General features: G+C 64.5%; 50 protein-coding genes and 1 tRNA gene. 25 read left to right on the top strand and 26 right to left on the bottom strand.

The genetic code is table 11. The features are described from left to right. Positions 1-84: 84 nt before the first annotated feature. The 4 genes from C7G41_RS30055 to C7G41_RS30035 form a co-directional block, all read right to left on the bottom strand. Positions 85-1062, bottom strand: coding sequence for a hypothetical protein (locus C7G41_RS30055; RefSeq protein ID WP_199198688.1), 978 nt, complete (start codon positions 1060-1062; stop codon positions 85-87). A gap of 276 nt (positions 1063-1338) precedes the next feature. Beyond that, the gene (locus C7G41_RS30050) at positions 1339-1836 is read right to left on the bottom strand and encodes a TPM domain-containing protein (protein WP_106945923.1); all 498 of its coding nucleotides are present in this window, start codon (positions 1834-1836) and stop codon (positions 1339-1341) included. A 3-nt stretch (positions 1837-1839) separates the two neighbouring features. Then, a complete protein-coding gene (locus C7G41_RS30045; protein ID WP_106945922.1) occupies positions 1840-2730 on the bottom strand; it encodes a YgcG family protein in 891 nt (296 codons plus the stop codon). Positions 2731-2868: 138 nt separating this feature from the next. Then, on the bottom strand, positions 2869-3477 hold the full coding sequence (locus C7G41_RS30035) for a LemA family protein (protein ID WP_106945921.1): 609 nt from the start codon (positions 3475-3477) through the stop codon (positions 2869-2871). Between the two features lie 183 nt (positions 3478-3660). Here C7G41_RS30035 and C7G41_RS30030 point away from each other — a divergent pair, with 183 nt between their 5' ends. Genes C7G41_RS30030 through C7G41_RS30020 form a run of 3 tightly spaced genes read left to right on the top strand, consistent with a single transcriptional unit; the run spans position 3661 to position 6881 of the window. Continuing rightward, a complete protein-coding gene (locus C7G41_RS30030; RefSeq protein ID WP_106945920.1) occupies positions 3661-4515 on the top strand; it encodes an enoyl-CoA hydratase in 855 nt (284 codons plus the stop codon). A 5-nt stretch (positions 4516-4520) separates the two neighbouring features. Continuing rightward, positions 4521-5669, top strand: a complete 1149-nt coding sequence (locus tag C7G41_RS30025) for an acyl-CoA dehydrogenase family protein (RefSeq protein ID WP_106945919.1) — start codon at positions 4521-4523, stop codon at positions 5667-5669. Between the two features lie 15 nt (positions 5670-5684). Beyond that, a complete protein-coding gene (locus C7G41_RS30020) occupies positions 5685-6881 on the top strand; it encodes an acyl-CoA dehydrogenase family protein (protein ID WP_106945918.1) in 1197 nt (398 codons plus the stop codon). Between the two features lie 200 nt (positions 6882-7081). Here C7G41_RS30020 and C7G41_RS30015 read toward each other — a convergent pair whose 3' ends face one another. The 3 genes from C7G41_RS30015 to C7G41_RS30005 all read right to left on the bottom strand — a co-directional run bounded on the left by C7G41_RS30015 (position 7082) and on the right by C7G41_RS30005 (position 11455). Further along, positions 7082-9406: a xanthine dehydrogenase family protein molybdopterin-binding subunit gene (locus tag C7G41_RS30015; RefSeq protein WP_106945917.1), complete on the bottom strand. Its 2325-nt coding sequence runs from the start codon at positions 9404-9406 to the stop codon at positions 7082-7084. Positions 9407-9549: 143 nt separating this feature from the next. After that, positions 9550-10425 carry a dihydrodipicolinate synthase family protein gene (locus C7G41_RS30010; RefSeq protein WP_106945916.1) on the bottom strand — a complete coding sequence of 292 codons (876 nt, stop codon included), beginning with the start codon at positions 10423-10425 and terminating at the stop codon, positions 9550-9552. Between the two features lie 64 nt (positions 10426-10489). Then, positions 10490-11455 carry a VOC family protein gene (locus C7G41_RS30005; RefSeq protein WP_106945915.1) on the bottom strand — a complete coding sequence of 322 codons (966 nt, stop codon included), beginning with the start codon at positions 11453-11455 and terminating at the stop codon, positions 10490-10492. A 193-nt stretch (positions 11456-11648) separates the two neighbouring features. On the opposite strand from C7G41_RS30005, the gene C7G41_RS30000 reads away from it, so the two are divergent. Together C7G41_RS30000 and C7G41_RS29995 are read left to right on the top strand one after the other, a co-directional pair. Then, positions 11649-12515 (top strand): S1C family serine protease, encoded by an 867-nt coding sequence (locus C7G41_RS30000; RefSeq protein ID WP_106945914.1) that lies wholly within the window; start codon positions 11649-11651, stop codon positions 12513-12515. After that, the gene (locus C7G41_RS29995; RefSeq protein ID WP_106945913.1) at positions 12512-12883 is read left to right on the top strand and encodes a response regulator transcription factor; all 372 of its coding nucleotides are present in this window, start codon (positions 12512-12514) and stop codon (positions 12881-12883) included. The genes C7G41_RS30000 and C7G41_RS29995 overlap by 4 nt, the downstream gene beginning before the upstream one ends. Here C7G41_RS29995 and C7G41_RS29990 read toward each other — a convergent pair. The 4 genes from C7G41_RS29990 to C7G41_RS29970 form a co-directional block, all read right to left on the bottom strand. Continuing rightward, the gene (locus C7G41_RS29990) at positions 12880-13953 is read right to left on the bottom strand and encodes a HAMP domain-containing sensor histidine kinase (protein ID WP_106945912.1); all 1074 of its coding nucleotides are present in this window, start codon (positions 13951-13953) and stop codon (positions 12880-12882) included. The two genes, C7G41_RS29995 and C7G41_RS29990, sit on opposite strands and share 4 nt — an antisense overlap. After that, positions 13940-14632, bottom strand: a complete 693-nt coding sequence (locus C7G41_RS29985; RefSeq protein ID WP_106945911.1) for a response regulator transcription factor — start codon at positions 14630-14632, stop codon at positions 13940-13942. The genes C7G41_RS29990 and C7G41_RS29985 overlap by 14 nt, the downstream gene beginning before the upstream one ends. A gap of 97 nt (positions 14633-14729) precedes the next feature. Then, on the bottom strand, positions 14730-15212 hold the full coding sequence (locus C7G41_RS29980) for a hypothetical protein (RefSeq protein WP_106945910.1): 483 nt from the start codon (positions 15210-15212) through the stop codon (positions 14730-14732). Between the two features lie 286 nt (positions 15213-15498). After that, positions 15499-17838: a Tex family protein gene (locus C7G41_RS29970; protein ID WP_106945908.1), complete on the bottom strand. Its 2340-nt coding sequence runs from the start codon at positions 17836-17838 to the stop codon at positions 15499-15501. A 398-nt stretch (positions 17839-18236) separates the two neighbouring features. Here C7G41_RS29970 and C7G41_RS29965 point away from each other — a divergent pair, with 398 nt between their 5' ends. Together C7G41_RS29965 and C7G41_RS29960 are read left to right on the top strand one after the other, a co-directional pair. Continuing rightward, positions 18237-19349 (top strand): ring-opening amidohydrolase, encoded by a 1113-nt coding sequence (locus C7G41_RS29965; protein WP_106945907.1) that lies wholly within the window; start codon positions 18237-18239, stop codon positions 19347-19349. A 125-nt stretch (positions 19350-19474) separates the two neighbouring features. Next, positions 19475-20944, top strand: a complete 1470-nt coding sequence (locus C7G41_RS29960) for an amidase (protein ID WP_199198687.1) — start codon at positions 19475-19477, stop codon at positions 20942-20944. Between the two features lie 179 nt (positions 20945-21123). Here the strand turns inward: C7G41_RS29960 and C7G41_RS29955 are convergent, their stop codons facing one another. Next, positions 21124-21444, bottom strand: coding sequence for a hypothetical protein (locus tag C7G41_RS29955; protein ID WP_106945905.1), 321 nt, complete (start codon positions 21442-21444; stop codon positions 21124-21126). Between the two features lie 149 nt (positions 21445-21593). Between C7G41_RS29955 and C7G41_RS29950 the strand changes: the two genes are divergently transcribed. Both C7G41_RS29950 and C7G41_RS29945 read left to right on the top strand, forming a co-directional pair. Continuing rightward, positions 21594-22502 (top strand): PaaI family thioesterase, encoded by a 909-nt coding sequence (locus tag C7G41_RS29950; RefSeq protein ID WP_106945904.1) that lies wholly within the window; start codon positions 21594-21596, stop codon positions 22500-22502. Between the two features lie 67 nt (positions 22503-22569). Continuing rightward, positions 22570-22935, top strand: coding sequence for a hypothetical protein (locus C7G41_RS29945; RefSeq protein ID WP_199198686.1), 366 nt, complete (start codon positions 22570-22572; stop codon positions 22933-22935). Here C7G41_RS29945 and poxB read toward each other — a convergent pair. From poxB to C7G41_RS29930, 3 genes are all read right to left on the bottom strand, one after another. Further along, entirely contained in the window at positions 22932-24668 is a 1737-nt protein-coding gene (poxB, locus tag C7G41_RS29940; RefSeq protein WP_106945903.1) for a ubiquinone-dependent pyruvate dehydrogenase, read from the bottom strand. The genes C7G41_RS29945 and poxB overlap by 4 nt on opposite strands. 80 nt (positions 24669-24748) lie before the next feature. Further along, the gene (locus C7G41_RS29935; protein ID WP_106945902.1) at positions 24749-25381 is read right to left on the bottom strand and encodes a 2-dehydro-3-deoxy-6-phosphogalactonate aldolase; all 633 of its coding nucleotides are present in this window, start codon (positions 25379-25381) and stop codon (positions 24749-24751) included. A gap of 13 nt (positions 25382-25394) precedes the next feature. Next, positions 25395-26309, bottom strand: coding sequence for a 2-dehydro-3-deoxygalactonokinase (locus tag C7G41_RS29930; RefSeq protein WP_106945979.1), 915 nt, complete (start codon positions 26307-26309; stop codon positions 25395-25397). Positions 26310-26549: 240 nt separating this feature from the next. Here C7G41_RS29930 and C7G41_RS29925 point away from each other — a divergent pair, with 240 nt between their 5' ends. Next, a complete protein-coding gene (locus C7G41_RS29925; protein ID WP_106945901.1) occupies positions 26550-27647 on the top strand; it encodes an LLM class flavin-dependent oxidoreductase in 1098 nt (365 codons plus the stop codon). Positions 27648-27702: 55 nt separating this feature from the next. Then, on the top strand, positions 27703-28257 hold the full coding sequence (locus C7G41_RS29920; RefSeq protein ID WP_106945900.1) for a flavin reductase family protein: 555 nt from the start codon (positions 27703-27705) through the stop codon (positions 28255-28257). Between the two features lie 192 nt (positions 28258-28449). Here the strand turns inward: C7G41_RS29920 and C7G41_RS29915 are convergent, their stop codons facing one another. The 4 genes from C7G41_RS29915 to C7G41_RS29900 form a co-directional block, all read right to left on the bottom strand. Then, positions 28450-30318, bottom strand: coding sequence for a sigma-54-dependent Fis family transcriptional regulator (locus C7G41_RS29915; protein WP_199198685.1), 1869 nt, complete (start codon positions 30316-30318; stop codon positions 28450-28452). Positions 30319-30426: 108 nt separating this feature from the next. Then, positions 30427-33732: a carboxyl transferase domain-containing protein gene (locus C7G41_RS29910; protein ID WP_106945898.1), complete on the bottom strand. Its 3306-nt coding sequence runs from the start codon at positions 33730-33732 to the stop codon at positions 30427-30429. A gap of 127 nt (positions 33733-33859) precedes the next feature. Further along, a complete protein-coding gene (locus C7G41_RS29905) occupies positions 33860-34543 on the bottom strand; it encodes an aspartate/glutamate racemase family protein (protein ID WP_106945897.1) in 684 nt (227 codons plus the stop codon). Positions 34544-34554: 11 nt separating this feature from the next. Next, positions 34555-36237: a methyl-accepting chemotaxis protein gene (locus C7G41_RS29900; RefSeq protein ID WP_106945896.1), complete on the bottom strand. Its 1683-nt coding sequence runs from the start codon at positions 36235-36237 to the stop codon at positions 34555-34557. Positions 36238-36485: 248 nt separating this feature from the next. Here C7G41_RS29900 and C7G41_RS29895 point away from each other — a divergent pair, with 248 nt between their 5' ends. Both C7G41_RS29895 and C7G41_RS29890 read left to right on the top strand, forming a co-directional pair. Then, the gene (locus C7G41_RS29895; protein WP_106945895.1) at positions 36486-36986 is read left to right on the top strand and encodes a hypothetical protein; all 501 of its coding nucleotides are present in this window, start codon (positions 36486-36488) and stop codon (positions 36984-36986) included. 12 nt (positions 36987-36998) lie between these two features. After that, complete coding sequence (locus tag C7G41_RS29890; RefSeq protein ID WP_106945894.1) at positions 36999-37472, top strand: hypothetical protein; 474 nt, start codon at positions 36999-37001, stop codon at positions 37470-37472. 60 nt (positions 37473-37532) lie between these two features. On the opposite strand, the gene C7G41_RS29885 is transcribed toward C7G41_RS29890, so the two are convergent. From C7G41_RS29885 to C7G41_RS29875, 3 genes are all read right to left on the bottom strand, one after another. After that, positions 37533-38525, bottom strand: a complete 993-nt coding sequence (locus C7G41_RS29885; RefSeq protein ID WP_106945893.1) for a GTP-binding protein — start codon at positions 38523-38525, stop codon at positions 37533-37535. 3 nt (positions 38526-38528) lie between these two features. Further along, entirely contained in the window at positions 38529-40019 is a 1491-nt protein-coding gene (locus tag C7G41_RS29880; RefSeq protein ID WP_106945892.1) for an amidohydrolase family protein, read from the bottom strand. A gap of 262 nt (positions 40020-40281) precedes the next feature. Next, complete coding sequence (locus C7G41_RS29875; RefSeq protein ID WP_106945891.1) at positions 40282-41490, bottom strand: S9 family peptidase; 1209 nt, start codon at positions 41488-41490, stop codon at positions 40282-40284. 323 nt (positions 41491-41813) lie between these two features. Between C7G41_RS29875 and C7G41_RS29870 the strand changes: the two genes are divergently transcribed. Then, positions 41814-42839 carry an alpha/beta hydrolase gene (locus C7G41_RS29870; protein WP_106945890.1) on the top strand — a complete coding sequence of 342 codons (1026 nt, stop codon included), beginning with the start codon at positions 41814-41816 and terminating at the stop codon, positions 42837-42839. 96 nt (positions 42840-42935) lie between these two features. Here C7G41_RS29870 and C7G41_RS29865 read toward each other — a convergent pair whose 3' ends face one another. From C7G41_RS29865 to C7G41_RS29855, 3 genes are all read right to left on the bottom strand, one after another. After that, on the bottom strand, positions 42936-43664 hold the full coding sequence (locus tag C7G41_RS29865) for a hypothetical protein (RefSeq protein ID WP_146159827.1): 729 nt from the start codon (positions 43662-43664) through the stop codon (positions 42936-42938). Positions 43665-43773: 109 nt separating this feature from the next. Further along, positions 43774-43848 (bottom strand) — tRNA-Glu (locus C7G41_RS29860). A gap of 222 nt (positions 43849-44070) precedes the next feature. Then, complete coding sequence (locus tag C7G41_RS29855; RefSeq protein ID WP_106945888.1) at positions 44071-44415, bottom strand: hypothetical protein; 345 nt, start codon at positions 44413-44415, stop codon at positions 44071-44073. Between C7G41_RS29855 and C7G41_RS29850 the strand changes: the two genes are divergently transcribed. The 11 genes from C7G41_RS29850 (at position 44414) to C7G41_RS29800 (ending at position 55849) form a co-directional block, all read left to right on the top strand. Then, positions 44414-45421, top strand: coding sequence for an RluA family pseudouridine synthase (locus C7G41_RS29850; RefSeq protein ID WP_106945887.1), 1008 nt, complete (start codon positions 44414-44416; stop codon positions 45419-45421). The two genes, C7G41_RS29855 and C7G41_RS29850, sit on opposite strands and share 2 nt — an antisense overlap. 219 nt (positions 45422-45640) lie before the next feature. After that, positions 45641-46540 carry an RNA polymerase sigma factor RpoH gene (rpoH, locus tag C7G41_RS29845; RefSeq protein ID WP_007596598.1) on the top strand — a complete coding sequence of 300 codons (900 nt, stop codon included), beginning with the start codon at positions 45641-45643 and terminating at the stop codon, positions 46538-46540. 294 nt (positions 46541-46834) lie between these two features. Then, positions 46835-47176, top strand: coding sequence for a hypothetical protein (locus tag C7G41_RS29840; protein ID WP_106945886.1), 342 nt, complete (start codon positions 46835-46837; stop codon positions 47174-47176). A gap of 304 nt (positions 47177-47480) precedes the next feature. Further along, positions 47481-48746: a site-specific integrase gene (locus C7G41_RS29835; protein WP_106945885.1), complete on the top strand. Its 1266-nt coding sequence runs from the start codon at positions 47481-47483 to the stop codon at positions 48744-48746. A gap of 2 nt (positions 48747-48748) precedes the next feature. Beyond that, positions 48749-49348 (top strand): hypothetical protein, encoded by a 600-nt coding sequence (locus C7G41_RS29830; RefSeq protein WP_106945884.1) that lies wholly within the window; start codon positions 48749-48751, stop codon positions 49346-49348. A gap of 182 nt (positions 49349-49530) precedes the next feature. Beyond that, positions 49531-49776, top strand: coding sequence for a hypothetical protein (locus C7G41_RS29825; protein ID WP_245446770.1), 246 nt, complete (start codon positions 49531-49533; stop codon positions 49774-49776). 149 nt (positions 49777-49925) lie between these two features. Then, positions 49926-50225, top strand: coding sequence for a hypothetical protein (locus tag C7G41_RS29820; RefSeq protein WP_106945883.1), 300 nt, complete (start codon positions 49926-49928; stop codon positions 50223-50225). Positions 50226-50284: 59 nt separating this feature from the next. Next, on the top strand, positions 50285-50479 hold the full coding sequence (locus tag C7G41_RS29815) for a hypothetical protein (protein ID WP_106945882.1): 195 nt from the start codon (positions 50285-50287) through the stop codon (positions 50477-50479). 102 nt (positions 50480-50581) lie between these two features. Then, positions 50582-51394 (top strand): hypothetical protein, encoded by an 813-nt coding sequence (locus C7G41_RS29810; RefSeq protein ID WP_106945881.1) that lies wholly within the window; start codon positions 50582-50584, stop codon positions 51392-51394. Between the two features lie 59 nt (positions 51395-51453). Then, entirely contained in the window at positions 51454-54504 is a 3051-nt protein-coding gene (locus C7G41_RS29805; RefSeq protein WP_158268053.1) for a toprim domain-containing protein, read from the top strand. After that, entirely contained in the window at positions 54491-55849 is a 1359-nt protein-coding gene (locus tag C7G41_RS29800) for a primase-helicase family protein (RefSeq protein WP_106945879.1), read from the top strand. Before C7G41_RS29805 ends, C7G41_RS29800 begins: the two co-directional genes overlap by 14 nt. Positions 55850-56747: 898 nt before the next feature. On the opposite strand, the gene C7G41_RS29795 is transcribed toward C7G41_RS29800, so the two are convergent. After that, on the bottom strand, positions 56748-57296 hold the full coding sequence (locus C7G41_RS29795; protein WP_106945878.1) for a recombinase family protein: 549 nt from the start codon (positions 57294-57296) through the stop codon (positions 56748-56750). Positions 57297-57671 lie beyond the last annotated feature (375 nt).

The raw sequence follows: 57671 nt of genomic DNA, 5'->3' as shown, positions 1-57671 counted from the left end.
AACACCGCGCAGGGACGGCTATTCAAGCAAAAAGGCGCTTCACATGGTGGTGAAGCGCCCCTTCGGAAATCGGATCTGAGCCGTTCAGCGCGCGACGATCAGCCCCTTGCTGGTGACGACCACCCAGCGGCCGTCCTGACGGCGGATCGCATCGACACGGCCGACGCCCGGGATGGGGTCGCCGGCATAGACCTCGTAAAGGCCACCGCGGCCCTCGATCAGCGCGCCGCCGTTGGAGACGTCGCGCAGCACCCAGCCTTCGACCGTCGGCAGCCGGCCGACCTCGGTCTTGGGTGCGGCGGGAGCCGGCGCAGCTGCCGCGGTCGCAACCTGGGTCGGCGCGATCGAGCCGGTGGTCTCACGGGCCGGCACGGCGGCTGCGGCCTGTGCGGGCGCCGCAGGCGGCGTGGCACGGAGCTTGTCGACGGTCTCCGACAGCTTTGCGATTTTGGCCATCGGCTCGGCCTGCGCCTTCTCGAGCTTGTCGAGGCGGTCGTTGGTCCGGTTGAACTGGCCGAGGCCGGTCTTGGAGGTGTGCTCGACGTTGGCCTTGAGCGCGACGACATCGGCATCGATCCGAGCGACCGAGGATTCCAGCGCGCTGGTGTCGGCGACCTGTGCCGGCGCGGGGCTTGCGAAGTGCATCATCCCTGCGGTCGCGAGCGCGCCGCTGATGGCGCCGACACTGGCCGCAATCGCCACCACCGCGGCCATTGCCGACAGGCGGCGCTTGCCGCCGGTCTCGCGCTGCTCGTCTGCCTTCACATGCGGCGCAAACTCCTCACGGTCCCAGGACCGCTCCGCGGGGGCCATGACGATGAGCGTGCCGGGCTTTGGCTCGGATTTGGTCTCGGCTTTGGCTTCGAACTTGGGCACCTCGATCCGCGGCGGCTCAATCTTGATCGGATCGGGCTTGACTGGATCAGGCTTGGGCGGCGCCTCGTGGTCAGGGGCAATCGAAGGGGCCTCGATCCCCGCAGCCTCGACGGCTTGCGGCGCGGTCGCGGCGGCTTCGACGACGCTCGTCTGCTCACCGGTCGTTTGGGCAGCCTGCTCAGCCATTGGTTCGCTCACAGTTCGAATACTCCACTCTGGATTGACCTTTTGGTAACTTTCATTGCTTGCGAAATCCTTACTTCGGGACCCGCTTACCGAAATTTTAGGGAGTCATCCGGGGCCGAATTGGGCCGGGAACGTGGAACCGGTGTGGCGGGTATGAAACAATTTGTAACCGGGCGAAGATGAACGGCCGCGCAACGGACGTCCCAAAGGCTGCGCGGCCTCCGCGTGGTCAACGACGGGCGTGGATGACGCCCGCTCCGTCCACATCACCGTCCGTCACATCACTACCGGCGCATCCGGTAGCTCGTTCGCATGCGAGCCCCGCGGCGGGAAATGCTTTGCGAGCTCCCGGGACACGGCGTCGATGCCGCCGATCACGCCGCGCTCGAACTGGCCCGACCTGAATTCGGCTTCCATCGCGCGGCAGATCCTCTCCCAGCCCTCGGCGCCAACCTTCGTATCGATACCGCGGTCGGCGATGATCTCGACATCGCGGTCGGCGAGCAGGAGATAGATCAGGACGCCGTTGTTGTGCGCGGTGTCCCAGATGCGCAACTGCGAGAACACGTCGAGCGCGCGCTCGCGCGCCGGCTGGTTGCGAAACAGCGGCCCGCCATCGAGCGCGCCTTCGACCACGAAGCGAACCTGCCCGGAATGCATGGCTTCGCCGCGCTTGATCGCCTGCTCGATGCGGTCGAGCACGCCCTTTGGGAACACCTGCTTGGCACGCCAATGGTGCTGGAGCAGATGCCGCGTGATGCGTCTGATGCTCATGACCTACCAGCTCCCCGAAGCACCGCCGCCGCCAAAGCTGCCGCCGCCGCCACTGAAGCCGCCGCTCGACGACGACCCGCTGCTCCAGCCGCCGGATGACGAGCCGCTCGACCACGAGCCGCGACGCGAGGATCCCGTGCCCGATCCCGCCCCAAACAGATCGGCAATAAACGTCAGGACTGCGCCGAGCACACCGACGCCCAGTCCGATGACCGCGGAGCCGATCACGAACCAGGCGAGGACACCAACGATCGCTCCGGTTATTCCCGAACCGAACAGCCGCCCGAACATGGAGCGCAGGATGCCGCCGATGACCAGCGGGCCGAACAGCAGGAAGTAAAAAAGCGGCTCGACGTCGTTCCAATCGCCGAAATTGACACTGCGCGAGGGCGTCGGCAGCGGCTCGCCATCGATGACGCGAAGCATGCGGTCGACGCCCGCCGTGATGCCGCCGGCGAAATCACCACTCCTGAATTTCGGCGTGATGGCTTCATCGATGATGCGCCGCGACGTGACGTCGGTGAGCGCGCCCTCGAGGCCGTAACCGACCTCGATGCGCAAATGCCGGTCGTTCTTGGCGACCACCAGGACAGCGCCGTCGTCGATCTTCTTGCGCCCGATCTTCCAGGCCTCCGCAACCCGGATCGCGAATTGCTCGATCGTCTCCGGATCCGTCGTCGGCACGATCAGGACGGCGACCTGGCTGCCCTTGCGGGTCTCGAGGTCCTGCAGCTTTTGCGACAGCGCGGCGATGTCGCCACTGGAGAGCGTGCCGGTCTGATCGACCACGCGGCCGGTGAGCTGGGGGATGGCGACGTCGGCTGAGGCGGGGAACGCAAAGGCGAACAGGAGCGCGACTATGATGGCAACACGCCACCACACGCTCGGTGTCATCGCCCGGCTTGACCGGGCGATCCAGTACTCCAGAGACGCCGGCGGGATACGGTGAAGCCGCGGCGTACCGGATTCCCCGCTTTCGCGGGGAATGACAGCTGTGGGTGGGGCGAAGCGCGTTCGCAAAACAGCGCGCACTTACTTCGACGGCGCGGGCGCCGGATTGAAATCGACCTTCGGTGCGGTCGAGATTTCCTTCTCGTTCCCGACCGTGAAGTTCGGCTTCTCCTTGTAGCCGAACATCATCGCGGTGAGGTTGCTCGGGAACGACCGGATGGTGACGTTGTAGTCCTGCACCGCCTTGATGTAACGGTTGCGCGCCACCGTGATGCGGTTCTCGGTGCCTTCGAGCTGCGACATCAGATCCTTGAACAGCGCATCCGACTTGAGCTGCGGGTAATTTTCGGTGACCACGAGCAGCCGCGACAGCGCGCCGGAGAGCTCGCCTTGGGCGGCCTGGAATTTCTGGAAGGCCGCGGGATCGTTCAGCACCTCGGGCGTCGCCTGGATGCTGCCGACCTTGGCGCGGGCATTGGTGACGCCGAGCAGCACGTCCTTCTCCTGCTGCGCAAAACCCTTCACCGAGTTGACGAGGTTGGGCACGAGATCAGCGCGACGCTGATATTGGTTCACGACCTCGGACCAGTTGGCCTTGATCTGCTCGTCCTCGCTCTGGATCGCGTTATAGCCGCAATTGGTGAGGCTCAACGAGGCCAGCGCCGCCAGCACGGTCAGGATCTTGCGCATCAAATTTCTCCCGGTGGAATCGGGCGCAAGCTACCAGATTGCGCGCACGAGATGCCAGACATCTTGCGTCCGGACCGAGGCCGCGAAAAGCAGCCGATGTACGCAAGCCTCTTGCTTAATCCCGGCTGTAATAGTCAACTCAAGGGAACAATAATACCGGGTCGGGAACGCCAGGGGAACGCGATGAGCTCGTTCGAGACCATCCTCGTGGAGAGGCCGGAGCCGGCGATTGCCCGGGTGGTGATGAACCGGCCCGACGCGCGCAACGCGCAGAACCTGCAAATGACCTACGATCTCAACGCCGCCTTCGATGAGGCGGTGCAGGACGATACGGTCAAGGTGATCATTCTCGCCGGCAACGGTCCGCACTTCTCCTCAGGGCATGACCTGCGACCCGGCAGCAAGAATGAAGCGGGCGTCGATTTTCCGCCGATCGGAAATTGGGGCGGCTTCGCTGAATCAAACGCCCATGGCCGCTTCGCGCGCGAGCAGGAGATCTATCTCCAGATCACGCGGCGCTGGCGCAACCTTGCCAAGCCGACAATTGCAGAGGTGCACGGCAAGTGCATCGCCGGCGGCCTGATGCTGGCCTGGGCCTGCGATCTCATCGTCGCCAGTGACGATGCGCAGTTCTGCGATCCCGTGGTCGCCATGGGTGTCTGCGGCGTCGAATGGTTCGTGCATCCCTGGGAGCTCGGCTCGCGCAAGGCCAAGGAGTTTCTGTTCACCGCCGACGCATGGAGCGCGCAGGAGGCGCACCAGCTGGGCATGGTCAACCGGGTCGTGCCGCGCGCGGAGCTGTCATCGCGCGTGCTTGAGCTGGCGCGCCGGATCGCGTCAAAACCGTCCTTTGCGCTGAAGCTGACCAAGGAGGCGGTGAATCGTTCGGTTGACGTGATGGGCCAGCCGGCCGCAATCGACCAGGCCTTTGCGCTGCATCAACTCTGTCACGCCCATAATCTTCAGGAATTCGGCATGATCGTCGATCCATCCGGCCTGCACCCCTCCGTGCGCAAGCCGCCGGCGGCCGCGGAGTAGACGCGATGGATCTCAATCTCACCGACGAGCAACGCCTGCTGCGCGAAAGCGCGGAGCGCTTCGTGGCCGAAAGCTACGATGCGGATCACCGCCGCAAGATGGCGAACGACCCGCTCGGCTTCAGCCCGGCGGTGTGGACGCAATTCGCCGAGCTCGGCTGGCTGGCATTGCCGATCGCGGAAGAGTTTGATGGGCTCAGCGGCAGCGCGGTCGAGATCGGCATTTTGATGGAAGCCTTCGGCCGCGGGCTGGTGTCGGAGCCGTATATCGCAACAATCGTGCTTGGCGCTGCGTTGATCGAGCGATGCGGCAGCACGGCGCAGAAGCGGGCAATCCTGCCGAAGATCGCAGACGGATCGTTGAAGCTCGCGCTCGCGCATTCCGAGCGCGCGGCGCGGTTCGATCTTGCCAAGGTCGCGACCACCGCCCACAAGACGGCGCAAGGCTGGCGCCTTGCCGGCAGCAAGATTGCCGTGCTCGACGGCCATGCCGCCGACGAGATCATCGTCTCCGCCCATATCCATGATCATCAGGGTCCATCGGCGCGGATCGGCCTGTTCCTGGTCCCGGCGACGACGCCGAGTGTTGCGATCTCCGACTACGAGCGCCTCGGCGGCGGGCGGGCCTGCAACATCGAGCTGTCGGACGTGCAACTGCCAAAGGATGCCTTGCTCGGCAATGGGCATGACGCGCAACCGGCCATCGAATGGGCCGTTGACCGCGCCATGGCGGCACTCGGCGCCGAGGCCGTCGGCATCATGCAGGTGCTCCTGGACACCACGCTGGAGTACACAAAGATCCGGAAGCAGTTCGGGCGGCCGCTCTCGGCCAACCAGGTGATCCGCCACCGCCTCGCAGACATGGCGGTGCAGGTCGACGAAGCGCGCTCGATGGCGCTGCGCGCCGCGCTGAAGGTCGACGCCGATCCGGTCGAGCGAGCGCGGGCCGCGTCCGGCGCGAAGGCGAAGATCGGCAGATCCGCGCGTTTCGTCGGCGAGCAGTCGATCCAGCTTCACGGCGGCATGGGCGTCACAGAGGAACTCGAGGTCGGCGCCTATTTCAAGCGGCTGGTCGCGTTTGATACGCTGTTCGGCGGCAGCGCGCACCATTATGGCCGCCACGCCCGGCTTGGCCGCACCACCGTGCCTGCCTGATACAAGGAGCGCATCATGGACCTGTCGTTTAATGCCGAGGAGCGCGCCTTCCAGGACGAGGTGCGCGGCTTCATTGCCAGAAATCTCACCGACGAGATGAAGCGCGCGACCGCGCTGACACCATCCGTGTTTTCCGACCCCGATATCGGCATGGCCTGGCAGCGCACGCTGCACAAGCAAGGCTGGGGCGCGCCGGGCTGGCCGGTCGAGCATGGCGGTCCGGATTGGACGCCGGCGCAGCGCTGGATTTTCGAGACCGAGAGTGCGCGGGCCGGCGTGCCCAATGTCAACGTGATGGGCGTGAAGATGGTCGGGCCCGTCATCATCGGCTTCGGCTCGCCTGAGCAGAAGAACTTCTACCTGCCGCGCATTCTCTCCGGCGAGGACTATTGGTGCCAGGGCTATTCCGAGCCGGGCTCCGGCTCCGATCTCTCCTCGCTGAAGACCCGCGCGGTGCGCGACGGCGACGACTACATCATCAACGGCACCAAGATCTGGACCACGCATGCCCATCACGCCAACCGCATGTTCGCGCTGGTGCGCACCAGCGACGGACCGCGGCAGCAGGACGGCATCAGCTTCATCCTGATCGACATGAAGACGCCGGGCATCACGACGCGCCCCATCCTCACCATCGGCGGCGACCACGAGGTCAACCAGGTATTCTTCGACGACGTGCGCGTACCCGTGGCCAACCGCGTCGGCGAGGAAGGCAAGGGCTGGACCTACGGCAAGTATCTGCTCGAGTTCGAACGCGGCTCCGGCATCGCCTCGGCAAAATTGCGCGAAGGGCTGAAGGCGATCGCGGATCTCGCCGAATCGGACCTGACGGGCCGCGCGATCGACAGCCCTGACATCGCGACCCGCATCTCCGAGGTCGAAGTCGACATCGACGCGCTGGAGATGACCGAGCTGCGCGTGCTGGCGGCACTGCAGACCGGACAGAATCCGGGCGCGGTGTCGTCGATCCTGAAGCTGCGCAACAGCGAAATCCGGCAGGCGGTGACGCGGCTAGGCGTCGACGTGATCGGCCATGACGCCCTCGCGGTCGAGCCGATGCGCCCGCTCTACAAGCTCAACCACGAGCCGGCGATGCCGGAGGAGATGCTGACGGTGGTACCGGAATATCTGAACGGCCGCGCCTACACGATCTTCGGCGGCACCTCGGAGATCCAGCGCGATATTATTGCGAAGATGATGTTGGGGATTTGAACCGGCGGACAATTTGGTAACGCGCGCACCACAACTCAACGTCGTCCCGGCGAAGGCCGGGACCCATACGCCGTGACGAAGTTGTAGCGCGAAGCTGCTCACCAGCAGCCGTCGCCAAATCGGATTCGGTGGCTATGGGTCCCGGCCTTCGCCGGGACGACGAGTTGAATTTGTGGTGATAGCCAGCATAACAATGGCCGCTAAACGCCCACCTTCGCGTCCCGGATCGCCTGCCAGATCTTCTGCGGTGTCAGGGGCGTGTTGAGCTGGGTGATGCCGAGCTCGGCGAGCGCGTCCATCACGCCGTTGGTGACGCAGGGCGGCCCGCCGATGGCGCCGGATTCGCCGCAGCCCTTGGCGCCGAGCGGATTGGTGCGACACGGGGCAGAGTCATCCAGCGTCACCACGATCGGCGGAACGTCGTCGGCGCGCGGGATGCAATAGTCCTGGTAGCTCGCGGTGAGCAGCTGGCCGTCGGCATCATAGGACACGCCCTCATACAGCGCCTGGCCGATACCCTGCGCCACACCGCCATGGATCTGCCCCGTCACCAGCATCGGGTTCACGGCGACGCCGACGTCATCGACGGTGGTGTAGCGCACGACCTTGGACACGCCGGTCTCCGGATCGATCTCGACCTCGCAGATATGCGTGCCGTTCGGCCAGCTCGGACCATCCACCTCGCCTTCGGAATCGACGCTGAGTTTCGCGCCGCCTTCTTTCTCGGCAATGTCGAACAGGCTGATGCGGCGGTCGGTGCCGACCACGGTGAGCATGCCGCCCTGGTATTCGATGTCCTCAATCGAGGTCTCCAGCACGTTCGCCGCCTTCTCGCGCGCCTTCTGGATCAGATCGTTGGAGGAGACCGCGACCGCCGTGCCGCCGACGAACAGCGAACGCGAGCCGACGCTGCCGAAGCCCGTCGCCAGATCAGTATCGCCCTGGACCACGTCGATCTTGTCCATGGCAATGCCGAGCGTGTCGGAGATCATCTGGGTGTAGGTGGTCTGCAACCCCTGCCCCATCGCCATGGTGCCGGAATGCAGGACGACGCGGCCCTGCGCCGTCGCGTGCAGGCTGACCTTCTCGGTGTGGGCGCGGCCACCGGTCCATTCGATATAGGAGGTGAGCCCACGGCCGTAGAGCAGGCCCTTCTTCTTCGCCGCCTTCTTGCGCGCGGCAAAGCCGTCCCAATCCGCAAGCTTCACGGCACGGTCGAGCATGTGCGCAAAGGCGCCCGAATCGTAAACCTGCCCCGCCGCGTTGGTGTAGGGCAGTTGCGCCGGCTTGATGTAATTGGCTTTCCGGATCGCGCGCGGATCCATGCCGATTTTTCGTGCGGCCGCGTCGAACAGGCGCTCGACGATGAACACGGCCTCCGGGCGGCCCGCGCCGCGATAGGCACCGACCGGCGCGGTGTGGGTCATCACCGACTTCACCTCGAAATGCACCAGCGGCAAATCATAGACGCCGGTCTGCACGAACGGCCCGAGCACCAGCGGGATGATATTGCCTGCACCTGACGAGTAAGCTCCGGTGCAGCCGATCGACTTGACGCGGTAGGCCAGCACTTTGCCCTTCTCGTCGAGCGCGAAGGAAGCGGTCGAGGTGAGATCGCGGCCGTGGGTGCCACCGACGAATTCATCGGTACGGTCGCCGCGCCAGCGGATCTTCCTGTTCAGCTTGGTCGCAGCGTAAGCGACAATGCCGTCTTCGGGATAGAGACTGGTCTTCTGGCCAAAGCCGCCGCCCATGTCGCCGACCAGCACGCGCACGCTGTCCTTCGGACGCTTCAGCACGGCTTCGGCCAGCAAGTCGCGGGTGGAGCCCGGCGTCTGCGACTGCACATGCAGGAGGAGACGGCCGGTCTTCTTGTCGATCTCGGCAATGGTCGAGCGCGGCTCCATGGCCGACGGCACCAGGCGCTGGCTGACGAGATCGAGCTCGACGGTATGCGCCGCCTTGGCAAAAGCCTCGTCCACCTTGGCGGCATCGCCGTAAGCCATCGCGCCGACGATGTTGTCGGGCGCCTCCGGCCACACCACGGGCGCGCCGGGCTTGACCGCCTCGACGGGATCGACCACGGCCGGCTGCACGTCATATTCGACCACGATCGCTTCGGCCGCGCTCTGCGCGTCGGCACGCGAGGAGGCCACCACGGCGGCCACGGCCTCGCCGGCATAGCGCACGATTTCGTGGGCCAGCAGGCGGCGTGGCGGCACCGTCATCGGCTTGCCGTCGGGGCGTTTAAAGATGCTCAGCGTCGGGATGACGCCGATGTCGTCCTTGACGAGGTCGGCGCCGGTGTAGACGGCGGTCACGCCGGGCATCGCAGAGGCGGCGCCGGCATCGATCGAAACGATCTTCGCGTGGGCATGCGGCGAGCGCAGCAGGTACAACCACAGCGCGCCATCTTCCGGCTTGTCGTCGATGAACTGCCCCTTCCCGGTGAGCAGTCGCTGATCTTCCAAACGCTTGACGGGCTGCCCCGCTCCGAAACGCAAATTGCCGGGAAGAATGTTCATTCCGTGGGGTCCCTTAATCTCTCAAAAGCGGCTGCCTTTTAGCGGATCGAGGCATGCGAGACCAGCCGCGGTTTTGGGCGGTCTATCCACGATTTCGTCATGCCGGGCATAGGCCAGCGGAAGCGAAGCCGTCCTTTGGACGGCTAGCCCAGCTCCCGCAGGGCCGCCTCCACGATCTTGCGCGCATCGGCGGTGAGTGCGGCCTGCGGCGGGACGGGATCGCCGACGTCGTAGCCCTGGAAGGCCAGGCCGGCCTTGATGCAGGCCGCCAGGTTGAAGCGGGCAAAAGCCTCGTTGATGCGCCACAGCCTGCGCTGGAGCGCCATCGCCTCGTCCCAGCGGCCGGCCTTGCAGAGGTCGTAGAGCGCGACGCTCTGGCGCGGAATGATGCAGGCGGGACCCGCCATCCAGCCGAGCCCGCCGATCAGCATCACAGCGGCCGGGATGTGGGCGGAGGCCGAGAACACCCGCAAGGCATCGCCGCAGCGGTTCATGATCGAGAGCAGCCGGCCGGTGTTGGTCGAGGCGTCCTTGATGTAGCCGATGCGCGGATGTTCGGCGAGCCGCGCGATGATGTCGAGCGTCAGATCCGAGCGCTGGAATTGCGGATTGGTGTAGATCACGACGGGGATGTCCACGGCATCGGCGATGGCGCGGAAGTAGGATTCAATTTGGGCGTCGGCGAGCGGGAAATAGGCTTCCAGGATCGCCAGAATGCCGTCGGCGCCGAGCTTCTGATAAGCCTTCGCCTGCGCCACCGCGTCAGCCGTCGAGGTGGAGGCGACGCCCGCGACCACAGGCACGCGTCCCCTTGCCGCCTCGATCGTGGTCTGCACGATTGCGGTGCGTTGGGCGGCGTTGAGATAGGCGAACTCACCGGTCGAGCCGAGCGGGGTCAGACCGTGGACGCCGGCGCCGATCAGATCGTCGCAGAGCTTTGCGAGGACGTTGGTCCGCACAGCGCCATCGGCATCGACGGGCGAGACGAGATAGGGGAAGACGCCGTGAAAATCGGACATGTCAGCTGTGAATCCCGGAAACTGGCCAGCGCCTGACCGGTCTTACCAACGCTCGCGCCGGCGATCAAACCCTGATCAGCCGCACCCGCGTGCCCCAGGGATCGATCGCCTCCACGCCATTGGCAAGGGACGTGACTTTCGCGCCGCCCTTGCGCAGGCGTTCGCCCTGCGCGGCAAGCAGCTCCGGCTTCTCCGTCACCAGCGAGAACCAGGCGAGCCCTGTTGCCTGATCGTCGCGTTGGCCGGCGCCCTGGCTCTGCCAGACATTCATGCCGAGGTGATGGTGATAGCGGCCCGACGACAGGAACGCGGCACCGTTGCGGCTGCGGGTCGGGTCCAGGCCGATGGCACCGTGATAGAATCGCTCGGCCTGCGCGAGATCGCCGACACGCAGATGCATGTGGCCGATGCGCAGACCGTCCGGCGCCCTGGCATAGTCGGCCACGCGCGTATTGGTCAGCGACAGCAGGTCGGGGATGTTGAGCTCGTCGGAGGCCATCTTCACGCTGCCCTCGCTCCACTGCCATTGCGAGGGATCGCGGTCGGCGTAGACCTCGATGCCGTTGCCTTCGGGATCGTCGAGATAGACGGACTCGCTGACGAGGTGATCTGCAAAGCCCGACAGCGGCACACGATGCGAGGCCGCGTGCACCAGCCAGCGCGCGAGGTCCTTGCGCGTCGGCATCAGGAATGCGGTGTGGTAAAGGCCGGCGGCGTTGCGCAACTCTATCTCGGCATCAGGACGGGCCTCCAGCACCAGCAGCGTGATGCCGGCCGTGCCGAGGCTAGCAGCAGTTGCCGAGCGTGCCATCACGGTGAGCCCGATGACGTCGCGGTAGTAGTCCGCAACCTTGTCGACATTTTTCACCCGGAGCGTCACCATGCCGACCCGCATCGGCGTGCGGCTGGCATAGGTCGGCCCGCCGCCCTGCGGCGTGCCCTCGGCGCGCGCCGCGCCCGCAGCCGCCATTGCGAGCGAGCTGGCGCCGGCGAGTTGAAGCAGGGTGCGGCGGGTAAGGTCGATGGTCATCGGTCAGGCTCGCTGAAAATCGTGAAGGCGGCGCAATTTCGCGATTGCTACACGTTCCCGTGAGCGGCTCCCAATCACATGTTCGTCGGCCGTGATCTTACGGACCAGCTTCCCTGCTTATTTCCTGGCCATGCGGCCAGTTACGCAATCGCCCGCGACATCCCAGATTGAGGTCAGCTTACAGGAGCCTGCCATGACCGCCTCAACTCCCCTGACTTCGCTGTCGTCCGCGCTCGCGGACGTCGTGGCGCGCACCGCGCCATCCGTCGTCGCCGTGCATTCGCATCGCTCCCGCGCCACCGGCTTCGTCTGGAAACCCGGCCTGATCGTCACCGCCGACGAGGCGCTGGCCGACGAGGGAGACGTCGAGATCGGCCTCCCCGACGGCAGCACCGCAGCCGCCACGATCGCAGGCCGCGACCATACGACGGATATCGCACTGCTGCGCGTCGATAGCGCGATTGCCCCGGTCAAGCTGGCCACAATTGTGCCGCCCCTCGGCGCGTTGTCGGTCGTCGTCGCCACCAACCGCGATACGCCGAGCGCCGCGCTCGGGATGGTATCGGCCTCCGGCAAGAGCTGGCGCTCCTTGCGCGGCGGCGACATCGACGCGCGGATCGAGCTCGAGGTCCGCTTGCGCTCCAGCCAGCAGGGCGGCCTTGCGCTCGATGCATCGGGCGAGGCCTTCGGCATGGCCGTTCTCGGCCCGAGGCGTGTGCTGGTGATCCCGACAGCGACGATCGAGCGGGTCGCGGCCCAGTTAGAGGCGCGCGGGCGCATCGCACGCGGATATCTCGGCCTCGGGCTCCAGCCGGTCCGGCTCGACGACGGCGTCGGCGCGATGGTGATGAATGTCGACAAGGCCGGCCCTTCGGCCGCGGCCGGCATCCGTCAGGGCGACGTCATCGTCGCCGTCAACGACCAGAAGCTGTCCGGCGTGCGTGCACTGTCGCGGACGCTGGGACCGGCGAGTGTCGGCACGGTGGTCGATGTCGCGGTACGCCGCGGCGGCGAGCCGGTCAGCTTCAAGGTCACGATCGGCGAGAGGCCGGCGGCGTGAGCGAGGACATCGCGCCCGAGATCGTGCTGGCTTTGGAGATCGACGATCCCGCCCTCGCCGATCGTCTGGCGGCCCTGCTCGGCAACATCGCCGGGCTTCGCCTCGCCGAACCCGGCGAGAAGGCCGCGGCGGCGATCGTCACCCGCGATCCCCGCATCATGCCTGAGGACATCGCGCTGACCCAGCGCGAGCTCGACGTGCTGGCGCTAATGGCGGAAGGTGGCTCCAACAAGATGATCGCGCGTCAGCTCGGCATTTCCGTCCACACCGTGAAATTCCATGTCGGCTCGCTGCTTGACAAGCTGGATGCCACCGGCCGCACCGATGCGGTGGCTCATGCGGCACGCCGCGGCGTGATCGAGCTCTAGGGCGGGTGCGGCGGGAAGCTGAGCTGGACCGTCAGGCCCGGCGCGTTGTCGTGCAGGGCAATCCCGGCGCCATGGAGGCGAGCGACCGCGGCGACCAGGCTTAAGCCAAGGCCGTTACCGGGGGTGTAGCGGCTCTGCTCGAGCCGGTAGAAGCGCTTGAACACGTGATCGCGCTGATCCGCCGGAATGCCCGGACCGTCGTCGACGATCGCGATCACTGCCCCCTCATTTGCACTGCGGCAGGTGACGGTCACCTGCCCGCCTTCACAGCCGTGCTTGATCGCGTTGTCGACGAGATTGGCGACGGCGTCGAACAGGAGGTCGCGATCGCCCGTGATCGCCACCTCGCGATCGCCGCCCAGGGTGAGCCGCGTCGCGACTTGTTCGGCGGCGGCATCGTAGAGCTCGACGACCTCGCCCGCGATTTCCGCGAGATTGAGCGTGCGAAACGCGCTGCGGCGGGCGCGGGTCTCGATCTCCGAGATGCGGGTGATGGAGGCGAACATGCCGAGCACGGCGTCGAGATCGGCGATGGTGTCGCCGATCAGCGCCGCGTCGGCCTCGCCGTTGCGAGGGGCGTGATAGGCCTTTTCCAGCCGGCCGCGCATGCGCGTCAGCGGCGTGCGCAGATCATGGGCGACGTTGTCGCTGACCTGCTTGACCTCGCCCATCAGTGTCTCGATGCGGTCGAGCATCTGGTTGAGGTTTTCGGCGACGCGGTCCCACTCGTCGTGACTGCCGCGCAAGGGAATGCGCTGGTCGAGGCCGGACATCATGATGGCCCGGCTGGTGGCGTTGATCTCCTCGATTCGCCCGACCGTGCGGCGCGTCACCAGCACCGCGGCGAGCCCCGCGAGCACCAGCATCAGCACGGCGACAGCGGCCATTGCGATCTCGATCATCGCGGTGAAGCCGCCGTGGTCGCCGGCATCGCCGACCCGGCTCTGCACATAGGCGATCGTGCCGAAATAGACATAGGTCATGATCGCCGCGACGATCAGCCCGAACGCGGCGATCGCGATCAGCGCCAGGCGGAAGGTCGAGGAGCGGAGCGTTTTAGCCAGGAGCACGGAGACAATATCCGATGCCGCGGATGGTGTGGATCAGCGGATAGGCCTGGGCATCATCGACCTTGCGGCGGACCCGCCCGACATAGACGTCGATGATGTTGGTGGAGGGATCGAAGTGCAGATCCCAGACATGCTGGAGCAGCATCGCACGCGAGACGACGCGGCCCTCGTTGCGGACGAGATATTCGAGCAGCTGGAATTCCCGCGGCAAGAGCGGAATCTTCCGGCCGCGGCGGTTCGCGCTGCGTGCGATCAGGTCGATGGCGAGATCACCGACCCGCAGGATCGTCTCCTTGGCAACGGTGTCGCTGCGCCGGCCGAGCGCCTCCAGCCGCGCCAGCAATTCGGTGAAGGAGAACGGCTTGACGAGATAATCGTCGCCGCCGGCGCGCAAGCCCCGCACGCGATCGTCGACTTCGCCGAGCGCGGAGATAATCAGAAACGGCGCGGCGATGCCGTCGTCGCGCAACTGGCGCATCACGGTGATGCCGTCGATGTCCGGCAGCATGCGGTCGATGGTGATCACGGCATAGTCGCGCGCGGCGCCGTGGCTGAGCGCTTCGCGCCCGGTGGCGGCGAGATCGACGTCGTAGCCAGAGATCGTCAGCTCCTCGACGAGCTGGCCTGCGGTTTCCGCGTCGTCCTCGACGACCAGAATGCGGCGGTGACCTCCGGTCATGACAAACTCTCCGCGACGATCGCCACCAGACTATCCCGTTCCGGGGCTGAGCGGAACCGCCCGATGACGATCGCGACAATGGTGCGGTATGGCGATGCTAGTACCAAGAGTCTCCGCACACATTGACCCATTGCCACCCATAGGGCGTCAAGCTCCTGCGCCAGCAGCCGTCATTGTAGCCGGCATAGTAATAGGGCGCGCCGAAGACGGCGAAACGACGGAAGTGACGGTGATGGAAGAAGGCGTGATGGCCGTGCCAGCCGGCACCGGCAAAGCGTGGGCCAATCGCGGCATGCGCGAAGCGCGGTCCACCGAAGCCTGGTCCGCCAACATGGGCAAAGCGCGCACCGCCCATGCCACCTACATGCATGCCGCCGAAGCCACCGGCGTGCATACCGCCACCGAAATGCCCACCACCGCCGAAATGTCCGCCGCCACCGAAGCCGCCATGTCCGCCACCGCCGAAACCACCACCGCCGTGACCGCCCCCACCACCGCCACGGGCAAGCACAGGCGAAGCGAGCGCCATCACAGCGGCGATCGACAGCGCCGTGAGGCCTTTGAGAATCCTATTGTCCATCGAAGCATCCTCCGTGCTGCGCGGCGATATTTCTACCGCGCGAGAAGGATCAGATGAGAGCAAGGGACTGGCACCTTCAACTTACAAACGCGCCAGATTCTGACGCGGAAGTTAGGGAGAGGACCGGCTCTCTCCTCGTCATTGCGAGGAGCACTTGCGACGAAGCAATCCAGACTGCCACCGTGGAGAGATTCTGGATTGCTTCGCTGCGCTCGCAATGACGATGCGGACAGATCTCGCCATATGTCGAGCGGCTCACCCTCTCGCAGAACAACGGAGAGAGAGTTTACGCCCGCTTGCCGCCGTTCTTCTCGGCCGCGCGGCGCAGGGCTTCGGCGAGCGCACCGCCGCCACCGGAAGATTCCTGCTTGCGCGGGGCCGCCGACGTCATGCGGGAGGGATTGCGCGAGCTGTTGTCGCGCTGCATGCCGGGCGCGTCCTTCTTGGCGCCGACCTCGTCGTCGAGCCGCAACGTCAGCGAGATGCGCTTGCGCGCGACCTCGAAGTCCAGCACCTTCACCTTGACGATGTCGCCGGGCTTCACCACCTCGCGCGGATCCTTGATGTAGGTCTTGGACATCGCCGAGATGTGCACGAGCCCGTCTTGGTGCACGCCGATGTCGACGAAGGCGCCGAAGGCGGCGACGTTGGTCACCGTGCCCTCGAGGATCATGCCCTTCTTGAGGTGCTTGATCTCCTCGACGCCATCCATGAACACCGCGGCCTTGAACGCCGGACGCGGATCGCGGCCGGGCTTCTCGAGCTCGCGCAGGATGTCGGTGACGGTCGGCAGACCAAACGTCTCGTCCACGAAGTCTTTCGGCTTCAGCGTGCGAACGATGTCGCTGCTGCCGATCAACGCCTTGATGTCGCTCTTGGTGGCGCTGAGAATCCGGCGCACCACCGGATAGGCTTCCGGATGCACGCCGGAGGCGTCGAGCGGGTCCTCACCGCCGAGGATGCGCAGGAAGCCCGCGCACTGCTCGAACGCCTTGGGACCGAGCCGGGGCACGTCCTTCAGCGCCTTGCGCGACTTGAACGGACCGTTGGCGTCGCGGTGTGCCACGATGCTCGAGGCAAGGCCGGAGCCGACGCCCGACACGCGCGCAAGCAGCGGAGCTGACGCGGTGTTGACGTCGACGCCGACGGCATTCACGCAGTCTTCGACCACGGCGTCGAGCGATTTGGCGAGCTTGGCCTGGCCGAGATCGTGCTGGTACTGGCCGACGCCAATCGCCTTGGGTTCGATCTTGACCAGCTCGGCGAGCGGATCCTGAAGCCGCCGCGCGATCGACACCGCACCGCGCAGGGTCACGTCGAGGCCCGGCAACTCCTCCGAGGCGAAAGCCGAGGCCGAATAGACCGACGCGCCGGCTTCCGACACCACGATCTTGGTCATCTTCAAGTCGGGCAGGCCCTTGACGAGGTCGGCCGCGAGCTTGTCGGTCTCGCGCGAGGCGGTGCCGTTGCCGATCGCGATCAGCTCGACGCGATGTTTCAGCGCGAGCTTGCCGAGGATCGCAAGCGCCTCGTTCCACTGCCGCTGTGGCTCGTGCGGGTAGATCACGGCGGTATCCACGACCTTGCCGGTCGCGTCGGTGACGGCGACCTTGACGCCGGTGCGGAAGCCGGGATCCAGGCCCATGGTGACGCGGGTGCCGGCGGGCGCCGCGAGCAGCAAGTCGCGCAAATTGGACGCGAACACGCGCACGGCCTCGGTCTCGGCCGCATTCCACAGCCGCATGCGCAGGTCGATGTTGAGATGCACCTGGATCTTGGTCCGCCAGGCCCAGCGCACGGTGTCGATCATCCAGCGGTCGCCGGCGCGCTTGAGGTCGGCGATGCCGAACCGCTTCATGATCTTCAGCTCGTAGACGCTCGGCACGCCCGGCGGCGATGCTTCGGTCTCGGCCTGAATCTGGAGATCGAGGATCTCTTCCTTTTCGCCGCGGAACATCGCGAGGATGCGGTGCGAGGGCAGCTTCGTCAGCGGCTCGGAGAACTCGAAATAGTCGGCGAACTTTTCGCCCTCGGTCTTCTTGCCGTCGCGCACCTTGGAGGCCATGCGCGCATTGGTCCACACCTCCTCGCGAAGCGCGCCGATCAGGTCGGCGTCTTCGTCGAAGCGCTCGACCAGGATGGCGCGGGCGCCGTCGAGTGCCGCAGCGGCATCGGCAACGCCCTTCTCGGCATTGACGAAGGCTTCGGCGACGACCTTCGGATCGTTGGTCGGCTCGGCCATCAGCTGATTGGCGAGCGGCTCCAAGCCGGCTTCCTTGGCGATCTCCGCCTTGGTGCGGCGCTTCGGCTTGAACGGCAGATAGATGTCTTCGAGGCGCGCCTTGCTGTCGGCGGCGAGAATGGAGGCTTCCAGCGCGGCATCGAGCTTGCCCTGCTCGCGGACCGATTCGAGGATGGCCTTGCGGCGGTCCTCGAGCTCGCGCAGGTAACCCAGGCGCTCCTCCAGCGTGCGCAATTGCGCGTCGTCGAGCGCACCGGTCGCTTCCTTGCGGTAGCGGGCGATGAAGGGAACCGTAGCGCCGCCGTCGAGCAGCGCCACTGTCGCTTCGACCTGCTCCGCCCGAACCCCAAGCTCCTGCGCAATTTTCTGGTTGATATTTGCCACGCGAGAATCCCTCTATCCAAGCACGCGTCGCGGAGGCGAACCACCGGCTGCGGGACGCCGCTTATGGACCAATCGGGGTTGATTCATCAAGGTGCGGCGGACGACCGTCGACAAGGGATTTTTTGTCGAAGCGATGCGATCTCGCCACAATCGTGGGAGCGACGCAGACGGCGCACATATTCCACCGTCGTCCTGGCGAAAGCCAGGACCCATACCGCGGAATCCATCGATTGTGGGCGGTATCAATACCGAACGACAAGTCTTCGCCAAATTCCCCCTGGGGTAATGGTCCTGGCGTTCGCCAGGACGACGATGGGGAGGCTTCGACACCTTGACAGCCGCCCCGGTTCAGCGGCTGTTTTCTTTGCCGGATTCCTGAACTCCATGTGAGGACTATCATGCGTACCACATCGGTCGGCGTCGTCAGGATCGCCACCAAGGGCCCCGGCGATGTCTCTGGGCTCATGAGCATGATCGGCTCCGGCGCGATCGATCCGACATCCATCCTGGCCATCCTCGGCAAGACCGAAGGCAATGGCGGCGTCAACGACTTTACCCGGGAATATGCCGTTGCCGCGCTGTGCACGGCGCTGGCGCCGCGGCTCGGCCTGTCGCCGCAGGAGGTCGAGCAGCGCATTGCTTTCGTGATGTCCGGCGGCACAGAGGGCGTGCTCAGCCCGCACATCACCGTGTTCACGCGCCGGGACGTCCAGCAGCGCCCGGCAGGCATCTCCGGCAAGCGTCTGAGCATCGGCATGGCGCATACGCGGGATTTTCTCCCTGAAGAGCTCGGCCGCTCCGCTCAGATCACGGCGACAGCCGACGCCGTGAAGGCCGCGATGGAGGACGCCGGCGTCGCCGATCCCGCCGACGTCCACTTCGTGCAGATCAAGTGCCCGCTGCTCACCAGCGATCGCGTCGAGGCGGCGAATGCGCGCGGCCACAAGACGGTGACGACCAGCGCCTACAGTTCGATGGCCTATTCGCGCGGCGCTTCCGCGCTCGGGGTTGCGGTCGCGCTCGGCGAGATCGCAACCGACATTCGCGACGAGGACGTGCTGCGACGCTACGATCTGTTCTCGAAGGTCGCCTCGACCTCGTCCGGAATCGAGCTGATGCACAACGTGGTCATCGTGCTCGGCAATGCGATGTCGTCGACGAGCGAATTCGAGATCGGGCATGCCGTAATGAGCGATGCGATCGACGCCGCCGCGGTACTTGCGGCGCTGGAGAGCGTTGGGCTCCGTGCCGCGCCGCAAACGACGAGCGGCCGCGAGCTCGTCAACATCTTCGCAAAAGCCGAGGCCTCCCCTGATGGCAGCGTGCGCGGCTTCCGCCACACTATGCTGGAGGATACCGATATCAGCTCGACACGCCACGCCCGGGCTGCCGTTGGCGGCCTGATTGCCGGCCTCGCCGGCACCGGTGCGGTCTACGTCTCCGGCGGCGCCGAGCACCAGGGTCCCGCCGGCGGCGGGCCGGTCGCGGTGATCGCAAAGCTCTCGAATTGATGCGTGCGCATGCAATGCGGGCTTACCTCTCCATCCGGCGCAACCCTGCCCTTCGCGCCGCCTCAGTTGATTAAAGTGTTCCTGTGCGAAACTAAGGTGGCGCCGCACGAAGAGGTTTGGATCGCATGACTTTCCCGATGAGCTGGAACGAATGGGCGCAGCACGATGGCGTGGGGCTGGCCGCGCGCGTCCGCAAGGGCGAGCTCACGGCAAAGGAGTTGGCGCGCCAGGCCGCTGCGGGCGTGGCCAAGGTCAATCCGTCACTGTCGGGCGTGGTCGAGCTATTCGATGACGTGATCGCCGATCCGGCCAAGGACGGCGCCAATCTCGCCGGCCCGTTCGCAGGCCTGCCCTTCCTGATGAAGGACCTCGGCCCGACCATGAAGGGCCGGCTCCAGGAGATGGGCTCGCTGCTGATGCGCGGCAATCGCGCCAGCGCCGACACGTTCCTGACCGGCAAATTCCGCCAGGCCGGACTGAACCTGATCGGTCGCACCACCACGCCGGAATTCGGCGTATGCAGCTCGGCCGACAATCCCGCCGTCTATGTCACGCGCAATCCCTGGGATACCGACTACACCACCTGCGGCTCGTCGGCCGGCAGCGCCGCAATGGTCGCGGCCGGCGTGGTGCCGATCGCACATGCGACCGACGGCGGCGGCTCGATCCGCATTCCCGCCGGGGTCAACGGCAATATCGGCCTGAAAGTCTCGCGCGGCGTGTTCTCGCTCGCACCGCACATGTCCGATCTCACCGGCCTCGTCTCGATCCAGGGCTGCCAGTCGCGCTCGGTGCGCGACACCGCCGCCTTCGTCGATCATGCAAGGGGAGCGGCGCCGGGCGAGTTCATGCCGTTCTGGACCACGGCGCAACCATACTCCGAGATGATCAAACGCGATCCGTCAAAACTTCGCATCGCGCTGTCGCACACCTGGGGCGACTACACCGCGACGCCAGAGATCGCGGCCGAGCTGGCGAAGGCCGGCCGCTTCCTCGAAGGGCTGGGCCATCACGTCGACTACGCCCTGCCCGAGCTCGACTTCCGCGCCGCGTTCGAGGCGCAGACCACCTGCTACATCTCGAATTTTGCCGTGGTGATCTCCAACATGCTCGCCGCGCGCGGGCTGGAACGGCCCCCGGAAGACCTCATCGAGCCCATGAACATCCGGATCTGGGAAGCCGGCCGGCACACGAGCTTCGCCGAGCGGGCGAAGATGCAAGGCGTGTTCAACACGACCTCACGCGCCTTCGGCGCCTTCTTCGAGCAGTGGGACGTAATCCTGACGCCGATCACCGCGCTGCCGACGCCGAAGGTCGGCACCCGGGAATATCTCACCATCTCCGACAATCCCGACGTGCTCGACTGGTTCGGCAATCTCTGGCGCTTCTTCGCCTTCACGCCGCTCGCCAATCTCTGCGGCATGCCGGCGATCTCGATGCCGATGGCGACGCAGGACCACGGCCTGCCGCTCGGCATCCAGGCGATTGCGAAGCAGGCCAATGACGGCCTCCTGCTGCAACTCGCCGCCCAGATCGAGCGCGCACTCGACGGCAAGTGGAACGACGGCAGGAAGCCGAAGGTGCATGTGAGCTGAGGCGGAGCTATTCGCCTTGGAAGCGTTCACGTCCCAGCGGCCATCCTTCGAGACGCCCGCGTTGCGGGCTCCTCAGGATGAGGTCTGATTTCGCGGCGAGATCTTTGACCCTCATGGTGAGGAGCGCCGCCTTGCGGCGCGTCTCGAACCATGAAGGCCCGAGCGATCCGCCGCTTGCCTCAGTTCTTCACCGAGGGAATTTCCTCTGGCCGGGGCTGCTGCTGGCCCTGCTGGTACATTGCCAGCGCCTTTTCCAGCGCTTCGCGCAGCGCCAGCGCCGCGGCCACGCTGCAGCGCAGATGCGCGGTCTGGACCACGTCGACCCTGACGGCGGCGCCGACCGGCATCAACAGGTTCGCCGCAAGCTCGATCTGGATCGCGCCGTTGTGGTGGCCGAAGCAGGACGCACCGTCGAAATAGATGATCGGTGCCCGCTCCGAGCTCGAGGCCGAAATGATGACGGGCCCCTGGCTGGTGGCGGGCATTTCGGGATCGGCCATGGGCACTCCTTGCGCTAGTCGAACGAACGAGGCGCCCACCATCGTTGCTTCGGCCCGCCCTGTCGAGGCCAAACCGCCCCCGGCACGCCTGCCGTGGGACGCGCATCCGGGGTTTTGCGCCGCGCCCGCCACTGGTCTAGAACGTCCTCATGTCCAGCTCACCGACCACACTTTCGTTCGAGGACCTCGCCGAGGCGATCAAGGATCGCCGCTCCGATTACGGCCAGATCAGCGGGCTCCAACTCGACCGCTTCGCCCCTCGCGAGGCCTGGTCCAGCCTGCCGTACCGGCCCGTGTTCGTCGGCGACACCGAGACCGGCGTCCTGCATGGCGGGGTCGTCACCGCGATGCTGGACGAAAGCTGCGGCATGGCGGTGCAACTCGCGCTCGACGGCACAAGTGCAATCGCAACCCTCGACTTGCGTATCGACTATCAGAAGCCGGCAACGCCGGGGCTCGACATCAAGGCGCATTCGGTCTGCTACCGCACCACGCGTTCGATCGCCTTCGTGCGCTCCACTGCCTATCAGGAGTCCGAGGACGATCCGGTCGCGACCGCGACCGCCTGCTTCATGATCGGCGCCAACCGCACCAACATGCTCGCGGATCGCAGGATGGACTCGCGCAACATCCCGACGCTGGAGGCGCCGGACGATCCGGAAGGCCCGTTCGCCAACAGCCCGTTCGCGCGCTGCCTCGGCATCCGTGTCAACGACGACGACACGCTGACGATGCCGTTCTCGCCCAAGATTATCGGCAACCCGATCCTGCCCGCGATTCATGGCGGCATGACCGGCGCCTTCCTCGAGACCGCCGCGATCTTCGGAGTTGCGCGCGAGCTCGGCGTCGCTGCACTGCCCAAGCCGATCGGACTCACCGTCAACTATCTGCGCTCGGGCCGCGCGCTCGACACGTTCGCCAACGTCTCGATCGTGAAGCAGGGCCGGCGCATTGTCGCCTTCGAAGCGAGGGCCTGGCAGGACGATGCGAACAAGCCGATCGCCACCGCCTTCGGCCATTTCATGCTGCGGCCGACGCCCGGAAACGACGAGGAATAGGCGCATTTTCCCTTGACGGCCAAGGTCTGGGCCACAACGATAGCATGTTCCCGCGAGAGGTATTGGGTTGCGGCATCCGCTCGACATCATCGCCATGTTCGCCGCGCTCTGGCTGCTGGCAGCGATGGTGCTCGACGCGCTGACGCCGAAGGAACTGACGACGGTGATGATCGGCATCGCCATCGGACCCGCCGTCGTCATCACCGCCGTGTTCTACTATCTGCGCTGCCCGCGCACCGATTTCGCGGTGATGTTCGCGGCGCTCTGGCTGATCTCCGACATCGCCATCGCGTTCATCTCGCCGACGCAGCTGCCGCACTTCCTGATTGCGCTCGGCTTCGTGCCGGCGCTGCTGATCGGCATCGTGCTGCACTGGCAACGCTTCCAGCGCCGCCATGAGCGGCTGCCGGTGCCGTCGGTCAAGCGCGGTTAGCGCGATAGCAGATTGGTCTTGGCGAGATCGATGACCTCGTCGCCACGACCGCTCATCACGGCGCGCAAGACCCAGAGGCTGAAACCCTTGACCTGCTCCGCCGTGATGGTCGGCGGCATCGACAGCTCCTGCTTCGCGGTAACGACGTCGAGCAGCGCCGGCCCGTTGTGGGCCAGCACCTCCTTCATGGCGCCCGGGAGTTCGCCGGGATCCTCGACACGCCTTGCAAAGATGCCCATGGCGCGCGCCATCGCCGCGAAGTCCGGATTCTCCAGATCGACATTGGTGTCGACGAAGCCGGCCGCCTTCATCTCCAATGCGACGAAGCCGAGCACGCCGTTGTTGAAGATGACCACCTTCACCGGCAGCTTCATCTGCGTCAGCGTGATCAGATCGCCCATCAGCATGGTGAAGCCGCCGTCGCCCGAGAGCGAGATCACCTGGCGGCCGGGCTGCGCGGCCTGCGCGCCGATCGCCTGCGGCATGGCGTTGGCCATCGAGCCGTGCACGAACGAGCCGATCAGCCGGCGGCGGCCGTTCATGTCGAGATAGCGCGCGGCCCACACCGTCGGCGTACCGACATCGGCGGTGAACACCGCATCATCGCTCGCATGGTCGCTGATGACCTTTGCGAGATATTGGGGATGGATCGGCTTGGCTCCGGGCGTGCCCTTTGCGAGCGAGTCCAGCCCCTCGCGTGCCTTCTTGTAGTGCGCGATCGCATCGTCGAGATGCTTGTGCTGCGTCTTGGCCTTGAGCAGCGGCAGCAGCGCCTCGATGGTGAGCTTGACGTCGCCGACCAGGCCGAGATCGATCTTGCAGCGGCGCCCGAGATTTTCCGGACGGATGTCGATCTGCGCGATCTTCGCATCGGTCGGGAAGAACTGCTTGTAGGGAAAATCAGTGCCGAGCATCACGAGCGCGTCGCAGGCGTGCATGGCGGCATAGCCCGAGGAGAAGCCGATGAAGCCGGTCATGCCCACGTCGTAGGGATTGTCGTATTCGACATGCTCCTTGCCGCCGAGCGCATGCACGATCGGGCTCTTGAGCGCTTCGGCCAGCTGCATCAACGGCGCATGCGCGCCGGCGCAGCCGCGACCGCAGAACAAGGTGATGCGCTCGGCGCCGTTGAGGAGGTCCGCGAGCGCTTTCAGCTCATCGGCTTGCGGCACGATTTTCGGGGCAGCAATCGCAAGCCCGCGTGTCGTGGAGAGCGCGCGCTTGGGCGGGCTGCGAAAGGCAACATCGCCGGGCATCGCGATCACGGCGACTCCGCGCAGGCCCACGGCCGCGCGGATGGCGTTCTCCAGCACGTAAGGAAGCTGGCTCGGGTCCGACACCAGCTCGCAATAATGGCTACATTCGCGGAACAGGTTTTGCGGATGGGTTTCCTGGAAATAGCCGCCGCCGATCTCGGCCGACGGAATCTGCGCCGCGATCGCCAGCACGGGAACACGGCTGCGGTGCGCATCGAAGAGGCCGTTGATCAGATGCAGATTGCCCGGGCCGCAGGAGCCCGCGCACACTGCGAGGCTGCCGGTCATCTCGGCCTCGCCGGCGGCTGCGAAGGCCGCAACCTCCTCGTGCCGGACATGGATCCATTCGATGGTGCCGCGGCGGCGCAGCGCCTCCGTAAAAGCGTTCAGGCTGTCGCCGACGATGCCGTAGATGCGCTTGACACCTGCCTGCTCGAGCGTTGCCACGAACAGATCGGCCACGTTGTTGATCGCCATGTCGGTCTCCAGATGTCGCTGATCCAGCAAGATAGAATAACGCGCGACCGTGACGGCATCACGGCTTGTTTATTGCTGCTTCAGTCTTTCGCAATCGCCCGATCGTAGGCCGCGATCGTCAATTTTGCGCGAGCGGCAACGTCCGTTGCCGTCATGCCGGGCTTGTAGAGGCTGGAGCCCAGCCCGAACGCCGTCACGCCACCCTTGATATACTCCGCAAAGTTCTGGTCGGAGACGCCGCCGACGGCGGCGATCATCACGCCGGCAGGCAGCACGGCACGGATCGCGGCAATGCCGGGTGCGCCGAGCACGCTTGCCGGAAAGAATTTCAAGCCTGACGCGCCAGAGCGCGCGGCAAGCAGCGCCTCGGTCGGCGAAAACACGCCCGGCAACGTGACCATGGCGTATTGGTGCGCACGCGTGAGCACCTGTGTATCCACATTCGGCGAGACCATCAGCTTGCCGCCGACATCGTTGAGCCGATCGACATCCGCCGTGGTCAGCACCGTGCCGGCGCCGATCAGCACGTCCGCCGGCGCCTGTTTCACGGCTGTTGCGATGGAGCGGAACGGGTCCGGCGAGTTCAGCGGAATCTCGATCGCGGTCATGCCGGCTTCGATCAGCACGCCGACGATGGCCTGTGTTTCCTCGGGCTTCACGCCGCGCAGGATCGCGACAAGTGGTCGCTTCATCGCCGGAAAGGGAACGCTCATCTCGACAGTCCTCTCATTTCGTCCAGATCGCGGCAGCCGCCATCGACAGACCGCGGCGGACGGCTTCATCGGCGTCGACCGGCTTAACGGTGACCGACAGTGCGTCGAAAGCCAGCCTGTACAGCATCGCGAGCCGCCCCGAGGCAATCAGCGCGATTCCCGTCTCCGGCATCGCGCCGGAGAGCCCTGCCGCCAGCTCGACGCCGATCAACGTGCCCGACAGCGTTTCGCGCGCGGCGGCCGGTGTGCCCCCGAACAGGAGCTGACGCGACCGCGCGCCGAACAGGAAATTGGCGGCGAAGGCCGGTGCTTCGTACGCGGCCTTCACCGCAGCCTGGAAGCTCGCGACATCCTCGGTATCTTCGGCGCCGGCGACCGCAAGCGACAAAATCGTCTCGCGCGACACGACGCTGAAGAGCTCGCCGGTCATGAACGTCGAAAAGCGCTCGACGGTGCCGTCCTTGACTCGCACCCATTTTGAGTGCGTGCCGGGCATGCAGACCAGCGCTTCACCTGCGGCATCGAGACCGAGCGCGCCGAGCAGCTGCGTCTCCTCGCCGCGCATCACGTCCGGCGTTCTTGGATCGCGCTGCGCGATACCCGGCAGGATGCGAATGTCGCGCGCCTCGCCGGGCACGCGCGCGGCCTGCTTCGGAACGGCCGAGAGCGGCGCCGGCGTATCGACATAACCGGCCTCGACCCAGCCGGTACGCGCACCCGCCATGCCACAGACGAGGACAGGCAGATGATCGGGAGCCTCGACTGCCGCGAGATGCGATTGCAGCACGGCGGCAAAGCCGGCCTTCGCGGCGGCCACCATACCTTCGTCGCTGCGGCGCTCGGCCAGCACCTCGCCGGCGCGGTCGATCAGCCAGAGCCGGAAGCTGCTGGTGCCCCAGTCCACCGCGACATAGGCAGGTTCGGTCATCTCGATGCGCATCCTCGTCTCACCGCCAAGACGCCGTCTCGCGACAATGAGACGAGGCCCCGCAAATCCGCCCCGGGATATCGGCTATTGTTGCCCCAAACCAGCCTTTTCTCGCAGGTCTGAGGCACCATTCGCGCCGGCACACCGCTTGCGAAGAGGTGGCACACCACTTGCTGAAGCGTTCCCGCTCACGTCCGTGAACCGCGCAACAAGACGCGTCAACATCAGATGAGGAAACCCATGGAGATCGGTTATTTCACGATGCCTTCGCATCCGCCGGAGTGCGGCCTGAAGGAAGGGAACGACTGGGACCTGCAGGTCATGCGCTGGCTCGACGAGCTTGGCTATCAGGAGGCCTGGGTCGGCGAGCACCACACCGCGCCCTGGGAACCCAATCCCACGCCGGACCTTCTGATCGCACAGGCGCTGATGCAGACCAAGAACATCCGCATCGGACCGGGCGGCTTCCTGCTGCCCTATCACCACCCGGCCGAACTCGCCAACCGTGTCGCCATGCTCGATCATCTCTCCGGAGGTCGGCTCAATTTCGGCGTCGCGGCGAGCGGCCTGCCGAGCGACTGGGCCATGTTCAACGTCGACGGCATGAGCGGTCAGAACCGCGACATGACGCGCGAGGCGCTGGAGATCATTCTGAAGATGTGGAGCGATCCCGCGCCCTGGACCTACAAGGGCAAATTCTGGACGGTGACCAAGCCGGACACGATGTTCGACTTCCTGAAACCCCACATCAAGCCGTTGCAGACGCCGCATCCGCCGATCGGCGTCGCCGGGCTCTCGAAGAACTCGGACACGTTGAAGCTCGCCGGCGAGCGCGGCTTCATTCCGATGAGCCTCAACCTGAACCCGGCATATGTCGGCAGTCATTGGGATTCGGTCGTAGCCGGTGCCGCCAAGACCGGACGCAAGCCGAACCGCGCGGACTGGCGGCTGGTGCGCGAGGTGTTCGTCGCCGATACCGACGAGGAAGCGTGGAGGCTCTCAACCGGCGACATGATGGGTCGGATGATGGGCGAGTACTTCCTGCCGCTGCTCGGCCATTTCGGCTTCAAGGACTATCTGAAGCACGCGCCCGACGTGCCCGATAGCGACGTCACCGTCGAATATTGCGCCAAGCGGAACTGGATCGTCGGCTCGCCCGCGACCGTCGCCGAGAAAATCGAGAAGATCTACGAGGAGGTCGGCGGCTTCGGCGTGCTGCTGGTGTTCGGCTTCGACTACAAGCACAAGGCTGAAGCCTGGCATCACTCGCTGTCGCTGCTGAGGAACGAGGTGATGCCGCGCCTGAAGCATCTCGGCTCCGCGCAGAAGGCGGCTTGACCCGACGCGGGTGCGGCGCGATCGTGCCGCACCCGTTCTTTCTGGAGACCATCGCGTGAGCGTGGACGCAAAGGATTTCAAGCAGGCGATGCGCCAGTGCGCCGGCGCCGTCGCGCTGGTGACCGTGGGGGCCGAGCACGGCAAGCGCACGGGGCTAACGGTGACCTCGGCCTGCTCACTGTCGGACTCACCGCCCTCCCTGATCGTCTGCGTCAACCGCAACGCCAGCGCGCATGCGCGCATCCGCGAGGAAGGCGCTTTCGCGATCAACTTCCTGCACGAGGATCATGCGCTGCTCGCCCTCACCTTCAGCGGCCAGAAGGGCGTCAATGGCGACGACCGTTTTGCGTTCGGGGAATGGACGCGCGGGGTAACCGGCGCGCCGGTGCTGAGCGATGCGGTCGCCGCGTTCGACTGCGTGCTAGCGCAGGAATTCGAGACGACGACGCATTCGATCTTCGTCGGCGAGGTGCGCGGCGCATCGCATTCCGACGGCGCGGCGCCGCTCGTGTATCTACGCAGCAGCTTCCACGTCCCTCACGAAATCCGTGGCACCGTCACGGTCGGCGACCTCGATTCCCGGCATCTGAGCTGGAGCGATTTTTCGTAAGGCAGCGGCGCCAAGCGCGCCGCCATTCCCTTCTCCCCTTGTGGGAGAAGGTGGCGCGAAGCGCCGGATGAGGGGTATTTCTCCGCGGATTCAGAAGGGAGAGAATCAGGTGCGGAGAGAACCCCTCACCCGTCTGACCGCTATCGCGGCGAGCCACCCTCTCCCGCAAGGGAAGACGGCAGAAAGAAAGCGCTACTGCGCCGTCTCGATCTTCATCGCTTTGATCTTGCGATAGAGCGTGGCGCGGCTCAGCTTCAACGCGCGCGCCGCTTCAGTCACACGACCGCCGTGCTTGCGTAAGGCCTCCACGATCGCGGCGCGCTCCGCCGCTGCCAGATCCGGCTCCGTCGCCCTTCCACCAAACGGCGGCAGATCCAAATCAGCGTCGGTGATGACGCCGTCCTCCGCCGTGCAGCCGGCGAGCCGCAGCACATGCCGGAGCTGGCGCATGTTGCCGGGATAGGGATAGGCCGCGAGCCGCGCCCAGGCCTCGTCCGAGAATGAGCAGTTCGGCGCTTCCTCGCGCGCGATTTGGCGGATGACGTCGTCGCGGTCGGCGCGCTCGCGCAAGGCCGGCAGCCGCACCTCCATGCCACGCAGACGGAAATAAAGATCGGTGCGGAAGGCGCCCTCCTCAGCCATGCGGGCGAGATCGCGATGAGTGGCGCTGATCAGGCGAATGTCGACCGGCACGGGCTTCAGCGCGCCGAGCGGCCAGACTTCGCGGTTCTCCAGCACGCGCAACAGCCGCGTCTGCAGCGCGATCGGCATGTCGCCTATCTCGTCGAGGAACAGCGTCCCGCCGTCGGCCTGCACGATCAGGCCCTTCGATCCGTCGCGACGCGCGCCGGTAAAGGCGCCGGCCTCGTAACCGAACAGCTCGGCATCGATCAGGCTTTCCGGCATCGCCGCGCAGTTCAGCGCGACATAGTTGTGACGCGCACGATTGCCGGCTGCGTGAATGGCACGCGCGAACACATCCTTGCCGACGCCGGTCTCGCCATGCAGCAGCACCGGCAGATTGTGATCGCCGATGCTCTTAAGTCGCTTCACGCTCCTGATCAGGCCGGGGTCGCGGCCGGCGAGCCGCTGCAGCGCATCGAAGCGATCGACGGGTGCATCGCGGCGCAGCGCGAGCGGACGGGTCGAGGCCCTCGCCCGCAGCGGCGGCGCGACATGGCCATGCCCCAGCGGACTGCCATCGGCCCGGCGCAGCTCGACGAGATCGTCTGCGTCCCGCGCGGCGGGATGGTCGAACTTGATGTAGCGCGACAGATCGATGCCGGATGCGATCAAGCCGTCGGTGAGACCCAGCAGTGCGCGCGCCGAACGGCAGGCGCCGACGATGCGGCGATCGTCGTCATAGGCGAGCAGGCCGCTGCCGCCGTCACCCGGCACCGTCGCGATCCAGGCGTTGCGGAAATGACCGCGGAAGATCGCACCCTCCATGCGCCGCGTCGCCTCCATCGTCACCGCAAGCGCGAGCTGATGCGCGGTGCGTTCGAGGTCCTCGCGGCAGGAGGTGATGTTCACGGCGCCGGCGAGCCGTCCGGCCTGGTCGAACAGCGGCGTCACCGCGCAGGAGAACATGTGCCACTGCGCGCGAAAATGCTCGTCGCGATGCACCAGGATCGGCTTCTGCTCGGCGAGCGCGGTGCCGAGCCCGTTGGTGCCTTCGAAGGCCTCGGAAAAATTCGAGCCGGTGTAGATCTTCCAGTCCATGAACAGTCTTGCGTCGGCTTCGCCGGGCAGGCGGCTGAACAGCATGGTTGCGTTCACGTCTGCCAGATTGACGCAATAGCCGGCATCGCGCAGCACCCGGGCGAGATCGTCGAGCTCCGGCGTTACGAGCCGGATCGTCTCTTCCATCGGTTCGGCGACGTGACGGATCTCGGCTTCGGTGAGCGTCTGCGGCGGCCCCTGACGGGCGGGATCGAGCTTGTGGCTGACCAGGCAGCGCCGCCACGAATTGGCAATGCGCGAAGACGCATCGACGTCGGCCACATGATTGGCGACGGACAAGACACGGGCGACATGGTTCGAGGCCGAAAGGCTGGCCATCGCGGACGTCTCCACCCTGTATTATTGTGCAAAGTCTGGCACCGCAGGCGGGGATGTCAATCGGGAACCGGGAACGCGGCGACCGCAATCAGAATTGCTGCACCGCCCTCACCACGTATCGATGCACGGCCGCTTCTTCCCAGTCCGCGCCATCGGCTTCGGCACCGACCGTAGGCCCGCCATGATCCATCGCCGCGTCTCAGCGGGATCAATGACATTGTCGATCTCGAACACCGAGGCGATCGAGACCGCCTTGCCGTTGGCATAGAGCTCGGCGACCTTGTTGCGATAATAAGTCTCGCGCTCGACGGGGTCGGCGATCGCCTCCATTTCCTTGCGGAAGCCGAGGCGGACGTAACCCTCCAGGCCCATGCCGCCGAACTCGCCGGTCGGCCAGGCCGCGGTGAAGAATGAGGCGTGGAAGCCGCCGCCGATCATCGACTGCGCCCCGAGCCCATAGCCCTTGCGCAGCACGATGCCGAACAGCGGCACTGTGAGGCTCGCCCCAGTCACGAACATGCGCGAGACGTGGCGCACGATCGCCGTCTTCTCGGCTTCCGGGCCGACCATGAAGCCGGGCGTGTCGCACAGCGAGACGATCGGCAGATCGAAGGCGTCGCAGAGCTGGAGGAAGCGCGCGGCCTTGTCGCCGGCATCGGCGTCGATCGCGCCGCCGAGATGGCGCGGATTGTTGGCGATCAGGCCGAATGGCCTGCCCTCGATGCGGATCAACGCGGTGATCATGCCGACGCCGTAGTCGCGGCGCAGCTCCAGCACGGAATCCTTGTCTGCGACGAGGTCGATCACGCTGCGGATATCGTAGACGCGCAGGCGGTTCTCGGGAATCGCGCGGCGCAGCAGGCGCTGGTCGGCGGCCTGCCACTCCGTCACCGCGCCCTGGAAATAGGACAGGTATTTTTGCGCAACGGATGTTGCCTCCTCCTCGTCCTCGACGAGGATGTCGATGACGCCGTTCGGCGACTGGAACGTAACAGGACCGACCTCGGCCGGGTGATAGACGCCGAGGCCGCCGCCCTCGATCATGGCGGGGCCGCCCATGCCGATCGAGGCGTTTTTGGTGGCGATGATGACATCGCAGCAGCCGAGCATCGCGGCATTGCCGGCGAAGCAATAGCCGGAGACGATGCCGATGACCGGTACGAGACCCGAGAGTCTTGCGAACTGCACGAAGGACGGGCCATCGAGCCCGGTCATGCCGAGCCGGTCGGTATCGCCGGGTCGGCCGCCGCCGCCTTCGGCATAAAACACCAGCGGCACGCGCCAATCTTCCGCGAGCGTCAGCATCCGGTCGATCTTCTTGTGGTTCATGTGGCCCTGCGTGCCCGCCAGCACGGTGTAGTCGTAGGCCACGACGATGCAGCGGCCGCCCTCGGGGCCGAATCTCTCGGCGTTGACGGTCGCGACGCCCATGACGAGGCCGTCGGCCGGCGTGTTCTTGACGAGATCGTCGAGTTTGCGCCGGCGCCGCTGCGCCGCGATCGCAAGGCTGCCGTATTCCATGAACGAGCCGTCGTCGACGAGCTGCGCGACATTCTCGCGCGCGGTGCGCTGATTGGTGTTGCGGCGGCGCTCGACCGAGGCAGGGCGATTTTCGTCGAGCGTGTTGGCCTGGCGCGCGATCAGTTCGGCGAGATCGGGACGGATGTGGTCGAGATCGATATCGGTTTCCGTTGCCGACGCATCGGCTGCAACGTCGAGCGGCTCCAGATACATGATCGGCTCGCCATGCATCAGCGTGACACCGTCACCGGCGACGAGCCTCATGACGCGGCCGCCTTGCTCGGCCATGACGAGATGCTCCATTTTCATGGACTCCATCACGGCGAGCTGCTGGCCCGGGCGCACGACCTCGCCTTCCTTCACCTGAATGGTGACGATGGTCCCTTGCAGGGGCGCCGCGACCATCAGCGTGCCTTCAGGCACGATCTGTGCCGTATGCGCTTCGGTGAAGGGGCCGCCGCTTCGCTCCGTCGCCGCAAAATAAAGTGGTTTGGCCGCGCCGTCCGCGGCTTCGACGAGCTTGCCGATGTTGCGATCGATGAAGTCCGTCGCGATGCGGTTGCTCCTGAAATCGGGATGCGCCAGCACGGCCTGGAGAAAGGCGATGTTGGTGACGACGCCGTCGATCCGAAACTCGCGCAAGGCGCGCGAGGCCTTGGCCACGACGTCGTGCCAGGCTTCACCGGGCGTATGCACGATGACCTTTGCCAGCAGCGAGTCGAAGGCGGCGCTGGTCTTGTAGCCGGCATAACCGAAACTATCGACGCGGACGCCGGGGCCCGACGGCGGCTCGAACACGGCAAGCACGCCGCCAGTCGGGTGCGTCGCCCCTAGCTCGTCCAGCGTCTCCATGTTGATGCGGAGCTGCATGGCGTAGCCACGCGGTTTCGGGATCGAGCCTTGCGCCATGCCGAGCGAGGCAAGCGAGGCGCCGGCAGCGACCGCGAGCTGGGCGCGGACGAGATCGAGGCCGAGCACCTCTTCCGTCACGGTGTGCTCGACCTGAAGCCGCGGGTTGGCCTCGATGAAGGCAAAGCTGTCTTCGGCCGTGCCGTCGACCAGGAACTCGAACGTGCCGAGATTGTCGTAAGACGCGGCCACGGCGAGTTGTTTGGCCGCCTCAATGATCCGGCCACGCAAGCCGTCGCTGAGCGACGGGCTCGGCGCCACCTCGATCAGCTTCTGGTGCCGGCGCTGAATGGTGCATTCGCGTTCCCAGAGGTGGGAGATCGCGCCGTGGCGGTCGCCGATGATCTGCACCTCGATATGGCGCGCCTGCCGGATCAACCGCTCGGCATAGACGCCGTCGAAGCCGAACGCGGCCTTGGCCTCGGACTGGCAGCGCGCGTAAGCCTCCGCGAGATCGGCAGCGCGCTCGACCACGCGCATGCCGCGCCCGCCGCCGCCGGCCATCGCCTTTATCACGATCGCCGCGTTGCTGCCGAGCGAGGTGAAGAACGCCGTGATGTCCTCCAGCGCGGACGGCCCGCTGGTGCCAGCGATGATCGGCACGCCGCAGCGCTTTGCCAGTTGCCGTGCCGCCACCTTGTCGCCGAACAGTTCGAGCGCCGTCACCTTTGGCCCGACGAAGGTGATGCCTGCATCAGCGCAGGCTTTCGCGAACGCCGCGTTCTCGCTGAGAAAGCCATAGCCGGGATGTACGGCGTCGCAGCCGGACGCCATTGCCGCCTTCACCACGGCCTCGATGTCGAGATAGGCCCGCGCGCCGCGGCCTGGGATCTCCGCCGCCTCATCAGCAACCCGCACATGCAGCGACTGCGCGTCGTCCGCGGGGTGGATCGCGACCGTCGCGAGGCCGGAATCGGCTGCGGCGCGCGCGATGCGGATGGCGATCTCGCCGCGATTGGCGATCAGGAGCTTCTTGAACGACATGCAGCGTCTCCATGCCTGCGTGCCCAGGCGCGGGTCGGCAGGTCCCATGGTTCTGCTTCGTCACTTTAACCGAGGCCGTCAAGGGCAAGAACGCCGGTCGCGACGACCGGTCCCGCGGGCCGGAATTTCAGTCCGTCGCGCGCGCGGTGATGAGGCGAATAATCCGCGCCACGGCAGACGGGATCGGCGCGATGACCGGCACGGTGAACATCGGCTGGAGCTCGCGCGCGGCTTCGCCCAGCGGCCCGCCACCGATGATGACCGCCTCCGCGCCATCCTGCGCGATGCAGGCCTCGACCGCGCCGGCGAGCGCCGCGCGCAATCGCGCCGGATCGCGCATCAACTCCTGCGGATCACCCTCCGCGAAGCGGGTGCCGGTGTAACGCGATCGCAATCCCAGCGCTTCCGGCAAGGCGTCGATCTTCGCTTCCAACAGCGGCGTCGTGGTCGCCACGCCGAAGCGGCGGCCGTTCTCGGCGGCTGCCAACATCGAGGACTCACCGATGCCGACCGCAGGCAGTTTTATCGTGGCCTTGATCCCGGCCAATCCAGGATCGCCGAACGCCGCGACGATGATACCGTCGCACGCATGTTCATGGGACTGCGCGATTTCCAGAACTTCGACGGAGGCTGCATCCAGCGCATCCGACGTCACGATCATCTGCGGGGCGCGCGTTGCGGTCGCGCCGTCGATGTCGAAGCCGTCCACGGCCGCCGACCTCGCGATGGCGACCATCATCGTTGTGGTGGCCACAGAACTGTTCGGATTGATCAGAAGGATGCGTGCGCGCCGATCGGAATTCTGGCTCATCCCCTGCTATACTAGGCCGCCCGCACCCCCGCAACGAAAGCGCTGACTTCGTTTTCCAGCGATTGCAGCTTCTGCGACAGCCGGCCGCTCGATTGCAGCACGAGGCCGGCGGCCTGGCCGGTCTCCGCCGTCGCGTCCGTCACACCCGAGATGTTCTGCGAAACCTGGTCGGTGCCGGAGGCGGCCTCCCGTACGCTGTGGGCGATCGCCGCGGTCGCGGCGCCCTGCTCCTCGACGGCTGCGGCGATCGACGAGGAGATCTCGTTGACCTCCATGATGGTGGCGCGGATGCTCTCGATGTTCCCGACCACCTGGTTGGTCTCGGCCTGGATCGCCGATATCTGCGCGCCGATCTCGTCGGTCGCCTTCGCGGTCTGGCTCGCCAGCGACTTCACTTCGCTCGCCACCACCGCAAAGCCCTTGCCCGCTTCGCCTGCGCGCGCCGCCTCGATGGTGGCGTTGAGCGCGAGCAGATTGGTCTGCGAGGCGATCTGGTTGATGAGATCGATGACCTCGCCGATCTTGTGCGCGGCGGCGGCGAGCCCCTGCACGGTGTCGTTGGTGCGCTGACCGTCGGCGGCGGCCTTGTCGGCCACGGTTGCAGCCTGCGCGACGCGCTGGCTGATCTCGGTGATCGAGGACGACAGCTGCCCGGCGGCGGAGGCCACCGTCTGCACGTTGCTCGAAGCCTGCTGGCAGGCGGTGGCGACAAGGCTCGCACGGTCGGTCGCCTTGTTGGCGGTCTCGGACATGCCCTGCGCGGCCTGCTGCATCGCCCGCGCCTCGTTGAAGACGTCGCGGACGACGGCCTGAACGTTCGCCTCGAACTTGCCGGCGAGGTCGGTCATCGTCTTGCGCTTCTCCTCGTCGGCCTTCTGCTTCGTCTCCTGCTGTTCGGCGTGCATCCGGCCGACCGCCGACGCATTGTCCTTGAATACGGCAAGCGCCTTGGCGAGCCCGCCGATCTCGTCGCGACGATCGGTATGGGGCACATCGAACGCGCTGTCGCCGGCGGCGAGGCGCTCGGTGAGCGCGGTGATCTTCGCGAGCGGCCGGGTCACGCTGCGGCCGATCACGAAGGAGGCGCCGAGCACGAGCACGAACACGACCAGGCACACCAGGGCGAAGGTCATCGCATTCTGGCGGAAGACGGCGTCGACGTCGTCGAGATAGATCCCGGTGCCGATGATCCAGCCCCAGGGCGCAAAGCCCTTCACATAGGAGATTTTCCCGACCGGCTGGTCGAAGCCGGGCTTCGGCCACAGGTAGCCGTAGAAGCCCGCGCCCTGCTTGTTGACGACTTCAACGAAGCCCGAGAACAGGCGGTTGCCGGTGGGGTCCTTCATCTCGGAGAGATCCTTGCCGTCAAGCTCTGGCTTGATCGGATGCATGATCATCTTCGCGGCCATGTCGTTGAGCCAGAAATATTCGACCTTGTCGTATCGCAGGCTCTTGATCTCCGCGATGGCGCCGGCCTGGGCCTGCTCGCGCGGGAGTTTTCCTTCGCTTTCGAGCTTCTGGTAGTGCGCCAGGATGCCGTAGCCGACGTCGACCATATGCTGCGTCTTGGCCTGACGATCCGCGATCATCTGCGCGCGCAGCGTCGAAAGCGCGATCGGCGCCAGCGCGATCATGCCGAGGAGGCTGATGCCGACAATCAGGACCAGCTTGAAACTGATGCGGGAGAAAAACATCGGTGCTCGCAAGAATTGGAAGGGCTGATATGCCAGTTTATCCCGCGCCCCTTAGCAAAGCTTTAAACATTCGGGTTCCCGAGTCCCCGCGAAACGCGCGAGCTGCATCCGAGATGCGAGCTCTTCAAAACTAGAACGCCTCGATATCGCCCCTCCGAGCGTTGACTTGCAGAGGGCCCTGGCGGAACGATCGGCGCAGATCATCGGCGCCAGCCGGGGCGTGGGCGCAGCCAGAGGCCGGAGGCTCAATGCATCAATCGACATCGACAGGATCCCTCGACCTTCCGTCACTGAGCGCGGCGGAGCGGCTCTTCATCTGGGGATTTCGGGCCAAGGCACGCAGCGGAAGCGCCGTTCCCACCGCGGCCGACATCCAGCAAGTGTACGACCACTTTCGCGTGGGCGATGCCGTGCCGTCGCTGGAATCCATCATCGAGATCTTTGCCTGCACGGCGCATACGGCCATCGCGGTGCACTGCCCGACCTGCCCGCGCATGTCCGACAGCGAGCACGGCATGTTGCGGGCGATCGCCGCCGCGCAGAAGGAGCGCGACGATATCGCGCGCGAGCAGTTCGAATGCTGGCTGCCGCCCGTCGGCGCCGATTGGGCTCTCGCACCCGTGCGGGGGCTTGCAACGATCTTCCGCATGGCCGGTCTCATCCTGCCCGACCGACACGTTCCGTCTTTCGACCATGACCGGACGATGGCGATGAAGAGCTGGCTGGTCGGAAGCCCGACGTTGCACTGACCGGGATCGCGCATGATGCAGGATCGTTGCGGCTCTGCGCCCGTCACGGAAGCCGGCCAGGCGCGGCTCTGTCCGCTCCAGGCCGCGCTTGCGACGCGGCCTGACGTCGAGAGCTACGATGATTTTTGCCGCGTCACGCTCTCGCTGTTGCGGTTCATCGCTGCCGCCTATGCGACCGGCGCGTCCGACTGCTGGGAGGCGGCCTATCGCTTTGCCGACGAGGCGCCTGGCATCGCCGACAGCCCGCTGCTGGTCGCACGCGTCGCCGCGCTCGTCAGAATCCTGCGCAGCGGCCTGCCCTGCCAATTGTGCTTCATGCCGCCGTCGTGCCGGCGCCTGTCGAAGGACGAGACAGAATTGATGCGACTGCTGGCGGTGGCGCGCGGCAACCAGCCGGGTGAGCTCGAATCCGCCGTCTGCCAGTTCGTCGGCAACGAGAACGGGATTGCGACGACGCGGGCGGTCAACGCGCTTGCGGTCTGCTGACACCCAGCTGTCCTTCAGATCACCGTGCTCGCCTCGCGCAATTCGCTTGAGGTGATGGCTTCACCGATCGGCAACGCACGTCTCCATGATCGCATCGAGCTCCGCCTTCGAGAGCACGCCGAGCTCGGTGATGAAGACGATCCGCGCACACGGCACGCCCGGCGTCGGCGCATCGCCAGCGGCGAGCGCGGCATCACCAGCGGCGAGCGCGGCATCGCCGGGGGCGAGCGTGGCATCTGCAGGCGCCAGCGTGGCGCGGCCGGCGGCGAATTGAAATACCATCCGGCGTCCGGGCTGCTCGACGGTTTCGAACAGGCCTTTTGCCCGCGCGAGCTTTGGCGCCAGCCGACCGATCGCCTGCTGCAGGCGGGGCAACGAGATCGGCCGGTCCGAGGTCCAGCTCAGCGTTTCGAAGCGTTGCTCTGCCGGCCGTCGCGGCCCGGGCTCGCGTAGCGGCGGCGCGCGATCGACGGTCGCAGGAAACAGCAGCGCGGACGGAATCTCGCCGTGATGCGCATCGACCACCACGGCAGGAACGCGCTGCGCGCGGATGGCCTCGCGCATACGCGCGCCCGCGCCCTCGTCCGCCAGATCCAGCTTGCTCAGCGCCACGATGTCGGCGACGCGCAATTGCGAACGATGCAGCGCATCGTCCAGGGCAGCCGGCGGTGTCGCCGCGTCCATCACGCAGAGCACGGTCTCCAGCGGCGCCTCGCGCAGGATCACGGGATCCATCAGATTGCGGACGATGTCGGCGGGATCGGCGACGCCGCTGGTCTCGATGACGATGTACTCCGGCTTCGGATCACGCCGCAGCAGCGTCGCGAGCGTGCGCAGCAGGTCGCCTTCGAGCGAGCAGCAGATGCAGCCATTGGCGAGGCTGACCACGCCGTCGCTCGCGCCCGCGATCAGCTCGGCATCGATGTTGATCGCGCCGAAATCGTTGACCACAGCGGCGATCCGCCGCCCCTCCGCGTGCGCCAGCAGATGGTTGACGACAGTGGTCTTGCCGGCCCCCAGAAAGCCCGTCACCAGGAGAATGGGGACCGGCATGTCTCAGCCCCCGACGACGGGGCGGCGCACGGGACGGCCGGGCCGCGCGCCCACGTCCAGCACACCATCTGTGATCAGCGGTTGGCCGCTGACCACGAGATGCCGCACGCCTTCCGAGGGGCGGTTCATCGCCGTGAAGGTCGCGCGGTCCGAGAGCTTCTCGTAATCGAACACGACGATGTCGGCATCGGCGTCCTTCGCGAGCCTGCCCTTGGCGCGCATCGCGGGCGTGCTCTGCGCCAGGATCTCCGCCGGAATCAGCGCGCATTTGCGCACGCCTTCGAGCAGCGACACGGTCTTGCGCTCGCGCACCCATTCGCGAATGAATTTCGTGAAGCAGCCCGCCGAGCGCGGATGCGAGGTGGCGTCATCCGGCAGCGGCCAGGCATCGCCGGTGTAGGTCTTGCCGTCCGACGTCGTCCACGGCATCGCGTCGGAGGCGATGGCGCCGCCGGGATAGAGCACCGACATGTCGAGCAGGTCGCGATGATGCGCATTGTTCTCGGTGTCGAGGATGTGCCACAGCACCAGCGACGACGGTTCTTCGGCCTGCGCCTTCAAAAGCTCCTCGCGATCGCTGAAGCGATGGCCGTCGGTGACCCGCTGCACCGAATCGTAGCCGGTGCCGTTGCGCTCGACGAATTCGGGGTCGCTGAAGAAGGCAGCCGCCAGCACGGTCGAGCCGGTGCCGTAGGGATAGGCCTCGACCGTGATGGGCAAGCCCTGCGCCTGCGCTTTCGCGATCAGCACGCGGCAGCGCTCGACGTCGGTCTTGCTCGATGAATTGAAGTGGCAGATGTGCATGTGCGCGCCGGTGGCGCCGGCATAGCCGATCAGGCGGATATAGGCTTCCGCCGCGCTTTCGGGATCGACGCGCGACATGTAGGCGACATGGGTGAAGGTCGGCACGTCCTGCGCAGCCGCGAGCTGGCAGACCGCGGTCAGCTCCTGTACGCCGGCGCCCGGCGCATAGGCGTTCAGGATGCCGATGCCGATGCCGCCCTCGTTCAGCCCGCGCGAAAGGCGCTCGAGAATGCCGGCGACCTCCGCATCGCTCGCCACGTTGTCCATCCAGCGGCGATCGCGCATGGCGTTGCCGAACGCCTCCAGCGAGCTCTCCGCATTGGAGCCCGTCATCGCGCCAATACGCGCGAAAGCCCAGTTGGTGGCGGCGCCGTAGTTTAGCACGCGCCCCTTCCGCGCCTGGCGCTCATACCAGGACCCGACCGGCAGCACACCGGCTTCGAGATCGAGCGTCGTCGTGACGCCGTCGAACGCCTGCATGCGATCCGCAGGCAGCGACTGGCCATGCGCATGAAGGTCGATGAAGCCGGGCGCGACCACGAGCCCGGTCGCGTCGATCACCCGCTCGGCGCCGCCGAGCGAGGAGCCGACCGCGGCGACCTTGCCGTCCACCACCGCCACATCACCAACCGCGTCCATTCCGCTGGCGGGATCCACCACCCGGCCGCCAGAGATCACCAAACCGCTCATATCGTCACTCCGAAAAGACAGAAAGCCGTTCCATCCGAAGGACCGGCCACGCCTCCATCAAGACAGATTTTCGCGGCAACGACCACCTCCGGCGATGCCCATGCGGCATGCATCGCGCTTGTGGCCATCCTTCGAGATGCGCGCAAGGGCGCGCTTCTCAGGATGAGGAAGGGATTCGTGGCAAGCGATCAAATCCTCATGGTGAGGAGCCCGCCGCAGGCCGGCGTCTCGAACCATGAAGGCCCATGGCCTTTCGGTCGCGTCAAAGCCCGTCAAACCACGATTTCCACTTCGGCACCGCGGTTGCGAAGGTGCCGCGGTGGCTGGTGTTGCCGGTCGAGAGAGCTTCGACCGCCGGGTTGCCGGCGCCGATCGCGCGCTGATAGGTCATGGCGAGCTGGCCGAGACCGACGCTGATCGCTTCGTCGGTCTCGCCATAATAGTTGCGGACCGGGCTCTTGATAATCCAGCGATAGGCCTGGGTCTGCGCGACGAGCCGCCCGTAGGCCGATGCCGCGAAGAACTGCGGATCGAAATAGTCGGCACGAATCAGCTTGTGCAGATCGGTCGGCACGTCGGCGGCATTGAAGGGCTCGCGCAGATAGGCCTTGCGCGACACATCGTAATAGGCATCCGCGATCAGCGAGCGCGCGAGCCCCGGCATGCCATAATAATTCTCGAAGGAGAACGCCGACAGGATGAACAGCGAATTCAACCAGCTCGCATCGTTCTTGCGCGGGAAATTGAGAAAGCCGTTCAGCGCCACGAACACGTCGACCGGCGCGCTCGCCGTTGCGGCCGCGTCGACCTTGACGCCGGATTGCTCGAGCTTCTCGAGCATGGCCATGGTCACGAACCCGCCTTGCGACCAGCCGGCGAGAAACAGCTTGGGCGTGGCAATCTTGAGATGATCGAGCACGGCGCGGCTGGCTATCAGCATGTCGTGGGTCGCCTGCTGATGGCTTGCCTTCACCATGTAGCCTTCCGTCTCGGCGGATGTCCCCATCCCGAAATAGTCGGCGCCGATCACGACATATCCCTGCCCTGCGAACTGCGCGATCATCAGCTGCGTCTCCGGCGATTGTTCGGGGAATGAGGGCACCTCCTGCTTCCCGTAAACCGTGCCGTGCTCGTATGACACCATGGGAAACGACGTGCCTTCGACGTCGGGGATGGCAATCAGTCCGGACGCGACGGTCGGCTTGTTGCCACGCTCCGGCACCACGGAGGAGTAGGTCACGCGATAAAGCCTGACTGCATTGCGCGCCGGGCTGTAAGTTACCGAAATACCGGCGAAGGCCGGCGTATCAACCTGGAGAATCTTGTTGAGCCGATCGGCATCCCAGCCGCCGATGCGCTGATATTCGATGCTTGCCGACAATTTGACGATTTGATTGTCCTGCGCCTGGGCGGAAATCCCCGGCAGGAGCTGGAGCAGAAGCAACAGCGAGAAGCACCGAACCAATTTCATTGCGAATGACCTGTTGAATGAGGACGTGACAGGCCTAAGCAGTTTGGGTTGAGATTGTGTTTCGCCGTGGCGCCAGGTCCGTGGCGCCAGGTCCGTCAGCGCCCCGCCTTTCGAAACGTGCAGCGCGAGGGACGGAAAGCGTGGCGCGATCAAGTCTGATGCACAAATCTGACGTAAACAAGCGCGTGCAGTTTCGCGGCAGCATTTGCCCGAGCTATGCTTCTCGCTTCGCCCGCGAAGCAGCTCCGCCGTCTTCTCGCCCCCATTGTCATTCAGGGATGTCGTGGGGCGCTACGGTGGGACAAAGTTCCCAGAGGTTTCGTGTGATCGTTCGACGTCTTCCGCAACGCGACCCCTGTCATTCTGTTTCGCGCCGCGCTCTCCTCGGCGGATTTGTGTCGGCAGGGAGTGCCCTCGCGCTCAGCGGATGCACCGGCTTGAGTGCGACCGGGGCGCGTTTCGACGCGTCATCGCTCTCGCTTGACCCCACATTGCTCGTCACCACCACGCGCAAGCCGGTGAACGGCGGTCGCACGAAGCCCTGGTTCGGGCCGGAGCGCGCGACGACCATGACAGTCGCCCGGGCGAAGCTGGTGGCGCCGGACGAGAGCCGCCTTTCTCTGGCCTCGGTTGGACTTGGCGACTGGCGCCTTGATCGGCTCGAACCGGTGTCGGCAGACGTTGGCGATCTCGTTGCGCAGGCCGGCGGAGGAGACGTGCTGATCTATGTGCACGGCTTCAAGCAGACGTTCGAGACGGCGGTGCTGGATGGCGCCCATCTCTCCGATGGGATCAAGTTCCGCGGCCGGACCATGGTGTTCTCCTGGCCGTCCAAGGCAGGACTGTTCGACTATGCCTATGACCGCGACAGTGCGATGTGGTCCCGCGACGAGTTCGAACGCGTGCTCTCTGCGCTAGTGTCGGCTCCGGGCGCCAGCCGCGTGCACATCGTTGCGCACAGCATGGGAACCATGCTGTCGCTCGAAAGCCTGCGTCAACTCTATGCGCGATACGGCGACACAGTGACGAGCAAGATCGGCGCAGTCGTGTTTGCCGCGCCTGATATCGACATGGACGTGTTCTCGTCAGCGATCCAGCGCATCGGTCCGCTTGCCGGCAAGATCACCGTGATCGCCGCGACGAACGATCGCGCACTGGCGCTGTCGGGACAGATCGCAGGTGGAATGACCAGGGTTGGCGCCGCCGAAAAAGCCGTCATCGCGCGGCTCGGCGTACGCGTGGTCGATGCGTCAGCGGAAGGCTGGGGCATCGTCAACCACGATCTGTTTCTATCGAATGCGGAAGTGCAGCGGGTGATCCGCCGCTCGATCGACGGCACGACCGCTTAGGAGAGCGCCTGCGCCGGGTCTCACGAAAAGCTTGCTCGTGCGCACGAAACGGTTGGGTTTTGCAGTGTCGCACGCGAATGGCGCACCCTGGTTGGTTTATATCGGCTGTGCGGCAGCCCACATGGTGCGGTAGCTGTTCAATTTTAGATCGGCCGCCTCTGACTCGAACCGGCTTACGGAGGCCGGCGCCCGTTCAGCCAAATGAGCGAACGACTGAGTAACGATCCAGACTTCTTTGTCGTCAACAATGATCAGGCGATCGTGGAGTTGGCGAGGCGATGTTAGGCGCGCCTCTAGCGGCCGATTTTGAAATTGGCTCTGCCAACGCTCGACGGCCGGCTTGAGGGACGACTTCACATAGAACGGATCGGCGAGAACCTTAAGGAGAACATTTTCCGCCGCGAGCGGTGCAAAATCACGCAACAGCTTCTCGTCAGAATAAGGATCGACAATGAATAACTCAGTCGTCGCTGAGCTGAAAACTCGAGCGACGGCCGCGAGTGCATCAAACGCGTTGCCGGCGGGAATATAGGCCCCTTGTAAGTTAGGAGGCGATTGTGACTCTACACGCGCAAACGTTCGAAAGAGAATGCTAGCCACTTTAGAGACCGCTTGTCCGTGCCTATAGGAGTTCGATTCCCCGATAACCGCATCCATCGCGAGTACGAACCCCGCTGCATCGAGCGACGATCCGGCGGCTTCAACCATAGCCGCGGCTCGACCGAGCCACATTCGCCCTTCCGGGGTGTTGGATGCCGAACCGTGAAAGTTCGGCATGGTATCGATCAGGTTGCGTAGTTCGAAAATTACTCGCTCGATTTCCACTCGGCAAAATCCGGCAGGGGATGAACGGAGAACGTACGCTGTCCCACTCTATTCGGGGTGGCACGATGGCTTGAAAAAATCGAAGGAAATCAATGCAAAATTCGAAAAATGGCGCTCCCTAGGGGAATCGAACCCCTGTTTCAGCCTTGAGAGGGCCGCGTCCTAACCGCTAGACGAAGGGAGCGTGAGGGAGAGGACATAGCCTCGAATTTTGCCGGCGGCAAGCGGGGATCGAGGGGTGTCAAACGCCCAATCGGCGTCGTCCCGGCGAAGGTCAGACCCATCGCCCCCTGTGGGGATGGTTAAGGCGAACCCGAGCAACGATCTCGTTCACGCAACCGGATTCGGTGGTTGTGGGTCCTGGCTTTCGCCAGGACGACGATGGCGGCGAGTTCCGGAGGCTGCCTCACGGCTCATTGGCGAATTTCAGCTTTCCGGCCGGCCGCAAGGTGTGGGCATCGAAGGTGCGGATCTCGGTGATGCCGCCGACATCGAGCGTGACCACGAGGCGGTCGCCGGCGACGCCGGTTGAGACGATTCTGGCGCCCTTGGGCAGGGTGGCCGTGACGTCGCCTGCCGGCTCGGGCGCCCTTCCCTCGGACTTGAAAAGGCGGTAGCCCACCGCGATCAGCACGGCGCAGATTGCCAGCGCCGTGGTCAACCCCGCGATCAGCATCATCCGCCGCACCCGCGCGAACAGCGCGGCCTGCTCGGGGCTCGGTTCGGGAACAACGGTATCAGACGTCGTCATGGAAAATTCTGGCTCTGCGCAAAGGTTGGAGGTTGTCGTCGAGGGCTCCGAGGGCTCGACCCGGCTCGACCGTGTGCTGGCGCTGCACCTTGCCGAGCTGTCGCGATCGAGGCTGAAAGCCCTGATCCTGGCGGGCGCGGTGAGCCTCAGGGACGCCGCGATCCGGGACCCCGCTTATCACGTCGCCTCCGGCGATACGATCACAATCGACGTGCCGGAAGCGGCCGCGCCGGAGCCGAAAGGCGAGGATATCGCCCTCGATATCGTGTTCGAGGACGACGACATCGTCGTCCTCAACAAGCCGAAGGGGCTGGTGGTGCATCCCGCGGCGGGCCACGAGACCGGCACGCTGGTGAATGCGCTGATCGCCCATTGCGGCTCATCGCTGTCGGGCATCGGCGGTGTGCGCCGGCCCGGCATCGTGCACCGGCTGGACAAGGACACCACCGGGTTGATGGTGGTCGCCAAGAACGACCTCGCGCATGCCTCGCTCACCGCGCAATTCGCCGACCACGGCCGCACCGGGCCGATGCGGCGGGGCTACATGGCCTTCGCCTGGGGGCTGCCGGGCCGCCATCGCGGCACCGTGGACGCGCCGATCGACCGCCACCCGCATGCGCGCGAGAAGATGGCAGTGCGCCAGGGCGGCCGCGAGGCCGTGACGCATTGGGAGCTGCTGGAGAGTTTTGCCGGGCGCGACGGCAAGCCGATCGCGACGCTGCTGGCCTGCGAGCTCGAGACCGGGCGCACCCACCAGATCCGCGTCCACCTCGCCCATATCGGCCACCCCCTGATGGGCGACGCCGTCTATGGCCCGCACTTCAAGACCAAGGCGAACCAGCTCGGCCCGGAATCGCAGGCCGCCCTCGCCGCGCTGGGGCGGCAGGCCCTGCACGCTTACCTGCTGGTATTGGAGCACCCGAGGACTGGAGAATTACTCCACTGGGAGACGCCTCTGCCGGAGGATTTGCTTCTCCTTCAGGGGGCACTGAAAGCGGCGCAATGACGCAGGCCGCTTCAGAAAGGCTTTACATTACAGAAAGTTATAGCTGCCACACGGGGACGTGACGTCAGCAATCCTTCCCTTTCTGGCTCCCGATGGGGTATATTGCGCTTGCGTTGAAATGACCAACGCGGAACATCGCAGCACCGATCGGCTTTAACCAAGCGGTCGTCTGCCTGGCCCGCCGCTATCGGGGGCCTGAACCTGTTTGGAGGGCGCACTATGGCCCGTACCGCTACCCTGCCGGTCCTTAATGGCGAATCCGGCCTTTCCCGTTACCTCGGCGAAATCCGCAAGTTTCCGATGCTGGAACCCCAGCAGGAATACATGCTCGCCAAGCGTTGGCGCGAGCACGATGATCGTGACGCCGCGCACCAACTCGTCACCAGCCATCTCCGTCTCGTGGCCAAGATCGCCATGGGCTATCGCGGCTACGGCCTGCCGATCTCCGAGGTCGTCTCGGAAGGCAATGTCGGCCTGATGCAGGCGGTGAAGCGTTTCGAGCCCGAGAAGGGCTTCCGTCTCGCTACCTACGCGATGTGGTGGATCAAGGCGTCGATTCAAGAGTACATCCTGCGTTCCTGGTCGCTCGTGAAGATGGGCACCACCGCGAACCAGAAGAAGCTGTTCTTCAACCTGCGCAAGGCGAAGAGCAAGATTTCCGCGCTGGACGAAGGCGATCTCCGCCCCGACCAGGTGGCCATCATTGCCAAGCGTCTCGGCGTCACGGCTCAGGACGTGGTCGACATGAACCGCCGCCTCGGTGGCGACGCGTCGCTCAACGCTCCGATCCGCGACGACGGCGAAGCCGGCGAATGGCAGGACTGGCTGGTCGACAATTCGCCCAACCAGGAAGCCATGCTGGCCGAGCACGAGGAGTATGATCACCGCCGTGACGCCCTGAACGGCGCCATGGGCGTGCTGAACCCGCGCGAACGCCGCATCTTCGAGGCGCGCCGGCTCGCCGACGAGCCGATGACGCTGGAAGACCTTGCCGCCGAGTTCGGCGTGTCGCGCGAGCGCGTCCGCCAGATCGAGGTCCGCGCCTTCGAGAAGGTGCAGTCCGCGGTCAAGGGCACGATCGCAAAGGCCGAACAGGCCGCGCTGGAAGCCGCGCTCTAAGCGCGCGGGTTTGGCGCCAGAGATTGGCGGATCGACAAGAGACAGAAAGCCGGCGGCAACGCCGGCTTTTTTGTTGGATGCAACTCTCACCGTCATGCCCCGCGAAAGCGGGGCATCCAGTACGCCGCGGCGCTTGTTGCAAGAGCGAGGCCTCCAATGCAGGACTCTGGAATACTGGATCGCCCGGCTAAACCGGGCGATGACAGCGGGGTTGTGGCTCTCCCTTGAACCCGCACTGCCGGTCGACCGACCAAAAGCATCGGACCGACAGCCTCAAGAGAACGGACACGCACAGTGTCGATCATCCTGCAATCCACCGTGGGCGGCTTCTCCGCCCAGTTCATGCGCAAGCTGCCGCAGGTCGAGCAGGCGATGCGCGAGCACGGGCTCGAGCCGTCGGAGTTCGTGATCTCGAAGGACTATGCCTCGACCGCGACGATCCCGCTGATGGGTCCGTTCTTCTTCAATTACAGCGTCTTCTTCGGCGAGGAAAAATTCACCGTGACCGAGCCGAACGACATGGTGTTCCTGGATTACTTCTTCAAGCGCGTGCTGGCGGCGGATGACCCGCCGGAACTGCCGCGGCGGCCGGGATTGATCCGCAGGTTTTTCGGCTGGATGTCGGAGCCGGTCTAGCTGCTTTTCCCTCTCCCCTTGCGGGAGAGGGTGGCTCGCCGCGTAGCGGCGAGACGGGTGAGGGGTTGCCTCTGCGAGCACGCCTTTTACATCGTCATTCGGAGACAACCCCTCATCCGGCGCTTTGCGCCACCTTCTCCCGCAAGGGGAGAATATGCAAGTTGCTGCATCGCTGCTGCACATGTATAACTCTCATCTAAGCTACTGAAATAAAGATATAAATAGCAGATGATGTGCACGGGCTAGCAGCCGCTGTACCTCCGCTGTTTTTAACACCCTTCGTACACCGCGAGCGCCCGTCCCCATGCCTAAGCCCCGGAAGATCACCTTGGAGACGCCGACCGGGCGTGCCAAGTTGACGCCCCGAAAGGCATCCTATTTCGTGCGTGTCGCGCCGCATATCGCGCTCGGCTACCGCCGCAATCAAAGTGGCTTCGGAACATGGAGCGTCCGCTTCGCCGATGGTAGCGCGAGCGGCTGGCTGAAAAAATTCGGTACCGCCGACGATCTCGAGCCCGCAAACAACAGTAGCGTGTTCAATTATGATCAGGCGCTTAGGCAGGCGCGCAAGCTGGCGCGCGGCGAGGCCGACGGCCAAACCGAGACTGCGGCAGCCGGCTTTGCGCCGATTACGCTAGATGCTGCGCTGACCGACTATCAGCGCGACCTCGAAGCCCGCAGCGGCAGCATCTACAACGCCACCGGGCTGCGCAGGCATCTCAGCGCGCAGCTGTGCGCCAAGCCGGTTGCGCTGCTCGATGCCCAGGAACTGCGCAAGTGGCGCGATGGCCTGCTCGGAAAGGGCCTGCGACCGTCGAGCGTCGTGCGCTATTGCAAGAGCTTGCGCGCCGCACTCAATCTTGCCGCGTCGCATGACAAGCAGCGCATCACGAATGCCGATGCGTGGGCAGCCGGGCTGGACACGCTGCCCGATGCCACCGTCGCCCGCAACGTCGTGTTGAGTGATCAAGACGTGAGCCGTTTCGTCGGCGCTGCCTACGATCACGATGCCAAGCTTGGCCTATATGTCGATGTACTGGCGACGACCGGCGCGCGACCATCGCAGGCCGCGCGTCTCCTGGTTGAGGATTTGCACGGCGGCACAAAGCCGCGCTTGAGGATGCCGCGCAGTGCCAAGGGCGGTAGCAAGAACCGCGCGGCTCGTAAAAACGAGCGCATCAGTGTACCGATCACGCCGGCTCTGGCGGCTAAACTGAAGCAGGCCGCCAGCGGACGTGCCGCGGATGCGCCGCTGTTGTTGCAGGGCAACGGCCTGCCGTGGGGCGGATCCGACGACTACCGCCAGGACGTCGCCGGAATTGTCAACGCTTTGAAGCTCGATGCAAGAGCGACGTTGTACGCCTTGCGCCATTCGAGCATCGTCCGCGCGCTGCTGCGCGGGCTGCCGATCAGGCTTGTCGCCGCATCGCATGACACCTCCAGCGCCGAAATCGAGCGCACCTACTCCAAACACATCACCGATCATAGCGACGAGATCGCGCGCGCGGCGCTGCTGCATCACGCGCCGGCATCAGCCGTCGCCAACAATGTTGTCGCACTGGTGCAGTGACCATGCGGGCGCGCAAGAGCAAACAGCATGCATCGCTGAAAAGGCCGTCGCTTCGGCTCGACGATCCCCGCTGGATCTCTCTGGCATTGGCGCACCACATCCGCTCGGAGCAGCTCACCGGCGAGCGCTACGCTGACCTGGCGACACCGCAAATCGTTGAAGCGTTGGTGAGCGAGAAACTTCATTCTATGCGTCGAAACATGGCAACCGGCGAGTGCGAAGGACTGTCTGGTCCGTTCTGGCGCGGGCGCGATATTATCATCATCGATCACCAGTTTCAGATAACCCCACGCGGTCCTCGGCCCGGAGTGCACTGGGAGACTTTTGTATGGAAGCCGGATGTCGATAGGCTTTGGCCTGCCGCGCAGACCGAGCAGGAGGCACAGACCGAAAAGAACGTGTGGACGCGCCGCGAGCCACCAGGACCGGCACCCACGCGTGATTGGAAGATGCTTGTTGCTCGTGAAGTGATCCGAAGACTCATGGTGGGCTTAAAATTCCCTAGGGCGCCAGAGATGAGGAAATTTTGCAAAAGCACAGTTGGCTATGAGCCGGACGACAGTGACATTCGGAAGCATCTTAAGATTTTGAGGGGACAGTAGATTTCTATTTTCTTGGATTATTCGATTTTTTCGGAGCCCTGGATTGTGTCGTAAGTATTTCGTTAAATACCTGATGCAGCGAACGAATTTTGATCTCCCCGATCCACCCCGATCTCCCTCTTCCTCCCGGTCGCAAGCTGGCGCCTAATCGCAGCATTCCATTCAATAGGAGCTGCACACAAATGGCGCGCGGAGAAGTCACCGGTCGTAAGCTTGGTGTCACCGGCGTTGCGCCGATGGCGTACTCGATCCGTCAATTCTGCCAGGGGCATAACATCAGCGTCGACACCTACTTCCGCATGCAGCGCGTAGGCTCCGGGCCGGTGACGATGAAGGTCGGCGGCCGGACTCTCATTAGCATTGAGGCAGCCGCAGCATGGCGCCGTGAGCGCGAGTCTGACGCGAAAGCATCCACTGCCGCCGAGTAATCGGCGCAAGCACATCAAACTTTTGATCTGAGTTCGACCGGCAGCAGCCGCTCGGCCGGGGGCAACCTCTTGCCCAAAATGAGCGGAGCCGAACCAGGTGCACCTGCTTCAGAACCGATGCACCTGGTCCATCAAAAGGAGGGCTGGTTATGCCCAATTCAGCGACTGAAACCGCTGCCGCTCCTTATGCGGTAGCGTTCCCCGACTCGCCTGTCAACGTCATCGTGCGTCTCCTGAAGCGCATTGCCGGGCGAGCCGAGGACATCGGCGAACGCGTTTCCCTTGCCTGCGATATGGCTCTGAGCGAGCTGGCGGTGTTCGAGCCGTTCGATCTCGGCGATGAGCTGAACCATCGGCGCAAGGCGCTCGAGGAAGATCTGCTCGAGATCGAGATTGCCGTGCACGACCTCGATGAACTGATCGGATTGATCAATGAGGTCACGTCGTAGCGACATGACAAAGGGCGTCATCGCAGATGGCGCCCCTTTTTATTTCCAGGGACCCCACAATGGCTACCAACCCGCAAGTTCAGTGCACCTTCATCTTCGGTTTCGTCGTGCGCTTGGTCGCTGGATCTCGTTGCCCGCATTGCGGATCCGAACTGCGCGCCACTGATGTGACCATCGATAGCCCGGGCGGCCGCACCGGGCTGACCTGCTCCGGTTGTCATCGCGACATCCTGGTGATCGAGCCGAAGACCTAGTCGAGGAACGATCCGATCAACCTTCCCGCGAGAGCGGCGCCGCCTGGGGCGTAGCCCAGTTCGATGAGCACAAGCGAAACAAACAGATTGAATGGAGACAACATGACGAACGAACTCATCATTCCTCACGACGGGCCGCCGCAAGCCGGCGACGGCTTCTCTGGCTCCTCCCGCTCGCATCGCGTCGGGAGGGGTTCTTACCTCAAGTGGAACGACAAGCAGGGCTGGATTGACCGCGATGGTGTCGCGGCGCCGTCGCCCATGTTGGTGTTCGATGTCGACGAAATCCTGCGCCGTTGGAAGAACAATGTGGCCGAGGACATCGTCGACAAGCCGCTGCCGGATCCCGACGACCTGAATGGCGCAATTCCTGTTGAGGATTGGGAGAAGGGCGTCGACGGCAAACGGCGACCGCCGTGGGCGCATACCGTCGTGGTTTACCTGGTCAATCTCTCGACCGGAGAGAACTACACCTACGCGGCGGCTACGACAGGTGCGCACATTGCTTTTGACGCGCTGACTGAAGCGGTCAAAACGATGCGCGTGCTGCGGGGCACCCTCTGCGTCCCGATTGTCAATCTCACTGACCGGCCGATGAAGATGAAGTTCGGGCATGGCAAGCGACCGCACCTCGAAATCATCGGCTGGCGCACGCTGGGTCGGGATCCGGCCGCAGTTCCAACCCGTCCTCCAGCACCGCAGCTTCCGAGCCCGTCCATCGGGGATGCATTGCCGTCCTCGACGCCGGCTTCTGCAGGAAACCGCGTCCTGCCGACGCAGCCCGAGCAGCAAAACAACGCGCGTCAAGCTAAGCCCAAGCCGTCCATCGACATCGCCGGCGAGACGCTGGCCACTTTGGGTGACGTGAAGCCAGTCACGACCGCCGAGATCCTTGACGACGAAATCACCTTCTAAGTGATCGGCTCAGGCTAGAGAGGGGCGCTCGCCCCTCTCGCCGCCCGGTGGGAGAGATGATGCCGACACTGTTCTGGGACATCGAGACGCGGAGCACTGCAAACTTGCGGGAATGCGGCGCCTACGCTTATGCCCTTGACCCGAGCACTGAGCCGCTCTGCATAGTCTACACGGTGGACGATAATGAACCCGAGCTGTGGTTGCCGGGAAGCCCCGTGCCCTTTGCATTTCATCGGGCCGCTTCGGAACCGGAATTCTGGATGCTGGTCGCACACAACTATGACTTCGAGCGCGCGATCCTCGAGAACGTGCTGATCCCGCGTTTCCGCTTCCCGGCCGTCCGGCATCACGTGCAGCACTGTACGCAGCGACTTGCGCTCGCAAATGCGTACCCCGCCGAGCTCGACTTGCTCGCGCAGGCCCTTGGTTTGCCCTACAGGAAGGACCCCGCGGCGCGGAGAGCAATGTTGGCGGTCTCTCGGCCCAAGGCGAACCGGAAGCGCAACGGGGGCGCCGCTTCAACCTGGGACGAAGACCCCGAAAAGCTCATGCTTCTTTATGATCGGTGCAGGCTCGATGTCATCACCATGCGCGCAGTCTGGCAGTCGCCGAAGCTGGCTCCGCTTTCGTCGAACGAGCGGCGCTATCAGCTCCAGGACATCGCCATCAATGATCGAGGGATCCGTCTCGACCGCGCCTTTGCAACAGCCGCACGAGACCTCGCTATCCAAGAAAGGACCGCCATCGGCCTCAAACTTCAGGAGCTAACCCACGGGATCATCACGAGCGCCGATCAGGTGAAGCGGTTCCTCGAGGTGATCAACGCTCGCGGCCACGATATGGGCTGCTTGAACAAAAACGCGGTCGCCAAGATGTTGGCGACCAAGCCGGATGACTATGTCGTTCAACTTCTCGAGTTGCGCCGCACCGCCGCACGCGCGAGTGTCAACAAGTTCAAGCGGATGCTGGCTTATGCGCCAGTTATTGACGATCGGATGCGGGGCACGCTCCGCATGTACGGCGGCGCGCCAGGCCGGTGGTCCGGCTTGGGGCCGCAGCTGCAAAACTTGAAGAAGAACGAGGGCAATTTCCCGCTCTCGCTGGTGGAGCAAGTTCGCAGCGGAGACCGCACCGTAATCGCAGCGTACGGCAACCCCCTGGCGCTGCTGGGCGACATCTCACGCGCGGCACTTTGCGCTGCTCATGAACACGAGCTGAAATCGGGCGACTTCTCGGCCATCGAGAGCGTGGTGCTAGCTTGGCTTGCGGGCGAACACTGGAAGTTGGAGGCGTATGTAAGCTTCCAGCGGACCGGCGACAAACGGCTTGAGCCGTACCGCGTGATCGCGCGGAAGATGCTGCGCAGAACCGCGGATGCAGAGGTTTCACCGGCCGAACGTCAGCTTGGCAAGGCGGGGGAGCTCGCCTCCGGCTTCGGCGGGTCGGTGGGCGCGTGGCGTCGCATTGTCGCGAACGATCCGCGAGGCGATGATGAGATTAGAGGCATTATCGGCCACTGGCGCAGCGCACACCCGGCGACGACGAAGTTCTGGAAGGAGCTCGCGCGGGCTATTCGCATCGCGATGAAGGTCGGCAAGCCCGTGTTGGTTGCGCCTGCACCGCGACCGCCGATCATCGCGAACTTCGTTCATAGCAATTTGACACTCACGCTCCCGAGCGGTCGTGCCATCACGTATCCGCAAGCGCATCTCGTTCCAGCAAAGTTCGAGGGCGCGGCTCCCGACGTCGAGTTCATGGACAATGCGCGCGGGCAATGGAGGGCTTACCGGGGTTGGTTCGGCGTCTTCGTCGAAAATGTTGTTCAGGGCACGGCCCGCGACCTCCTGGCCGCAGCAATCGATCGCTTGGAAGCGAGAGGCATCCCGGTCGTGTTCCATTGCCACGACGAGATCACGGTCGAGGTCCCGCTCGGTTCTCTGTCGGATGCATCGTTTCTTGCGGCCCTTCTTGAACTGCCGGATTGGGCAGCCGGGTTGCCGCTTGGTGGCAAGGTGCATTCGGGGATGCACTATCTTGAACCGCCCGAGCAACCGGCCGAATCCAAATTGTCGGAAGAACTCGGTGAAGAACGAGATCTCGAGCGCGCAATCGATATTTATGTTGATGATGTCCGTGAGGACATCGGGACGATTGATGATCCAGTCAGCCTGGATGTGAACGACGATGCGGAGTTCTTGGCGACGCTTCCAGATCACGTCGCGCCGCTGACAGAGATTGTCGGCCTGCCCCTCTCCTCGGGGAACAAAGTGCTGTGCCCGTTCCACGAAGAGGCGGAGCCGTCATGCGCGATCTATCCTGACCATTTTCACTGCTTCGGCTGCGGTGAGCACGGAGCGCGCCTCGACTGGCTCACGCGCGTCGAGGGCATGACTGCCAAGGACGCCGTTAACGCGATCAAGGATTGGCCCTCGGCTCCTGCGGTGAACTGCTTCAGCAGTGACGCCGCTGCCAAGCTGTCACAGGCGAAATCGATCTGGACCTCTAGCGTGCCTCTCGCGGGCACCATCGCCGAGAAGTATCTCGATGAGACCCGGCACATCGACCTGACCAAACTGCCGGACGACGTGCATCGTTGCCTGCGTTTCCACCCCGCCTGCATGTTCGGCGCGGGCGCTCCGCTGCCCTGTCTGATCGCCTTGATGCGCGATCCCATTTCCGATGAGCCGGTCGGGATACAGCGCACAGCCTTGCGGGATGAAAATGGTCGTATCGTAAAAATCGAGCGGCGCATGCTGGGACGCGGCGGCGTCGTCAAGCTCTGGGCTGCCGGGAAGGATCTCGTGGTTGGCGAAGGCCTCGAGACCGTGCTCGCGGCCGCCACCCGCATTCCTCACGATGGTCAGCCGCTGATACCGGCCTGGGCTGCGTTGTCGGCCAAAAACATGGCCTCGCTGCCGATCATCCCCGGCGTGCAGCGCCTCTTCCTGCTCATCGACAACGACCGCAATCAGCAGGGTCAGACGGCCGCGGCTGGCGTAGCCGAGTACTGGCGACGGCATGGCAGGGCTGTCGTTCCACTAATGCCGCCCACCCCGGGTACAGACTTCAACGACCTCGTCTTAATGAAGGATCAAAATGTCGTTGCCTAGGCCGCCCGACCTCCGTTCGGCTGACGGTGCAATCAGCTTCGAGGATCTCTACGCTATCCCGGACTCCAACCGGTTCATGTTCTTGCCGGCACGCACGACGTGGCCGAAGGAAAGCGTCGATAGCATTCTGCCGAAGATCCTTGGCGAAAAGCGGAATGGCAAGTTTGTGAAGATCAAACCATCGGACTGGTTGAAGCAGCACCGTCGTGTCGAGCAAGTCACCTGGATGCCGGGCTGGCCGGAAATCATCGAGGACAAACTGCTCTTCGATGGAGGCTGGAAGGACCGGCCCGCAGCCCATGTCCTAAATCTCTACCAACCGCCGCGAATTGTTCCCGGCGATGCCGATCTGGCGGGACCTTGGATCGAGCACGTGCGGCGGCTCTACCCAGAAGATGCTGAGCACATGATCAATTGGTTTGCCCACCGCGTTCAGGCTCCGGGTGAGAAGATCAACCATGCGCTGGTAATGGGTGGCGGTCAGGGCATCGGCAAAGATTGGATATTGGAGGCGGTCGAGAAGGCGGTTGGAGAATGGAACTTCCACAACGTGTCATCGTCCGAGTTGCTGGATAAAAACAACCCGTTTGTGAAGGCAGTGGTGTTGCGCTTGAACGAGGCGCACGATCTTGGTGAAGGTGGCCGGGCGAACCGCTTCGCCCTCTATGAACGAATCAAGAGCTATGCCGCCAGTCCGCCGAATGTACTGTCGTGCGTCGACAAGTACGAGAAGCGCATCTACGTGCCGAATGTGCTCGGGCTCGTCGTCACAAGCAATCACAAAACCGACGGCGTCTACCTGGATAACGACGACCGACGGCATTTCGTGGTCTGGTCGGAGAGCAAGAAAGAGGACTTCAGCGCGGATTTCTGGAATGAGAAGTGGCGCTGGCTGAGAAGTGAGGGTGGCGCCGGCCATGTCGCCGCTTACTTGGCGCAGCGGGACTTGTCAGCCTTCAACGCTGGCGCCATTCCCCGGCAAACTGAGGCTTTCTTTGAAGTCGTGCACGCAAGTAAAGCGCCTGAAGATGCTGAGATCGCAGACGCACTCGACGAACTCGGTCGGCCAGACGTGGTCTCGCTTGGGATGCTCGTCTCAACCAAGCAAGGCGCGACCCTTGGGTGGTTGCTCGAAAAGCAGCACCGCCGCTCGATTCCCTACAGGATGGAGACCTGCGGATACGTTTCTGTCCGCAACCCTGATGCGGACAAGAGCGACGGGCTCTGGAAGATCGAGGGGCGCAGGCAGACGCTTTACGGGCGGACCAAGCTTGCGCCTGAGCAACGGCAGCTAGCCGCGCGTAATCACGTTCAGCGTCTTAAAAAGACGTTGAGCAGCATCTAAGGTGCACGACATACTCCTCCGAGAAGGCAATCGTTTCTCGAACATAAAGCACATGCATCTCTCGCCACGATCACTGACATCACCGACTTCATTGACGTGACACAAGCTAAGAGGCACAAAGCTTAATAACATTGTTGCGGAAACCACTGACCTCACTGACCGTGACTGATTGAACCCGGAGCGCGGTTCGACTTAGCGGCATCAGCACAGTCGGTCAGTGATAAGTGATTGGTAGGTGGTCTACCTACGAGCAAACAATGTGTCTTCCTTTTATCAGAAAGTGGGGGCCTTATAGGGAAAACACTACCGATCAGTGATCACCACCAACCTGTTTGTGACGATCGTCATCAGCAAACTCATCTTCGGATAACATGGGGTGATCATATAGGGAGGTCGGAGATGCCCCGGACTTCGGGATCAGGCAATGCAGCGTGGCACGGAGCTGCTTCCAAGTACCGGTTCAAAAGAGGAAGGCCAGGGTTTCGCAAGTGCACGGCTCTAAAGAGGAATGGTGCACCTTGCGGTAATCTTGCTATGCGCTGGATCAGTGTATGCCAGTGCCATGGCGGCAGGATGCTGACAGCTCAGCTTCGCCGACGCGAGAAGGCATACCGCGAAGGCTTACTTTAAGTAACTTCCCACATCAATTGCAGGACTCGTCGGGTAGCACCTCGAACAAAACTCTGCCAATACGCTTTGGTTCGGCGTGCCGCGAATGCAGGAGCGCAAGCCTGCGGGATATGCCCCCAAGGACTCTGCCGAGGCCTTAGAAGGGCCTTGTGCGACGGCGCCGGGATGTTCAGGCTCAACTCTAAGGACTCATCACGGAGCCGCGCTGCGTCTTGGAGAGGCCGTCGGCTCCTCGCCACACAAGTCGTCCTCGACGGCGTAACAAAAGCTACTGAAGCGCCCGCCAAATCGTTGTTTCGCCGCAAGCGTATTCTTTGGCAAGTTCCGACAGCGTCTCGCCGCCGGCATAACGTTCCGCGACGCGCCTGCGCTGGCTGGGATCGAGTGCTGCTGGCCGGCCGAACTTAGTGCCTTTCCGTCGTGCCCGCTGGATGCCTTCCTCACAGCGTTGACGGATCAAGCTTCGCTCAAACTCGCTTATGCCGCCCATGATGGTCATGAGCAGTCGACCAACATCCGTTGTCGTGTCGCACCAAGATTCGCCGAGCGAGACAAAGCCACAGCCAATTTCCTGGAGCTCATGCAAGATATTTTGAAGGTCGCGGCTCGACCGGGCCAGGCGGTCCAGTTTTGCGACTACCAACACGTCACCATCGCTGAGCGCCTTTAGTAACTTGCCAAACTCGGGACGGCCCCTGATCGACCCGGCCGAAGCTTTTTCGCTGTAGATCCGTTCGCAGCCCGCTGCCTTCAAGGCCTCGACCTGTGCCGCGTAGTCTTGCGTTTGCGAGGATACTCGCGCGTATCCGTACTTCATTGCATTCCCCCGGTTTTGAAATCCTCACTTTTGGAATCTAAAAAGCGAGTTCATGCAAGACCGTCTTTCGTCTTTCACAAAGTAGAGTTTTTGAAAGTTGGTGACGATCGTAGGCCGTGTCACGCAGCAGCTGCTGATCACTTCGTGTCGTCATCACGACGTCATCACGTAGGCGCCTAATGTTTGTTTCGCCTTGTAACTCCTGACTCGACATAAGACCACACATCCGCCGACCCGCCCCCTGGCGCCCCCCAAATGCAAAGGAGACGGCGGTCGCATACCTCCCCGCCAAAATTTTCGTACTTTGAATTTATTAGCGATCGTGACGCCCACCCAACGCAGGCTCGCGATCAGTCTCCGGGATCGCCTGGACCG

It is taken from the genome of Bradyrhizobium sp. MOS002, from assembly GCF_003020115.1.
Taxonomy (GTDB): domain Bacteria; phylum Pseudomonadota; class Alphaproteobacteria; order Rhizobiales; family Xanthobacteraceae; genus Bradyrhizobium.
This window is presented reverse-complemented; position numbering and strand designations above follow the sequence as displayed.

Bases quoted from the DNA above. Each gene is read 5' to 3' on its own strand.
- C7G41_RS30025 (WP_106945919.1), top strand. From the start codon at position 4,521: ATGGATCTCAATCTCACCGACGAGCAACGCCTGCTGCGCGAAAGCGCG.
- C7G41_RS29930 (WP_106945979.1), bottom strand. From the start codon at position 26,309: ATGACCGAACCTGCCTATGTCGCGGTGGACTGGGGCACCAGCAGCTTC.
- C7G41_RS29955 (WP_106945905.1), bottom strand. From the start codon at position 21,444: ATGGCCGATCCCGAAATGCCCGCCACCAGCCAGGGGCCCGTCATCATT.
- C7G41_RS29805 (WP_158268053.1), top strand. From the start codon at position 51,454: ATGCCGACACTGTTCTGGGACATCGAGACGCGGAGCACTGCAAACTTG.
- C7G41_RS30020 (WP_106945918.1), top strand. From the start codon at position 5,685: ATGGACCTGTCGTTTAATGCCGAGGAGCGCGCCTTCCAGGACGAGGTG.
- C7G41_RS30015 (WP_106945917.1), bottom strand. From the start codon at position 9,406: ATGAACATTCTTCCCGGCAATTTGCGTTTCGGAGCGGGGCAGCCCGTC.
- C7G41_RS29965 (WP_106945907.1), top strand. From the start codon at position 18,237: ATGCGTACCACATCGGTCGGCGTCGTCAGGATCGCCACCAAGGGCCCC.
- C7G41_RS29850 (WP_106945887.1), top strand. From the start codon at position 44,414: ATGGAAAATTCTGGCTCTGCGCAAAGGTTGGAGGTTGTCGTCGAGGGC.
- C7G41_RS29820 (WP_106945883.1), top strand. From the start codon at position 49,926: ATGCCCAATTCAGCGACTGAAACCGCTGCCGCTCCTTATGCGGTAGCG.
- C7G41_RS29895 (WP_106945895.1), top strand. From the start codon at position 36,486: ATGCATCAATCGACATCGACAGGATCCCTCGACCTTCCGTCACTGAGC.
- C7G41_RS29915 (WP_199198685.1), bottom strand. From the start codon at position 30,318: ATGGCCAGCCTTTCGGCCTCGAACCATGTCGCCCGTGTCTTGTCCGTC.
- C7G41_RS29885 (WP_106945893.1), bottom strand. From the start codon at position 38,525: ATGCCGGTCCCCATTCTCCTGGTGACGGGCTTTCTGGGGGCCGGCAAG.
- C7G41_RS30000 (WP_106945914.1), top strand. From the start codon at position 11,649: ATGACCGCCTCAACTCCCCTGACTTCGCTGTCGTCCGCGCTCGCGGAC.
- C7G41_RS29890 (WP_106945894.1), top strand. From the start codon at position 36,999: ATGATGCAGGATCGTTGCGGCTCTGCGCCCGTCACGGAAGCCGGCCAG.
- C7G41_RS29810 (WP_106945881.1), top strand. From the start codon at position 50,582: ATGACGAACGAACTCATCATTCCTCACGACGGGCCGCCGCAAGCCGGC.
- C7G41_RS29950 (WP_106945904.1), top strand. From the start codon at position 21,594: ATGTCCAGCTCACCGACCACACTTTCGTTCGAGGACCTCGCCGAGGCG.
- C7G41_RS29825 (WP_245446770.1), top strand. From the start codon at position 49,531: ATGGCGCGCGGAGAAGTCACCGGTCGTAAGCTTGGTGTCACCGGCGTT.
- C7G41_RS29830 (WP_106945884.1), top strand. From the start codon at position 48,749: ATGCGGGCGCGCAAGAGCAAACAGCATGCATCGCTGAAAAGGCCGTCG.
- C7G41_RS30050 (WP_106945923.1), bottom strand. From the start codon at position 1,836: ATGAGCATCAGACGCATCACGCGGCATCTGCTCCAGCACCATTGGCGT.
- C7G41_RS29800 (WP_106945879.1), top strand. From the start codon at position 54,491: ATGTCGTTGCCTAGGCCGCCCGACCTCCGTTCGGCTGACGGTGCAATC.
- C7G41_RS29905 (WP_106945897.1), bottom strand. From the start codon at position 34,543: ATGAGCCAGAATTCCGATCGGCGCGCACGCATCCTTCTGATCAATCCG.
- C7G41_RS30055 (WP_199198688.1), bottom strand. From the start codon at position 1,062: ATGGCTGAGCAGGCTGCCCAAACGACCGGTGAGCAGACGAGCGTCGTC.
- poxB (WP_106945903.1), bottom strand. From the start codon at position 24,668: ATGGCGATCAACAACGTGGCCGATCTGTTCGTGGCAACGCTCGAGCAG.
- C7G41_RS29875 (WP_106945891.1), bottom strand. From the start codon at position 41,490: ATGAAATTGGTTCGGTGCTTCTCGCTGTTGCTTCTGCTCCAGCTCCTG.
- C7G41_RS30030 (WP_106945920.1), top strand. From the start codon at position 3,661: ATGAGCTCGTTCGAGACCATCCTCGTGGAGAGGCCGGAGCCGGCGATT.
- C7G41_RS29795 (WP_106945878.1), bottom strand. From the start codon at position 57,296: ATGAAGTACGGATACGCGCGAGTATCCTCGCAAACGCAAGACTACGCG.
- C7G41_RS30010 (WP_106945916.1), bottom strand. From the start codon at position 10,425: ATGTCCGATTTTCACGGCGTCTTCCCCTATCTCGTCTCGCCCGTCGAT.
- rpoH (WP_007596598.1), top strand. From the start codon at position 45,641: ATGGCCCGTACCGCTACCCTGCCGGTCCTTAATGGCGAATCCGGCCTT.
- C7G41_RS29855 (WP_106945888.1), bottom strand. From the start codon at position 44,415: ATGACGACGTCTGATACCGTTGTTCCCGAACCGAGCCCCGAGCAGGCC.
- C7G41_RS29815 (WP_106945882.1), top strand. From the start codon at position 50,285: ATGGCTACCAACCCGCAAGTTCAGTGCACCTTCATCTTCGGTTTCGTC.
- C7G41_RS29880 (WP_106945892.1), bottom strand. From the start codon at position 40,019: ATGAGCGGTTTGGTGATCTCTGGCGGCCGGGTGGTGGATCCCGCCAGC.
- C7G41_RS29935 (WP_106945902.1), bottom strand. From the start codon at position 25,381: ATGAGCGTTCCCTTTCCGGCGATGAAGCGACCACTTGTCGCGATCCTG.
- C7G41_RS29900 (WP_106945896.1), bottom strand. From the start codon at position 36,237: ATGTTTTTCTCCCGCATCAGTTTCAAGCTGGTCCTGATTGTCGGCATC.
- C7G41_RS30035 (WP_106945921.1), bottom strand. From the start codon at position 3,477: ATGCGCAAGATCCTGACCGTGCTGGCGGCGCTGGCCTCGTTGAGCCTC.
- C7G41_RS29960 (WP_199198687.1), top strand. From the start codon at position 19,475: ATGACTTTCCCGATGAGCTGGAACGAATGGGCGCAGCACGATGGCGTG.
- C7G41_RS30045 (WP_106945922.1), bottom strand. From the start codon at position 2,730: ATGACACCGAGCGTGTGGTGGCGTGTTGCCATCATAGTCGCGCTCCTG.
- C7G41_RS29925 (WP_106945901.1), top strand. From the start codon at position 26,550: ATGGAGATCGGTTATTTCACGATGCCTTCGCATCCGCCGGAGTGCGGC.
- C7G41_RS29980 (WP_106945910.1), bottom strand. From the start codon at position 15,212: ATGGACAATAGGATTCTCAAAGGCCTCACGGCGCTGTCGATCGCCGCT.
- C7G41_RS29835 (WP_106945885.1), top strand. From the start codon at position 47,481: ATGCCTAAGCCCCGGAAGATCACCTTGGAGACGCCGACCGGGCGTGCC.
- C7G41_RS29985 (WP_106945911.1), bottom strand. From the start codon at position 14,632: ATGACCGGAGGTCACCGCCGCATTCTGGTCGTCGAGGACGACGCGGAA.
- C7G41_RS29910 (WP_106945898.1), bottom strand. From the start codon at position 33,732: ATGTCGTTCAAGAAGCTCCTGATCGCCAATCGCGGCGAGATCGCCATC.
- C7G41_RS30005 (WP_106945915.1), bottom strand. From the start codon at position 11,455: ATGACCATCGACCTTACCCGCCGCACCCTGCTTCAACTCGCCGGCGCC.